Consider the following 53,399-nt stretch of genomic DNA (forward strand, 5'->3'; position numbering starts at 1 on the left):
CTGCCCCTGCCCTCTAAATCCCATCGAAACAACACCCCTTACCAATCAGGTGCTGCAGCGATCACTTGAGCCTGCCCCGTGTTCGGCGTACAAGAAGGGACGCTCGTGGGAAGGAAAGGGGACGGTCAGCGCGCGGAGACGATCGTCGCGCTGGCCAGCACCTCATCGCCGTCGGGGTCGGGCCGGTAGAGCACCATGGTCTGCCCCGGGGCAACGCCGCGCAACGGGGTGCTCAACCGCATCCGCAGGGCCCCGTCGACCACATCGGCCACACCGTCGCCCAGGCCCCCGTGCGCACGCACCTGGACCTGGCATTCGACCGCACCGACCAGCGGCGCGCCGGAGGTGAAAACCGGCCGCTCTCCGGTCAACTCGGTGACCTCGAGGTCTTCCTTGGACCCGACCCGCACCGTGCCGGTCTCGGCGTCGATCGCGGTGACGTAACGGGGCTGACCATCGGGGCCCGGGCCGGCGATGCCCAGTCCCTTGCGCTGTCCGATGGTGAACCCGTGCACGCCTTCATGTTCGGCGAGCACCGTCCCGCCGGCGTCCACCACGGCGCCGGGGCGAATGCCGATCCGCGCCCCGAGGAAGGCCTGCGTGTCACCGGAGGGGATGAAGCAGATGTCGTGGCTGTCAGGCTTGTCGGCCACCAGCAGTCCGCGCCGCGCCGCCTCCGCGCGGATCTCCGGCTTGGGAGTGTCCCCCACCGGGAAGGCCGCGTGCCGCAACTGCTCTGCCGTCAGCACGGCGAGCACGTAGGACTGGTCCTTGTCACCGTCGACCGCACGTCGCAGTCGGCCCTCCGACAGCCGCGCGTAATGTCCGGTGGCGACGGTGTCGAAACCCAGCGCCAGAGCGCGGGCGGACAGCGCGGAGAACTTGATCCGCTCGTTACAGCGCACGCACGGGTTCGGGGTCTCACCGCGTGCATACGCCTCGACGAAGTCGTCGATCACGTCTTCCTTGAATCGGTCCGCAAAATCCCAGACGTAGAAGGGGATCCCCAGCACGTCGGCCACCCGGCGCGCGTCGGCGGCGTCCTCCTTGGAGCAGCAGCCGCGCGATCCGGTGCGCAGTGTTCCGGGGGCCGAGGACAACGCCAGGTGCACGCCCACCACGTCGTGACCCGCGTCGACCATGCGCGCCGCGGCCACCGAGGAGTCGACGCCACCGCTCATCGCCGCCAGAACCCGCATCAGCGCACCGACCCCGAACTGGCCAGGGCGGCCTGCCGCGCCCGCAGGACCGCAGCAGGCAGCACACTCAGTGCCGCATCGACATCGGCATCGACACTGGTGTGCCCCAACGACAGCCGGATCGAACCACGCGAGGTCTCCGGATCGGCGCCCATGGCCAGCAGGACGTGCGAGGTCTGCGCCACCCCGGCCGTGCATGCCGACCCAGTCGAGCACTCGATTCCGTTGGCGTCCAACAACATCAGCAGCGAGTCTCCCTCGCAGCCGCGGAAGGTGAAGTGCGCGTTGCCCGGCAGTCGCCGCACCAGGGATCCGTTGACCACGACGTCGTCGATCTCGGCAAGGACCCCCTCGATCAGCCGGTCGCGCAGCGCGCGCAGGCGGGCGCTGTTGGCGGACATGCCCTCGACCGCGATGCGCAGCGCCTCGGCCATCGCGACCGCGCCCGCCACATCGGGTGTGCCCGAGCGCACGTCGCGTTCCTGTCCGCCGCCGTGTGCCAGCGGCACGCAGGCGGTGTCGCGGCGCAGCAGCAGGGCACCCATGCCGGTGGGGCCACCGAACTTGTGCGCGGTGATGCTCATCGCGGCGCACCCGCTGTCGGCGAAGCTGACCGGAATCTGGCCGGCGGCCTGGACGGCATCGGTGTGCATCGGCACGTCGAACTCCGCGGCCACCGCGGCGAGTTCGGTGATCGGCATGATCGTGCCGACCTCGTTGTTGGCCCACATGATCGAGACCAGCGCCACGTCCGCACCGTGCTCCTCCAGCACCGCGCGCAACGCGGCGGGCGTCACCGACCCGTCGGCCTCGGTCGGAAGGTAGGTGATCTCGGCGTCCTCGTGCTCACCGAGCCACTGCACCGCATCGAGTACGGCATGGTGCTCGACGGCGGTGGTGACGACGCGGCGACGGCGTGCGTCGGCATCGCGACGGGCCCAGAAGATGCCCTTGACGGCCAGGTTGTCGCTCTCTGTGCCACCCGCGGTGAAGATGACCTCCGACGGCCGGGCGCCCAATGCCGCGGCGATCGACTCGCGCGACTCCTCCATGCGGCGCCGCGCCGTGCGCCCGGAGGTGTGCAGCGAGGACGCGTTCCCGACCGTCGCCAGCACCGCCGTCATCGCCTCGATGGCAGCGGGATGCATCGGAGTGGTGGCGGCGTGGTCGAGATAGACGGGGCTGGCGGGACTCATGACCCACCCAGGGTACCCGCAGGTGGGCTGTGCAACCGATTCGCTGTCAGGCCGCCAGAGCGTGGCCGGCACCGCAGCGCCGCGCCGGTGTCTGCCGCACAGCGGCCTCGCAGCGCGCCGCCAGCGCCCGCCGGTCGGTTCCCGGCAGCTGCAGCGACTCGACGTGTACGTGCACGACGGTGCGGCGCGCCACGACCAGTCGGCACAGCGACGCCAGCAGCGAGTCGTCGCCGATGTAGGCCGGCACCGTGGAGGCGCGACCGTCGCGGTGGTGGTAGGTCAGGCGCAGGGGCTGCACGGGCCGGCCCGCGTCGATCGCGGCCTGGAACATGGCCGGCCGGAACTGCCCGTACCCCAGGCCGCACCACGTCGTGCCCTCGGGAAAGGCGACGACGGTGTGTCCGGCATGCAGCCGCGCCGCCACGGTGTGTACGACGGCGGGCAGCCTGCGCAGATTCGCCCGCTCGATCGGGATGACCTTCATCAGCCTGGCCACCACGCCGAAGGCCGGCCAGCTGATCAGTTCGGCCTTGGCCACGAACGACCCCGGCATCACCGCGCCGATCGAGAAGATGTCCACCCAGGAGATGTGCCCGCTGACCACCAGGACACCTCTGAGGTTGCGAATCGGACCGCCAGACACCGTGATCCGCATTCCCAACGCCCGCAGCATCAATCGGCAGTAGCCGCGCTGCAGGTGTGAGCGGCCCGGGAGCGGGACCGCCAGCAGCGGCATCGCGGGCAGCAGCGCCAGGGCCAGCAGCGTCCGCAGCAGCACCCGCAGCGCCACCACGGGCCGACGCCCCAGTGGGGCCGTGCCGGCGTGCATGCAGTCGTCGGTGCACGTCGCCCGCGGAACCCAGGGGTTGCCGGCCGTCGTCACCGTCCCGCCTCCGTGGCCGCCGCCATCGTCCGCAGCCGAGTGAGGTAGCGGGTGTCCGCGCGGCGCTTGTCGAGCAGCGCCGGGAAGTCCCCGACGCCGAACGCGGGATCGTGGGCGGGTTCACCGCACACCTGCGCACCGAGGCGCAGGTAGCCGCGCATCAGGGCGGGGAGCGTCGGGCGCGCCGGGGGTTCGATGTCGTCGAGACCGTGACCGTCGATCACCACGGGCCGGTATGGGTGGACGGTGAACTGCGGGTCCGCGGCGTGTCTGCGGGCCACGTGGTCGCGCACTCCCCTGATCTGGCTGCCGGGTCCGCTTTCACCCGTCGGGTCGAGCACCGGGACCGAGACGCAGCCCGCGACGTAGTGGTATCCGCAGCGGTCCAGATACGCCAGGATGCCCGTCCACATCATCAGCACGACAGCACCGTTGCGGTGGTCGGCGCGCACCACCGCGCGCCCCATCTCGACGAGCGAGGGCCGCAGTGGGTCCAGGCCGCGCACGTCGAACTCCGTCGCGGTGTAGAGGCCGCCGGCCGCGATCGCACCCGGGGGCGGCAGCATCCGGTAGCAGCCCACGAGTTCTCCGGTGCGGTCATCACGGACCAGGAGGTGGTCGCAGTGCTCGTCGAACTCGTCGGCGTCGCGGCCGTCGGCGAGGTCCGCGGAATCGGCGGTCAGGTCGAAGCCGGGCTCGGCGGTGAAGACGTCGTACCGCAGTCGCTGGGCGGCTTCGATCAGGTCGGCGTCGGAGCTGCACAGCAGGGTGTAGCGCGGCGCGTCGGTGTGGTGAACCTGGTGATCTGCGGCGATGAGAACAGATGCGGTGCTCATGATCAGCACGGTCGCGCAGCTGTTCGGCCACCCGGCAATGGCGACGTGACGCGTCGGTGAACTCTGCGCGCCTTTTCGCCGAGGCGAAAAGGCCCCCCGGGACACACCCGGGGGGCCTTCTCAAGCGAACTTCTGAAGCGAACTCAGCCCTTGCGAGCCTTGACCGCCTCGGTCAGCTGCGGCGTGACGTTGAACAGGTCACCCACGATGCCGTAGTCGGCGATCTCGAAGATCGGCGCCTCTTCGTCCTTGTTGACCGCGACGATGGTCTTCGAGGTCTGCATGCCGGCCCGGTGCTGGATGGCGCCGGAGATGCCCAGCGCGATGTACAGCTGCGGCGACACGGTCTTGCCGGTCTGACCCACCTGGAACTGGCCCGGGTAGTAGCCCGAGTCCACCGCGGCACGCGAGGCGCCGACGGCGCCACCGAGCGAGTCGGCGAGCTCCTCGACGATGGAGAACTTCTCGGCGGACCCGACACCACGACCACCGGCCACGACGACCGAGGCCTCGGTGAGCTCGGGACGGTCACCGGCCACCGCGGGCTCACGAGACGTGATCCTGGTGGCGTTCTCGGCCTGCGCGGGCACCTCGACGGTGACCTGCTCGCCGGCACCGGCGGCGGGCTGCGCCTCGACGGCGCCCGGACGCACGGTGATCACCGGGGCGTCACCGTTGACCTGGGCGTCGACGGTGAAGGCGCCACCGAAGATGGAATGGACGCCCACTCCCCCTTCTTTGACCTCGACGACGTCGACCAGCAGGCCCGAGCCCTGGCGCGCGGCCAGGCGACCGGCGATCTCCTTGCCGTCCGCGTTGGCGGCGATGAGCACACCAGCCGGAGCGGTCTGCTCGACGAGCGCGGCCAGCACGTCGACGTAGGGGGTGATCAGGTACGAGTCGACGTCGGCGGACTCGGCGACGTAGATCTTGGCCGCACCGGCGGCCTTCAGGTCATCGGCCAGGCCGGCCGCGGTGCCCGGAGCAGCCACCACGACGGCGGACGGCTCACCGAGCGCACGGGCGGCGGTGATGAGTTCAGCGGTGACCTTCTTCAGGGCACCTTCGGCGTGCTCGACGAGCACCAGTACTTCAGCCATGGTTTGTAGCCTCTTTGCTCTCGATGGAAGGTCTTAGATCAGCTTCTGGCCAACCAGGTACTCGGCGATCTTGGTGCCGCCGTCGCCCTCGTCGGTGATCTTCTCGCCGGCCGTCTTCGGCGGCTTCGGGGTGGACGACAGCACGGTCGAACCGGCGTTGGCCACACCCACCTCGTCGGCCTCGACGCCGATATCGGCCAGGCTCAGCGTGGTGACTTCCTTCTTCTTGGCGGCCATGATGCCCTTGAAGGACGGGAAGCGGGGCTCGTTGATCTTCTCGTTGACGCTCACGATGGCCGGCAGGCTGGCCTCGAGGGTGAACACACCGTCGTCGGTCTCACGCTCGGCGGTGACCTTCCCGCCCTCGACGTTCAGCTTGCGCACGTGGGTCAGCTGCGGCAGGCCGAGGTACTCGGCGATGACCGCGGGCACCGCGCCGCCGACACCGTCGGTGGCCTCGTTGCCGGCGATGACCAGCTCGACGCCCTCGATCGTGCCCAGGGCGCGGGCCAGCGCCCACGCGGTCTGGATGACGTCGGAACCGTGCAGGCCGTCGTCCTTGACGTGGACGGCGTTGTCGGCGCCCATCGACAGGGCCTTGCGGATCGCCTCGGTGGCGCGCTCGGGACCGGCGGTCAGCACCGTGACAGTGCCTTCGCCACCCTCGCGCTCCTTGATGAGGAGCGCCTCTTCGACGGCGCGCTCGTTGATTTCATCCAGAACAGCGTCAGCGGCCTCACGGTCCAGCGTGAAGTCACCGTCGGACAGCTTGCGCTCCGACCACGTGTCTGGGACCTGTTTGATCAGGACCACGATGTTCGTCATGACTCTGGTTCGTCCTCCTCGACGGGCCCCACGGCGGCGTGAACTGCCGTGAGGAGCTTGGGCCTTGGGCCGGTGTTTCGGGCCACCTCGCAATGTTACTAGCGGGTAACTTATGGCGGTCCGCTCGTACACCATAACCGAGCACGCTGCATGTTCTGCCCCCACATGCCCCGCAAGACCTCCGGTGCACTGTGTCACCGAACGCAGACGGGTTAGCCTGCCTTCACAATGAGCTCATTCGTCACCGACGGTCCCGTCGACCCGACCCCCGCCGAACGACCCGCCGGCCCCCGCGCCGGGGTGCCCTCGGAGCTGCCGCTCACCGGTGAGCGCACCATCCCGGGACTGGACATCGAGAACTACTGGTTTCGCCGCCACGAGGTGGTCTACCTGCAGCTCGCCGACCGTTGCGCGGGCAGGGACGTGCTCGAAGCGGGCTTCGGCGAGGGGTACGGGGCCGATCTGCTCGCGGGTGTTGCGCGCCGCGTGATCGGGGTCGACTACGACGCATCCGCCGTCGCGCACGTCCAGGCGCGCTACCCCCGGGTCGAGGCGCATCAGGGCAATCTGGCGCAGCTGCCACTGCCCGACGCATCGGTCGACGTTGTGGTCAATTTCCAGGTCATCGAGCATCTGTGGGATCAGTCACAGTTCGTCTCGGAGTGTCTGCGGGTGCTGCGTCCGGGCGGACAGCTGCTGATGTCGACGCCCAACCGGATCACCTTCACACCGGGCAGCGACACCCCCGTCAATCCGTTCCACACCCGCGAACTCAATGCCGCCGAACTCACCGAACTGCTCGTCGACGGGGGCTTCCGCCTCGAGGCGATGTACGGGGTGTTCCACGGTCGTGCACTCGAGGCGCTCGACGCCAAGTACGGCGGGTCCATCATCTCCGCGCAGATCGCCCGGGCGCTGGCCGACGCGCCGTGGCCTGAGGATCTGCTTGCCGATGTGGCCGGCGTGGCCAGCGCCGATTTCGACCTGCTGCGCGACGACGAACGGGACATCGACGAGAGCCTCGACCTGGTGGCGATTGCGGTACGCCCGTGAGACAAGTCCCGGGCCTTTTCACCCTCGTCCTGCACACCCACCTGCCCTGGCTGGCACACCATGGCCGCTGGCCCGTGGGCGAGGAGTGGCTGTACCAGTCCTGGTCGGCGGCCTACCTGCCGCTGATGCGCGTGCTGCGGGCGCTGGCCGCCGAGGACCGGCACAACCTGCTCACCCTCGGGATGACGCCGGTGGTCACCGCGCAACTCGACGACCCCTACTGTCTCGACGGCATGCGGCACTGGCTGGCCAACTGGCGGCTGCGAGCGCTGCAGGCCACCACATTGGACTCAGAACCCCTGCGCGAGTTCGGGATTCGCGAGCTCGCCGAGGCCACGCAGGCGATCGAGGACTTCGAGACGCTGTGGCGGCACGGCGCAAGCCCGCTGCTGCGCGAACTGATCGACGGCCAGACCATCGAACTGCTGGGCGGCCCGTTGGCCCATCCGTTCCAGCCACTGCTGCATCCGCGCCTGCGGGAGTTCGCGTTGCGCGAAGGCCTGGCCGATGCCCAGCACCGCTTCGCCCACACCCCGACCGGTATCTGGGCTCCCGAATGCGCCTACGCCCCCGGCATGGAACGCGACTACCGCGCCGCCGGGGTCGGCCACTTCATGGTCGACGGCCCGTCGCTGCACGGCGACACCGCCCTGGGGCGCCCGGTCGGCGACAGCGATGTGCTGGCCTTCGGACGTGATCTGCAGGTCAGCTACCGCGTATGGTCGCCGAAGTCGGGCTACCCCGGCCACGCGGCCTACCGCGACTTCCACACCTATGACCACACCACGGGTCTCAAACCCGCACGTGTCACGGGCCGCAACGTCCCCTCCGACGCCAAGGCGCCGTATGACCCGCAGCGCGCCGACGCCGCGATCGACGCCCACGTCGCCGACTTCGTCGACGTGATCCGCCGGCGCCTGATCGCCGAGTCCGAGCGGATCGGCCGGCCCGCGCACGTCGTGGCCGCGTTTGACACCGAACTGTTCGGACACTGGTGGTACGAGGGCCCGACGTGGCTGGGACGCGTGCTGCGCGCGCTGCCCGAGGCCGGCGTCCGGGTCGGCACCCTGCGGGACGCGGCCGCCGACGGGTATGTCGGCAGCCCGGTCGAACTGCCGCCCAGCTCCTGGGGTTCCGGAAAGGACTGGCAGGTGTGGTCCGGCGAGAAGGTGGCCGATCTGGTCCAGCTCAACGCCGAGGTGGTCGACACCGCGCTCACCACGGTGGACAAGGCGCTGGCCCAGGGCGACGCTCCGGGACGCACCCCGGCGCGCAACTTCGTCGCGGACCAGATCCTGCGCGAGACACTCCTGACGGTTTCGTCGGACTGGCCCTTCATGGTCAGCAAGGACTCGGCGGCGGAGTACGCGCGCTACCGGGCACATCTGCACGCCCACGCCACGCGGGAGATCGCCGGCGCACTGGCCTCGGGGCGCGTTGACTCCGCGACCCGCCTGGCCGAGGGCTGGAACCGCGCCGACGGCCTGTTCGGCGCGCTGGACGCCAGGCGGTTGCCGCGGTCATGAAGATCCTGATGGTGTCGTGGGAGTACCCCCCTGTCGTGATCGGCGGCCTCGGCCCCCACGTCCATCACCTGGCCACCGACCTGGTGGCCGCCGGCCACGAGGTCGTCGTACTGTCCCGCCGACCCACCGGCACCGACCCCGCATCGCATCCGACGACCGACACGGTCAGTGAGGGTGTGCGGGTCATCGCCGCCGCGCAGGACCCGCACGAGTTCACGTTCGGCACCGACATGATGGCCTGGACGCTGGCCATGGGCCATTCGATGATCCGGGCCGGTTTCGGTCTGCGCGACTGGCAACCCGACGTGGTGCACGCGCACGACTGGCTCGTCGCCCACCCCGCCGTCGCGCTGTCCGAATTCTTCGACGTGCCACTGGTGTCCACGATCCACGCCACCGAAGCCGGTCGCCACTCGGGCTGGGTCTCGGGTCCGGTGAGCCGGCAGGTGCACGCGCTGGAATCGTGGCTCGTCCACGAATCCGATTCACTCATCACGTGTTCGGCCTCGATGCGCGAGGAGATCACCACACTCTTCGGTCCGGGACTGGCCGAGATCAGCGTCATCCCGAACGGAATCGACACCGACGGTTGGCCTTTCGCCAAGCGCCGTGCGCACGACGGCGCCCCCGAACTGCTGTACTTCGGCCGACTCGAGTACGAGAAGGGCGTGCACGACGCGATCGCCGCCCTCCCCCGCATCCGCCGGACCCATCCAGGCACCACCCTGACGATCGCCGGCGACGGCACGCAGATGGACTTCCTGGTGGAGCAGGCGCGCAAGAACCGCGTGCTCAAGGCGACGAACTTTGTTGGCCGCGTGGACCATTCGCAGCTTCTGACGCTGCTGCACCGGGCCGACGCGGCGGTGCTGCCCTCACATTACGAGCCGTTCGGCATCGTGGCCCTGGAAGCCGCCGCGACGGGCACTCCGCTGGTCACCTCCAACGTCGGCGGCCTCGGCGAGGCCGTGATCGACGGTGACACGGGCCTGTCGTTCCCGCCGCGCGATGTCGCCGCACTCGCCGCCGCGGTGCGCGCGACGCTCGACGACCCCGCCTCGGCCCAGCAGCGCGCCGAGGCGGCTCGGGCCCGCCTCACGGGTGACTTCGCCTGGCCGACGGTGGCCGCGAACACCGCCGAGGTCTACCTGTCGGCCAAACGGGCGGAGCGTCAGCCGCAACCGCGACGCGTCATCGTGGAACGGCCGCTGCCCGATTACGGCTGAGCGCTACTTGGCGGCCTTCTTGCGTTCGATGTCGGCCAGCGCCGCCGCGAGTTCGGCGCGCTCGGCCGCGGTGGCCTCCCAGGACACCTTGCGGTTCTTGACCACCTTGGCGGGCGCACCCACGGCGATCGAATAGTCCGGCACCTCACCCTTGACCACGGCATGAGCGCCGAGCACACACCCGCGACCGATCGTGGTGCCGCGCAGGATGGTCACCTTGGCCGCGATCCAGGTGTCGGGCCCAATCCGCACCGGGCCCTTGATGATGCCCTGGTCCTTGATGGGCATGTTGATGTCGTCCATCTTGTGGTCGAAGTCGCACACGTAGCACCAGTCGGCCATCAGCGCGGAATCGCCGAGTTCGATGTCCAGGTAGGTGTTGATGACGTTGTCGCGGCCCAGCACCACCTTGTCGCCGATGCGCAGCGAGCCCTCGTGGCAGCGGATGGTGTTCTTGTCGCCGATGTGCACCCAGCGGCCGATCTCCATCTGCGCCAGCTCCGGGGTGGACTGGATCTCGACGTTCTTGCCGAGGAACACCATGCCGCGCGTGATGATGTGCGGATTGGCCAGCTTGAACTTCAGCAGCCGCCAGTAGCGCACCAGGTACCACGGTGTGTAAGCCCGGTTCGCCAGCACCCATTTGAGCGAGTCAACGGTCAGGAACTTGGCCTGACGCGGGTCGCGCAGTCGCGAACCCCGCCACCTCTTGTGGATCGGCGCACCCCACATCGTCGTCATGGCCGGAAAGCCTACGCGAGGGCCGAATCACCGAAGGGATACCCTCGTAGGCACCCCGATCACATCGCGACCAGGAGGGAACGACACTGGTGCTACGGCGACTTGCCTCGCTGGCTGCCGTTCTGTCGGGGATCGTCCTGATCGCGAGCAGTCTCACGGCGTGCACCGAGGACGACACCTGGGTTCAGGCCGCGCCGGCCGGCGGCTGGTCCGCGCAGTACGCGGACGCGGCCAACAGCAGCTACACCGCCACCGCGGGCGCACAGGATCTCGAGTCGGCCTGGACCAGGGCGGTCAAGGGCGACCTCGGAGCCGCGGTCGGGCTCGGGTCGCGCGGCTACCTGGTGGCCAATGCGCAGACCCCCGGCGGCTGCTCACTGATGCTGTGGGAGAACGACAACAACGGCCGGCAGCGCTGGTGCACCCGGCTGGTGCAGGGTGGCGGATTCGGTGGCGCACTGATCGACGGCTTCGACAACGTCTACGTGGGCCAGCCCGGTGCCATCCTGTCGTTCCCCCCGACACAGTGGATCCGCTGGCGTCAGCAGGTGATCGGCATGCCGCACACCCCGCGGCTGCTCGGCGGCGGCAACCTGCTGGTGGTCACGCACCTGGGCCAGGTGCTGGTGTTCGACGCGCACCGCGGCACCGTCGTCGGCAACCCGCTGGATCTGGTCGAGGGGGTCGACCCGACCGACTCCCAGCGCGGTCTGGCCGACTGCGCGCCGGCGCGGGCCCGCTGCCCGGTGGCCGCGGCCCCCGCGTTCTCCCCGGCCTCGAACATCATCGTCGTGACGCTGTGGCAGCCGGGAGCGCCCAAGGCGACGCTGATGGGGCTGCGGTACCGCCCCGGCCAGGAGCCGCTGCTGACCCGCGAGTGGACCAGCGACGCGCCGCCCGAGGGTGTGCTGGCCGCCCCGGTGCTCTCGGCCGATGGGGCGACGGTCTACGTCAACGGGCGCGACGACAAACTGTGGGCGCTCAACGCCGACGACGGCAGCGTCAAATGGTCACTGCCACTGGAGTACCTGGCCCAGACCCCGCCCACGGTTGCTCCCGACGGCACGCTGATCGCCGGCGGCGGTCCCGGCGCGGCACTGACCGGCATCAGGGATTCCGGCGACCGGGGCGAGGTGGTCTGGCGCCGTGGGGACGTCGAATCGTTGACCACCGCCAGCCAGGCCGGCACCGAGATCGCCTACACCGTCGCTTCCGAGGACGACGGCATGGCCCTGATCGCGTTCGATCCCCGTGATGGGCAGACCCGCAGCAGCCTTCCCCTGCCGCAGGCCACGGGCTTTCCCGTCGGTGTGTCGGTCGGGGCGGACCGCAGCGTCGTGGCCGCCACGAGCGACGGTCAGGTGTACAGCCTGCGCGCCAGGTAGATCAGGCGATCATCGCGTCGACTGGGCCGCGCGGAATGCTCACCTCAAACGCGCCGACCGCGCCGGACAGCACAGCACCGCGATCGAAGAAGAAGATCAGACTGTCGTTCGTGATCGCGAAGTTCTGATAGGTCAACGGGTCCAGACCCGCTGCGGCGGGGAAGATCTCGGTGTCCCCGAACTGTTTGGACACCTCGGCCTGCACGAGCGGCAGGATCACCGGGTACGGGTTGGTGCCCTCGCGGAACAGGTTGTCGATCGTGATCGGTTTGCGGAAGCCCTGATCCCAGTTGAACGTCTTGTAGAACGTTGTCGGGTGCGCGCCGCCCACGGATTCGTAGGTCTCGAGCACCAGGGTCTGGGTGCCGCGCGGGGGCACCGCCGACCGGTACTGAGTGGACTTGATCTCCAGCGCGTACGGCACGACGCGGGAGTCCTGCGTCTTGGCCAGGTTCAGGAACCCGTCGCGCGTCTGCTTGATGTACTCGTGCACGGGTTTCTGGTCGGGATAGTCGGCCGGGAAGCTGATCGACACCGAGTAGCCCGGATCGGTGACCTGCACCTGGCACGTCGAACCCACCTGGACACCGGAGAGGTCCGCGCACTTGGGCGGGGCCGCCGAAGCGGTCGCCCCGCCGAAACCACTGAGCACCATCACCGCTGCCACCGCAGCCACTGAGCACGTCCGCATGGCGACACGATACCGGGGCCGCCCGAGCGGTCAGATCGCCAGCGGGGGAAGCTGCGACCGCGGAATGTGGACGATCTGGGCCCCGGCCGCGCCGGGCAGCAGCGAGCCCCGGTCGAAGTGGAACACGACGTGCTCGGGGGTCAGGGAGAAGTTCTGGTAGTTCGCCGGGTCCCGCCCCGCCGACGGCGACACCAGGTCGGGCACACCGAGGCGGTCGGTCAGGTCGCGCTCCACGATCGGCGCGATGACGTCGACGGGATCGGCCGCGGCGAAGAGGGTCTCGAGCGTGATGACCCGGTTCTGCGCGAGATCGTAGTTGAACGACCGGAACCACGTGTTCGGGTGGGCACCGCCGAAGTTCTGATACACCTCGAAGGTCACCGACCGGGTGGTCTCGGTGGCGTCCAGCAGAGGCTTGACCTCCAAGGCGTGCGGCAGATTTCGGGCATCCGGGGCGCGGGACTCGTCGATGAACTCCGCACGTGTGGTGGTGATGAAGTCGGTGACCGCGGTCTGGTCGGGGTAGGCGATCGGGAAGGCCACGTCCAGAGTGAAGGCCGGATCCTCGGTGTGCACCCGGCAGATTCCGTCGGGTTCGACGACCCCACCGAGTCCGCTGCACAGTTCGACAGCCGCCGCTGTCGGCGCCGACCAGAGCGCAGCGGCCGCAGCCACCGCGGCGACAACCGGAGTCCACCTCATTCGTCGCAGCGTAGTCAGATCCGTGCTGCCGCAGGCGCGGAACGGCAGATGAAGGCGCGGCGGCGGGCGTTCGCGCCCGCCCCGATCCGCGTGATGACGACCGACAGCGACACCGTCCCCCGCAGTCGGAGGCGGCGGCGGAGTTCATCCGGGTTGATGTTCACCCCGCGCACCAGGATCTCCAGCACACCGCAGTCGTGCGCCGAAAGCGCTTGCCGCAGCGCCTTCTCGGTGAACGCCAGCTCCTCGATCACCTCGAAGCCACGGACCCCCGGCGGCACCGTGTCACCCGAGAGGTAGGCGATCTCGGGGTCCAGTTGCCACAGCCCGTGCCGGGCGGCGTAATGACGCACCAGGCCGGCACGGACCACGGCCCCGTCGGGGTCGACGATCCAGCGTCCGGGTGGGCGGACCTCGCACTCGTCGGTCTCGGCGTCGGTGAGTTGTTCCCCGGTGTCGAGCACTGTGGCGCGTCGGGTCACCCCGGGCTGCGCCAGCCCTGCTGACCACAGGCAGGCCTCGCGCACCGAACCAGCCCAGGAGGTGATCTCCACCTCACCCCGAAAACCCATGTCCCCCAGCGCATCGAAGTCGATGCCGGGGGCGCACTTGACGGCGAGATCGCGGTCGGCATACACCTCGAGCAGGTCGTCGAGGGCCGGCATGTACTCACGAGGATCGAACTTTCGCCGCCCCTCGCTGCGGCGCGCCGGATCGGCCACGACCGTCGCCGCACGCGTGACGGGCCGCAGCGCGTCGGCGCGGCAGATCAGCACCTCGCCGCCCAGGTTGTGCCGCGCCATCGCGACGCGCACGGGGTCGAGGTCACTGCCCACGACATCTGCGGCGGTGCGTCGCAGCGCGGCCAGGTCGGCACCCACCGAACACGTCACGTCATGGACGACACGGCCCCTCAGCCGCGAAGCCCGATGCGTGGCCACGGGTTCGGCGGTGGCCTGCTGCAGAGCCTCGTCGGTGAACAGCCACCGGCCCGCGTCGGGCAGTTTGGTCACGGCCCTGCGGCGCAGCAGCGTGGTCTCGATGAGCACTGGGGCGCGCACACCGTGACGCTGCCGCACCACCGCGACGTCCCGCACGCCGTCCAGGGACGGCAGCGCCGCGACCTCGGCCAGGGCCGTGACGCCCTCGTCCGACGTCAGGTAGGCGACATCGTCGAGTGTGAACTTCAGGAGGGCTTCACTCCGGTGATCATCACGTTGTAGAACCAGCCCTTGGGCACCACGCGGCGCCACACGTTGGCGTCGACCCAGCTGAGCGACGTCCAGCTTCCGAACGCGAACTTGGCCCAGCCCCAGCCCAGCTTGCCGGGCGGGACGGCGGCTTCGAAGGTGCGCACCGGCCAGCCCAGCATCGCGGCGGTGAACTCCTCGCTGGCGGTGCTCACCTCGACGGCACCGGCGTTGCGGGCCATCCGCTCGAGATCGGCGGGCTCGAAGGTGTGCAGGTCGACGACGGCCTCCAGGGCCGCCGCGCGCGAGGACTCGTCGAGTTCGGTCTGCGGCCGCCGCCAGTCGCGCAGGAACGGCAGCTTGGTGACGTTGGTGGCGACGTGCCAGGTCAGCGTCGACAGTTCGCGCGCGTAGCGGTTGCCGACGGTCGTGGGCTCACCGGCGAAGACGAAGCGCCCGCCGGGCTTGAGCACCCGGACCACCTCGCGCAGCGACAGTTCCACATCCGGGATGTGGTGCAGCACGGCGTGGCCGACCACGAGGTCGAAGGTGTTGTCCTCATAGGGGATGCCCTCGGCGTCGGCGACCCGCCCGTCGATGTCCAGGCCCAGCGACTGCCCGTTGCGGGTGGCGACCTTGACCATGCCCGGCGACAGGTCGGTCACCGACCCGCGGCGTGCGACACCGGCCTGAATGAGGTTGAGCAGGAAGAAGCCGGTTCCACAGCCCAGTTCGAGCGCGCGGTCGTAGGGCAGCTCGCGCTGGACATGCTCGGGCACCGCGGCATCGAAGCGGCCCCGCGCGTAGTCGACGCAGCGCTGGTCATAGGAGATCGACCACTTGTCGTCGTAGGTCTCGGCTTCCCAGTCGTGATAGAGAACCTGGGCGAGCTTGGTGTCCTTGAGGGCGGCCTCGACCTGCTCCGCTGTGGCGTGCGGGTTGGGCGCCGGGGATTCGTGCGTGCTCGTCATGGCACGAAAGCCTAGCGGGCGTTGCCGGCCAACGTGTCAGCCCTCCGGGGCGTGCAGCGCGGCCGAGAACACCTCTTCATAACGGCGCCGCTGCTCATCGACCGAACACCGGCCGTCGAGCATGGCCTTGGCCGCGGCCACCGCGGCGGGCGGGGCGTCGAGGTGACGCTTGGCCCAGGCACAGGCGGCGTCGTAGACCCCGTCGGGCGCCACAAGTTCGTTGAACAGTCCGAGGAGTTCGGACTCCTCGGCATCGACGAACCGCCCACTGAACACGAGGTCCTTGGCCCGGCTGCGGCCCGTGATCTCGGCCAACCGCGCCAGGCTGGCGGCGCTGGGCACCAGCCCGGCCAGGATCTCCGAGGCCCCGGTCTTGACGTTGTCCCCGGCGATGCGCCAGTCGGCGGCCAGGGCCAGTGACAGCCCGCTGCCCAGCGCATAGCCCGTGACGGCCGCGACGGTGGGTTTGGGGATCGCGGCCACCGCGGCCATCGCGTCGTCGCGCACCTGGGCCGCCACGACGGCCTCCGCCGCGCTGAGCGTGCGCAGTTCGGGCACGTCGTCGCCGGCCGAGAAGATCTCATGGCCGCCGTAGAGGATGACGACGGCGATGTCCTCGCGCTCACCGGCCTGGCGCGCCACCTGGGTGAGCTCACGCAGCATCTGCCGGGACAGGGCGTTGGTCGGCGGGCGGGACAGCAGCAGCGTGCCCACCCCGGGATGTTCGGGGTGGGTGTGCAGGCCGACGAACTCGGGCACCGGCGTCGTCACGGCGCACGTCCGGCGCGCGCGGCGTTGTACCGGTCGCTGTCGAAGAATTCGATCTCCCAGTTGCCGTCGTGCTCGGTCAAACTGGGCTCCACCGTGACGATCTGACGCTCGACGGCGAGCACCTCGGAGACCGTGCGCCCGGTCAACGCGTCCAGCTGGGTCCACGTGGGCGGCAGCAGGAAGATCCGCTTCGCCTCGAACTCGCGCAGCGCGGCCTCGGGTTTGGCCCAGGCCACCTTGTCCGCCTCGGTGTTCTCGCCGTCGGCCCGCTGACCCGACGGCAGCGCGCCGACGAAGAAGTAGGTGTCGTAGCGCCGGGTGCGCTCCTCTTTGGGGGTGACCCAGTTGGCCCACGGCCGCAGCAGGTCGGCGCGCAGCACCAACCCCTCGCTGCGCAGGAAGTCCCCGAACGACAGCGAGTTGTCGGCCAGCGCGGCGCGCGCCTCGGCGTACACGCCGGCGTCGCTCACGATGCCCGGGTCACCGTCCTGGTGCGGCCCGGCGAACAGCACGCCCGACTCCTCGAACGTCTCGCGCGCGGCCGAGCACACGAGCGCCAGCGCCAGGTCCTCGTCGACTCCGAGGCGCTGCGCCCACCACGACGGCGGCGGACCGTACCAGTCGATGTCGGCGTTGCGGTCGCGGTCGTCCACGCCGCCGCCCGGGAACACCACGACGCCGCCGACGAACTCCATGTCCCGATGCCTGCGCATGAGGAACACCTCGATGCCGGTGTCGGTGTCGCGGACCAGCATGACGGTCGCGGCCGGACGAACGGGCAACGGCACTGCGTCGTCGCTCATGCACGCCTCCTGTGTGCGGCGCGGCGGCGTACCCGCCGCGCGAAATAACGCCCGTCGATGACGTCGACGGCGATCTGCTGCCCGAAGGCCTTGGACAGGTTCTCCGCGGTGAGCACGTCGCTGAGCAGACCGGCCGCCACCACACTGGCCTCCGAGAGCATCAGGCAGTGGGAGAAGCCGGGCGGGATCTCCTCGACGTGGTGGGTGACCAGGACGAGGGCGGGTGCGTCCGGGTCGGCCGCCAGATCGGCCAACCGGGCGACGAGTTCCTCGCGGCCACCGAGATCCAGGCCGGCGGCGGGTTCGTCGAGGAGCAGCAGTTCGGGATCTGTCATCAGGGACCGAGCGATCAGCACGCGCTTGCGTTCGCCCTCCGACAGGGTCCCGTACGTGCGCTCGGCCAGATGCTCGGCGCCGACACTCTCGAGCATGTCGAGGGCCTGGTCGTAGTCCACCTCTTCGTACTGTTCGCGCCACCGGCCCAGCACCGAGTAGCCGGCCGACACCACGAGGTCGCGCACGATCTCTCCGTCGGGAACCCGCTGGGACAGCGCCGAACTCGACAACCCGACGCGGGCCCGCAGTTCGGTGGTGTCCACCCGGCCGAGGCGCTCGCCCAGCACGTAGGCGGTCCCGCTCGACGGGTGCTCCATGGCCGCGGCGATTCGCAGCAGGGACGTCTTGCCCGCACCGTTGGGGCCGATGACCACCCAACGCTCATCCAGTTCGACCTGCCAGGTGACGGGCCCGACCAGGACCCGTCCCGCCCGACGCAGCACCACGTCGCGGAAGTCGATCAGCAGGTCGGGGTCGGCGATGTCCTCGGACTCGATATCGGCTTCGGGCACTCGACCATGGTAGTCATGGGCGCCCCGAAGTCGTCGAACAGCAGGCGCCGTGGCATCAGACGCAGGAACAGCTGCACCAACGGCCCGATGCCCAGCGCGTACAGCACGGTGCCGACACCGACCGTCCCACCCAGCAGCGCGCCCACGATCAGCACAGTCGCCTCGATCATGGTGCGCACCAGGCGCACCGATCGACCGGTGCGGGCCACCAGCCCGGTCATGAGCCCGTCGCGCGGGCCCGGTCCCAACCCGGCACCGATGTAGAGCACCGTGGAGAGGGCGTTGATCACGACGGCGCCGACGAGCATGGCCACCCGCGCAGGCATCTGCGTGGGTGCGGGCAGCAGCGCCAGCGACACATCGACGGCGACGGCGATCACGATGACGTTGGCGACGGTGCCGACGCCGGGACGGATTCGCAGTGGGATCCAGGCCAGCAACACCGCCACACCGACCGCGGCGGTGACGGTGCCCAGCGACCAGCCGGTCAGGCGCGCGAGCCCGACGTGGAACACATCCCACGGGTCCAGACCGAGTCCGGCGCGGACCATCAACGCCATGGAGAACCCATAGCCGACGAGCCCGGTGATCAGTGTGGTGCCGCGCAGCGCGGCTCGTCCCGCCCTCACGCGTGATCCGGGAAGCGGGCCCGGATCGCGTCGAGGTCGATATGGGCGCGGCGCAGGTCGGCGTCGTCACCGACAAACCCTGCGCGTGGCTGAGGGGTCCTCAGCCACTGCGTGCAGCCCCGACGGATCGCTGTGATCCTGCCTTCACCTCGTAACCAGTTTCGTGCCATTCGCCCATGGTTCCGCTCAAGTGGCTTGTCTTTCAATAGCCAGTTGGGTGAAACTGGCACTCAATGAGTGCAGATATGGCGGATCGCCGCCTCGATGTCACCCTGCTGGCCCGCGAGCTGGGCAACTGGCGCACGGCCGGTGCCAGCGGTCCGATGCATCAGGGCCTCTCGGATGCGCTGCGGATGTTGATCGTCGACGGCCGGCTCCCCGTCGGGTCGCGACTGCCCAGCGAACGGGCCCTGGCCGACGTCCTGCGCATCTCCCGCACCACGGTCACCGCGGCGTATGCGCAGATGCGGGACGAGGGATATCTGACCGCCAAGCGCGGCGCCCGCAGCTCGGTGGCGCTGCCGCCGCAGTCCCATCCCGTCAGCACAGAACTCCACGACGCCTCCCGCACGAGGATCAACCTCGCCGAGGCCGCGATGTCCGCGCCGTCCTCCCCTGTCCTCGAGGCGTATGCGGCGGCCTCCACTGAGATCAGTTCGTACCTGCGCCGGCCCGGCCTGGAACTCTATGGTGTGGCGCCCCTGCGGGACGCCATCGCCGAGAGGTACTGCCGGCGCGGCCTTCCCACCGAACCCGACCAGATCATGGTGACCACCGGCGCACTGGGCGCCATCGGGCTGATCCTGGCGACGTTCGTCGAGGCCGGTGATCGCGTCCTGGTCGAGCAGCCGACGTTCACCGGCGCGCTGGCGGCGATCTCGGCGGCGGGTGCGCGGGCGGTCCCGGTGTCGATCACGCCCGACGAGGGCTGGGACCTCGACGCGCTGCACATCGCGATCCGCCAGCTTGCACCCAACCTGGCCTACCTCATCCCCGACCAGCACAACCCGACCGGCCTGACGATGACGTCCGCGCAGCGGGAACGCTTGGCGCACATCATCACCGACACCCGCACGCGCACCATCATCGACGAGACCATGACCGAGATCTGCCTCGATCAGCCGGCTCCGCCGCCCGTGGCCTGCGCGATGACGCGCCGGCCGGATCTCGTGCTGTCCATCGGGTCGATGTCCAAGTCCTTCTGGGGAGGTCTGCGCATCGGGTGGATCCGCGCCGAGCGCACCACGTTGGCCACCATCGCGGCTCGACGGCCGTCGGTGGACCTCGGCACGCCGATCTTCGAACAACTCGCCGCGGCCCATCTGCTCGCGGTCACCGACCAGGTGGTGCCGGAACGCTGCGACCTGATCCGAAACCGGCGTGCGCTGCTGCGCCGGCTGCTGGCCGAGCACCTGCCGGACTGGCGCGAATGCAACCTCAACCAGCCCACCGGCGGACTGGCCCTCTGGATGCGGCTGCCCGTCCCGTCGAGTTCGGCGGTCTCAGCGGCCGCGTCACGCCTCGGCGTCGACATCCCACCGGGTCCGCGGTTCGGCGTCGACGGCACCCTCGAGCGCTACCTCCGCGTGCCGTACACCCTGCCCGAAGACACACTGGCCGAGGCTGTTTCGCTGCTCGCACGGGCCTGGGCCAGCGTCGTCGGCACGGATCTCGCGCCGACGGCGACGGGCACGGGGCCGGTGGTCTGACCCGGGATCAGTCCCCCGGCGGGATCGCGACGCGGCGCACGACACCGTCGACGGCGTCAGCCGCCTCGATCTCACCGCGCGTGACGCCCAGGATGAACAGCACGGTGTCCAGATACGGGTGGCTCAGCGAGGTGTCAGCCACCTCCCGCAGCGCGGGCTTGGCGTTGAACGCCACCCCCAGGCCGGCCGCGGACAGCATGTCGATGTCGTTGGCGCCGTCGCCCACCGCGACCGTCTGCTCCATCGGCACCCCGACCTGACTGGCGAAGTCCCGCAGCGCCTTGGCCTTTCCGGGCCGATCGATGATCTGCCCGGTCACGCGCCCGGTGAGCCTGCCGTCGACGATCTCGAGGTGGTTGGCCGCGACGTAGTCGAGCATCAACTCCTCGGCCAGCGGTTCGATGACCTGACGGAAACCGCCGGACACCACTCCGCAGTGGAATCCCAGGCGGCGCAGTGTGCGGATCGTGGTCCGCGCGCCCGGGGTCAGCTCAAGCTGTTCGGCCACCTCGTCGACGACCTCGGCGGGCAGCCCGGCCAGCGTCGCCACCCGCTCGCGCAACGACTCCTCGAAGTCCAGTTCGCCGCGCATGGCCGCCTCGGTGATCTGGGCGACCTTGGCCTCCGCGCCGGCCTTCGCGGCCAGCATCTCGATGACCTCACCCTGGATCAGCGTGGAGTCGACGTCGAACACGATCAGGCGCTTGGCCCGGCGGTCGAGCGTGTAGTCCTCGACCGCGACGTCGACACCCTCGTCCACCGACACCCGGGCTAGGGCAGTCTTCAGGGCACCGACGGCGCCGGGCGGGACTGAGACGCGCAGTTCCAGTCCGGTGACCGGGTAGTCGGAGACGCCGCGGATGGTGTCGATGTTGACGCCCAGCGCGGCGGCCTCCCGGGCCAGCACACCGAACGCCTGTGCGGTGATCGGCCGGCCCAGCACCACGATGGTGTGCGTCGACGGTTCGCGGATGATCGGGGCGTCGACACTGTTCTCGATCGTGACGTCCAGGCCGACGCCGTGGATCGCATCCTCGACGTCGGCGCGGAACGCCGCGTCGTGGACGAGATCCTCCGGCCCGGACACCAGCACCCCGAGCGTCAGCCGGCCACGGATGACCACCTGCTCGACGTTGAGCAGCTCCACGCCGTGCGCGGAGAGCACCTCGAACAGCGCCGAGGTCACGCCGGGCTGGTCACCACCGGTGACGGTGATGAGGACAGACACCTTCCCCGAACCGGGGGACACGGTCATCCCTTAGGTGCGGACGTTCTCGTCGTCGAGCCGGGTGACGTCGCCGTCGGCCGGCCCGTGGGCACGTCCCACGTGCGCCTCGGCACGCATCCGCTCGACCATGTGCGGGTAGTGCAGCTCGAACGCCGGACGCTCCGAACGGATCCGGGGCAGCTCGGTGAAGTTGTGCCGCGGCGGCGGGCAGCTGGTGGCCCACTCGAGCGAGTTGCCGTAGCCCCACGGGTCGTCGACCGTGACGACCTCGCCGTAGCGCCAGCTCTTGAACACGTTCCACACGAACGGGATCGTCGAGATGCCGAGGATGAAGGCACCGATCGTCGACACCACGTTCAGGGTGGTGAAGTTGTCCATGGGCAGGTAGTCGGCGTAGCGGCGCGGCATGCCCTCGTCACCCAGCCAGTGCTGCACCAGGAACGTGGTGTGGAAGCCGATGAACGTCAGCCAGAAGTGGAACTTGGCCAGGCGCTCGTCGAGCATGCGGCCCGTCATCTTGGGGAACCAGAAGTAGATGCCCGCGTAGGTGGCGAACACGATGGTGCCGAAGAGCACGTAGTGGAAGTGCGCGACCACGAAGTAGCTGTCGGTGACGTGGAAGTCCAGCGGCGGGCTGGCCAGCAGGACGCCGGACAGGCCACCGAGCAGGAACGTGATGATGAAGCCGACGGAGAACAGCATTGGTGACTCGAAGGTCAGCTGTCCCTTCCACATCGTGCCGATCCAGTTGAAGAACTTGATGCCCGTGGGCACCGCGATCAGGAACGTCATGAAGGAGAAGAACGGCAGCAGCACGGCGCCCGTGGCGTACATGTGGTGCGCCCACACCGCGACCGACAGGGCCGCAATGGCCAGCGTGGCGTAGATCAGGGTGGTGTACCCGAAGATCGGCTTGCGGCTGAACACCGGGAAGATCTCCGAGACGATGCCGAAGAACGGCAGCGCGATGATGTACACCTCGGGGTGGCCGAAGAACCAGAACAGGTGCTGCCACAACAGCACACCGCCGTTGGCCGGGTCATAGACGTGCGCGCCGAGGTGACGGTCGGCGGCCAGGCCGAACAGCGCCGCGGTCAGCAGCGGGAAGGCCAGCAGCACCAGGATCGAGGTCACCAGGATGTTCCAGGTGAAGATCGGCATGCGGAACATCGTCATACCCGGGGCGCGCATGCAGACCACGGTGGTGATCATGTTGACGGCACCGAGGATGGTGCCCAGACCACCGACGGCCAGGCCCATGATCCACAGGTCGGCACCGGCACCCGGGGAGTGGATGGCGTCAGTCAGCGGCGAGTACGCGGTCCAGCCGAAGTCGGCCGCGCCACCCGGGGTGATGAAGCCGGCGGTCGCGATCATCGCGCCGAACAGGAACAGCCAGAACGAGAACGCGTTCAGACGCGGGAACGCCACGTCCGGGGCACCGATCTGCAGCGGCAGCACCAGGTTCGCAAAACCGAACACGATGGGCGTCGCGTAGAACAGCAGCATCACCGTGCCGTGCATGGTGAACAGCTGGTTGAACTGCTCGTTCGACAGGAACTGCAGACCGGGCAGGGCGAGCTCGGTGCGCATCAGCAGGGCCATCAGGCCGCCGATGAAGAAGAAGATGAAGCACACGACGCAGTACATGATGCCGATCAGCTTGTGATCGGTCGTCGTGATGAGCTTGTAGATCAGGTTGCCCTTGGGGCCCATGCGCTCCTTATAGGGGCGCGTCGCCTCGAGTTCTCGCAACGGGGGCGCTTCGGCGGTCAAGAACTCCTCCAAACATCCAAAATCCGGGTCGGAAACCGCGGAATCCCTGGGATCGTGCGCGATCTTCATGGAGATCCTATCCCCCGTCCGCGCTCGTGTAAGCCCGGGTCCGACAAGACGTCGTAGATGTCGCGAAAACGGGGCCCGCGGACCCGGGTGTTAACGTCGGGACCGTGCCGATCCGTGCCGCATATCTCCTGTCGACAGCGTTGCTCGCGACGCTCTGTGCAGGGTGTTCGTCCCCTCAGGGCCAAGAACCGGTCCCGCCGTCCCGCAGTGTGATCACCAGCACTACGAAGATCGCCGGTGCGGGCGTGTTGGGCAACCATCGCAGGCCCGACGAGTCGTGCGCCCCCGAGCCCGCGCCGGTCGATCCGGGCGAGCCGGTGCGGCGGGTCGACAGCGGCACCGAGCGCGGCGACGTGGACGTGCCCGCCGACCCGCAGCGCATCGTGGTGCTCTCCGGGGACCAGCTCGATGTGCTGTGCGCGCTCGGTCTGCAGTCGCGCATCGTGGCGGCGGCGCTGCCCGACGGTTCCCAGACGCAGCCCTCCTATCTGGGCAGGGTCGTGCTCGATGTCCCACCCGCAGGCTCGCGCAGCGCCGTGGATCCCGCCGCGATCTCCGCGGCCCGGCCGGACCTGATCCTCGGTTCACGGGCGCTCACGCCCGAGGCGTACGGCGAGCTGGCGGCGATCGCGCCCACGGTGTTCACCGGAGACCCCGGAGCGGGGTGGCAGGACACCGCGCGCCGGGTCGGTGCGGCCACCGGCCGGGCGGGCGCTGCGGACACCCTGGTCACCGAGTTCGACGAGGACGCCCGCCAGACCGGAATCGCCAACGACGCAACACATTTCCAGACTTCGGTGGTGCAGTTCACCGAGAACGCCGTGCGCGTGTTCGGCGAGGAGAACTTTCCGGGCAGCGTGTTGTCGCTGGTCGGGGTCGACCGTCCCGCGTCTCAGCGGTTCACCGACAGGCCGTTCGTCGAGATCTCCACCGACGACGCCGACGGGGCCGACTTCGGCCCGGTCGACGCCGACATCGTCTATGTGTCGTTCGACTCCCCCGCCGCCAAGGAGCGCGCCACGGCCGTCATGAACGGCGACGCCTGGCTGGCACTGTCGGCCACCCGCGACAATAGGGTGTTCGTGGTCAACAACGAGGTGTGGCAGACGGGGCAGGGACCCGTCGCGGCCCGCGGCATCCTCGACGACCTGCGCATGCTCAACGCACCCATCAACTAGGAGTCCCATGTTCCACGTGCTCACCCTGACCTACACGCAGCCGCTCGAGGAGGTCGACAAGGTTCGGGCCGACCACCTCGCGTGGATCGAAGGTGAGATCAAGGCGGGCCGACTGCTGCTCGCCGGGCGTCAGGAGTCGCAGAAGGGCGGGATCCTCATCACCGGGGACATCGACACCGCGGCCGCCGAGGAACTGATCGCGGCCGATCCGTATGCGCTGGCCGGCCTGGTCTCCTACGAACGCGTCGGGTTCAACGCCGGTCTGCGCGCGCCCGGACTCTGATCGGTCCACCGTTTTCGGGAATGAACCGTCCAACGGCGTCCGTTGGGGTTTCCTATGGGCGCGACGATGCGCCGCGTCTCAATTAACTTTGCTAAGCTATATATCTGTATATACGCGCAGCGACAACCACACGAGGGCACGCAGACATGACCACGACAATCTCCGCATACGCCGCCACCTCGACCACTGGGCCGTTGACCAAGACCACGATCGAGCGTCGCGACGTCGGCCCGCACGATGTCGCCTTCGACATCAAGTTCGCCGGCATCTGTCACTCCGACATCCACACCGTCAAGGGCGAATGGGGCAAGCCCAACTTCCCCGTCGTGCCCGGGCATGAGATCGCCGGTGTGGTGACCGCGGTCGGCTCCGAGGTCACCAAGTACAAGGTCGGCGACCACGTCGGCGTCGGATGCTTCGTCGACTCGTGCCGCGAATGCGACAACTGCCAGGCGGGTCTGCAGCAGTACTGCACCGGCGGCGGCATGGTCGGCACCTACAACGCCATCGACCGCGACGGCACGCCGACCCAGGGCGGTTACAGCACCGCGATCGTCGTCGACGAGAACTACGTGCTGCGCATCCCCGACTCGATCCCGCTCGACAAGGCCGCTCCCCTGCTGTGCGCGGGCATCACCCTGTACTCCCCGCTGCGGCACTGGAATGCCGGCCCGGGCAAGAAGGTGGCCGTGATCGGCCTCGGCGGGCTGGGCCACATGGGCGTCAAGCTGGCCCACGCCATGGGTGCGCATGTCACGGTGCTGTCGCAGTCACTGAAGAAGATGGAGGACGGCCTGCGCCTCGGCGCCGACGAGTACTACGCGACGGCCGACTCCGACACGTTCAAGAAGCTCGCCGGAAAGTTCGACCTGATCGTCAACACGGTGTCGGCCAACCTCGACATGGGCCGCTACCTCAGCCTGCTCGCCGTCGACGGCACGCTGGTCGAGTTGGGCATTCCCGAGCACCCGATGGCGGTCCCGGTGTTTCCGCTGGCCAGCGGGCGCCGCAGCCTGTCGGGATCGATGATCGGCGGCATCCCCGAGACGCAGGAGATGCTCGACTTCTGCGCCGAGCACGACGTCACTCCCGAGATCGAGGTCATCGAGGCGTCGTACATCAACGAGGCCTACGACCGAGTGCTCGCCAGCGACGTGCGGTACCGCTTCGTCATCGACGCCTCGACCATCTAGGTCGTCGACTCCTCATCGTCGGCGTCGGCCACTTCGTTCGAGTCGACCACGTCGTCGAGGCCGGCCAGCGGCCATCCCGCCGCGGCCAGCCTGTCGGCGACGCGACGCACGCTCTCCGGGCCCGCGTCGTAATGGGCGACCTCGGCGATGTAGGCGTCGATGCGCTCCCGCGTGATGGGGTCGGCGACGTCGGCCGGCGCCGAGGCCTCGGCGATCCTGAACACCACCTCGTGGATCTGCTCCTCGGTCAGCGGTGTGTCGCGCAACAGCGCCAGAAGCGGCACTCGGTCCGGGCCGGGCACCCCCTCGGGGTAGCCGGCCCGCAGCCATTCGATGACGCGGGTCAGAAGGTTCGGCACAACTGCCACAGTAGAACAGGCCGTTGGGCGACCTCCTCAGCGGTCGAGCGGGTTGCGTCGGGGCACGATCAGCGGATCGGCCGGTGTCAGCGGGAAGTTCGGCAGATCATCGATGTGGGTGTTGAACGCCGCGGCCAGGACTTCGCGCGAATACGCACTGGCGGAAGCCTTATAGCCGATGTCGGCGGGGAACGGTTGGTCGAAGAAGATCAGGAAGTGCCACTCGTCGCTTCCGATGTTCTCGATGTGGTGCGGGTAGGCGCGCGGGATGAAGTACATGTCGCCGGCCGTCATGGTCCAAGTGTCAAGCGTGCCATCAGGATTCATGATCGTCATGCGCGCGTCGCCGTGCTGCACATAGCCCATCTCCGCGGTCACCGGATGCCAGTGTGGTTCGCGCATACCGTCTTCGGAGACGCGCAGCGAGTACATCGAGATGTCCTTGAGTGCCGGCCAGAACTGGTCGCGAGCGAATCGCGCGTTGCCGTAGGCGTAGGTCAGGCCCGCGGGTTGGGCCTCGACGTCGAACCTGTGCGGGTCTGCGAAGTGGGCCGACGCCGGGATGTCGGGGTCGCCGACGCGGGCGGCCAACTTGTGGTCGGCTGTGTCGCGGCGGATCCGGGCGAAGTCGGCGGCGGGCAGGTCATAGGTGTTGCCCAGCACGGCGTCGCTGAACGCACCGAGGGTGGCGCCGAACCCGAAGTCCTCCGGCCGTTCGCTGCGGAAGGCGATGATGAACTCGGCAACATCGGCGCCGATGTTCTCGATGTGGTGCAGCGACCCGGAATCGATGTGGAACATCTGTCCGGCCGTCACGACGAAGGTGGAGAACCGGCTGCCGTTGTCGAGCACCGACACCAAAGCCGTGCCCGAGACACAGTACGTGAGTTCGTTGGCGTTGGCATGCCAGTGCGGTGTGCGCATGGCTCCGGGGTTCAGCAGAACCCGTTTGATGGACAGCCGTTTCAGGATCGGGAGATTGTCGGCGGTGACCCGGCGCATCGAACCCAGGTCGGACTCCTCGACGATCTCACCGTCGCGCAGTGACACCGAATGCGTGTGATGGGACAGGGTTGCAGTCATCGTTTGACCCTGCCTCTCATCGACGCCCACGTCTGCGCTGCTGTCCCCCAGCCCGGATACCTGCTGGCCCCCATATCCGCCGCCGGCCTCCGAACCGCGCCCATAAGTGCGACAATGACTCGCCGCACCCAAGTCGAGGCCGGGGAGGACGGAATGGGCGCTCTGCAGGTCGTCGTCGCCGATGACGACGTGTTGCTCAGGGAGGGTTTGGCGAGTCTGCTGAGCCGGTCCGGGTTCGACGTCATCGGCCAGGCCGGGGACGCGACCGAACTGCTGAGCCTGGTGCGCGAGGCACAACCACACCTGGTGCTCACCGACATTCGGATGCCGCCCGACCACAACACCGAGGGCCTGGACGCCGCGCGCATCATCCGAGCGGACTACCCCGACATCGGAATCGTCGTGCTCTCAGCGCATATCGACGTCGAGCACGCCACCGAGCTGCTCTCCGGCGGGCACGGCATCGGCTACCTGCTCAAGAGCCGGGTCACTGACGTCGACGACTTCATCGACACCCTGCAGCGCGTCACCAACGGCGCCTCGGTGGTCGATCCGGCCCTGGTGGCCGAACTGGTGTCGGCGCGCCGGCGCAACGACCCGCTGGGCGCGCTCAGCGAGCGGGAGCGCGAGGTGTTGTCGTTGATGGCCGAGGGCCTGTCCAATGCGGGCATCGGTCGGCGGTTGTGGGTCACCGAGGGCACCGTGGAGAAGCACGTCCGCAGCATCCTGACGAAGCTGAACCTGCCGGAGACCGGCGACGATCACCGCCGGGTGCGGGCCGTGATCATGTACCTCGAGGCGCGCTGAGTCTCACCGGGACAGCACCGTCCGGATCGCATCGGGCGACAGCGCGAACTTGGGCAGGAAGCCACGGGCCGAACTGTCGGCGATGAGGTCGATGAGGTCCTGCTCATCATGTGTCGAGATCAGGATCACCGGCACGCCGGAGAGCTGCTCGGCGACGTCGAAACCGCTCTCGGCGCCCAGATCGACGTCCACCAACGCGACATCGGGTCGCAGTTCGGTGCTCTGGCGCACCGCCTCGGCACCGTCGCGCGCCGTGCCGACGACGGTGATGCCGCCCCGGGCCAACATCGCCACGGCGGCCTCGCGAAAGGCCGCGCTGTCATCGACGATCAGACAGCGCACGGCAGTGGTCGTCGAACTGAACATGGCTCCAGCGTGGCACCGGCGCTGCGGTCGCGTCATTACCGCTAACCGGAAAGATTCCGGTCCCCGTTGGGCTTAGCATCGGATCGGTGAACTGGCGATCGGTCTCACAAGGCCTGTTGGCGCAACTCGTTCGGCCCAACCCACGTCCGCTGGGCTGGGGAATCGTGGTCGCCTTGGGGTTCATCGTGGGCGAGACGCTGCTGGTGCTGGCGCTCAAACAGGTCGCACCCGACAACGCTTTCGGTGCGCTGCTGCTGCTCGGTGTGCTGGTGATCTCGGCGGGGTGGGATGTCGGGTTGGCCGTGGCGATGTCGCTGACCAGTGCCCTGGTGTATGTGTACTTCCACCTTGAGGGCCGGGGCACCCTCGTGCCCGCGGTGCTGGTTTTCCTCACACTGGCGTTGTTGACCAATGTCCTTGTGGGACAGGCACGTCTGCGCGCCGCGGAGGCCGAAGCGCGTCGCCTCGAGGCCGATGCGCTGGCCGGGCAGCAGGCCGCGTTGCGCAGGGTGGCCACCATGGTGGCGCGCGGTGCCGCACCCGATGAGGTCTATCCGGTGGCGGTGACAGAGCTCGCCCAGAGTCTGGGGGTCGACCATGTGACGCTGCTGCGGTTCGAGGACCCCGCCCAGTGCGTGGTGCTTGCCAGCACGGATCGCCGTGGTACGCCGGGATTCGTTGCCGGGGAACGGTTTCAGTTGGACGGTGACAGTGTCACGGCCCGTATCCGGGCCGGCGGTGCGCCCGCCCGCATCGAGGACTACCACGGCGCCGAAGGTCAACTCGCATCGCGGCTGCGGCAGATCGGCATCCGCTCGGCTGCCGGTGTGCCATTGGTGATCGACGGCACGGTGCGGGCCGCGCTGGTCGCCGGGTCACCGGCCAGTTGGGCGCTGCCCGCCCACGCCGAAGCCCACATCGGAGATTTCGCCGATCTGATCTCCACCGCGATCGCCAACGCCGAGACGCGCGCCGAGTTGACGGCCTCCCGGGCCCGCATCGTGGCGGCCGCCGATCAGGCGCGCCGCGGATTCGAACGCGATCTGCACGACGGCGCTCAGCAGCGCATCGTCTCGCTGGGGCTTGCACTGCGGGCCGCCCAAGCCGGCGTGCCTGAGGATCAGGACGGCCTGCGCGGCGAACTCACCACGATCGTCGATGGGTTGGCCGGCCTGTACGCCGATCTTCAGGAACTCTCGCGCGGCATCCATCCGGCCATCCTGTCCAAGGGCGGGCTGGCGCCGGCGATCAAGACGCTGGCCCGCCGCTCCCCCGTGCCCGTCGACCTCGACCTCAGCGTCGACGGCCGACTGCCCGAACCCGTCGAGGTCGCCGCCTATTACGTGGTCGCCGAATCGTTGACCAACGCGGCCAAACACGCCCGGGCCGAGGTTGTCACGGTGGCGGCCCACCTCGACGACGGCACCCTGCGGCTGTCGGTGACCGACGACGGCGTGGGGGGTGCCGTCTCCGGCGGGGGCTCAGGCCTGGTGGGCCTGCGCGACCGCGTGGAGGCATTGTCCGGTCAGCTCGCGGTCAGCAGTGTGCCGGGTGACGGCACGGCGGTGACCGCGACCATTCCGGTGGGCTAGAAGTCCCAGTCCTCGTCCTCGGTGACGACGGCCTTGCCGATCACGTACGACGAGCCCGAACCGGAGAAGAAGTCGTGGTTCCGCACACCACCTGGTCAGAGCGATAAAAGCCGCTCCACCTGTGTAAACTCATATCTCCTGATCACCCTAGATATGTGCAACCGTCGACAGATTGTGGGCAAAATGTGGGCACGAGAATTGCCGATATCCGTGTCGCGGGCCGACGCTTGACCGCAAGACAACGCGCACGTGAAACCCGGGCGGCGGCCAACCGAACGGGTCTGCTGCGCGGTCAGGTGACAGGTCACGCGGCGTGGCTGGCGTGTGTGGTCATGACTGAGTTCGGCGTACTTGGCAACGAGTTACATACTCAACGTGCCAAAGAGCTGGCGCACTTAAGATGCAACCCACGTATAGCAGCTTTCCGATTCGGCTACCCAGTGAAAGGTATCTTGAGAAAAAAGACATCCAGAGCGGACTCTGCGACACTTCAGAGCGCGAACTCACGCGGCCCAAATTCGAGCCTTCAAACACTACATTAATAATCAGGGCTCCACGTGGCAACATACTCACCTGACACGTATTGAGAATGGCCTTCCGGTATCATTCCAATAATTACTGGCACGACGTAAGAACCACTCTGACTCGTCTTACTTGCGATATATATATTCCACTGTTTGTCACTATTCATACTGTACGCGTTGACGAGTGTGGTCTCCGATGCAATCGGCAGGACTTTAGAATCAAGATCAATCTGGCCGTTTGTGTACGTTTCACTGACGGAGTCTACGAGAAACCTAGGAACAACTTTATCGGACCCGCTACCGATTATCTTATTGAGCTCAGTAAGGGTTCCCTCACCAGGCGCGAACGCACCCAGCAGTAGATTACGGGCCAGCACGGTGTTGCGCTGGTCGTATGCAACAGCCACAGTCCGGGACATATTGTTGAGAATTTCTTGCGCCCATTTACTCTTGCCAACACGAGATTCCGCAGGAGGCAAGCTCTCAGTGACATCACTCTCACCTACATCGATTGCTTCTCGCTTCTCTAGAAGTATTGGCATAATGAGGTCCAGCCACACAGCGTAGTCTTTGCCGTCGTATTGTTTCTGGTAGATATCGAATGTTGGCTGACCACTTGCCGATCGCGGCGATTCGGCGTTACTTACGACACCAATATTCGTTCGACCTGCCTGTCCTAAGAATGCGTATAGACTGCAGCCCAACACGAGGGCGAGGACTACACCTCCGACCGAAAGGTACAGTCCGATCTTTGGTTTTCCATTCCCCTGCCGCAGTTCAAGACCGTGCGCCGTGGAATAGGGCACGGAAGCCACCGGATGTTGATAGGCGTCTGACGCCGCAGGCGCGGAACCGCTCTGAGATTGATAGAAGGTATGTCCGGACTCCACCCCCGGTGCCGTCACCGAAGTCGGCGGGGGGCCCATAACGTTACTTCTCGGCGCTTGAGGAATTTGCTGCGCCGATGCCTCGCGGGACCGCGGGTCAGGCTGTCGAGGCACCGAAGATTTAGGCTCGTAAGTCATGCACCACACCTTTCACCGAATATGGGCGAACCGGCCGTTCGCCAGTAAAGACCTTCGAAAATCTATCGACAGCATCTTGTCAGATTTTGCGCTATCGCTAGTGTTCTACGACTCAGACAATCGAATGACATTAGTTGTCACATGTTCAGCAGTCACCGTCGTAATCTGCCCTTAACGCCAGGGACCAACTTGTTTGCCGGGGACGAGCCTCGAATATCTGGGTGCCCTATACGCGGCGCACTACATCAATAGAGGAACGGCAGCAAGTGTGACCAGAAGTCCCAGGCCGACCAGGGTGATCGTTGCGTAGATAATTATGAACGTCCATGTCAAACCTGTGTCTCGACGACCGGCCTTCTTCAAGGTAGCCAGGTCGACAATGGCGCCAACCAGAGCAAAGGGAGCTAAAAATCCGCAGCTCATTAGGGTGAAGAGAAATACGGCCAGGTGAAACGCTGTCGACATACCTGCAGACGGCTTGGCCAGACCGCCATTCGAGGTCATCGAGGGGCCATAGTTATATCCGGAATTGTACGAAGAATTTCCAGCGTTGCACGAAGGGTTTCCGGTGTTGTACGGGTAGCCGGTCTTGTATTCGTATCCGAAAGGCTCTCGAAGTGGTGGATGCCCTGTGTCGCCGCGCCAACTCCCGGCTTCACCCTCGGTGCGGCGATAGTCTGTCGGCGCCGGGGGTCGCTCTCCAGGTGAGTTGAACTGAGGAGGTGGGGATGTGTGGTCGGTCAATACGGTACCCATTCTTTAATCTAGTCGGATGGTACTTATAGGCAAGGCCCTACCCAGCCTCCGATAATCACGCTACAAAATCATTGGTGCTCGGTGCGAGGTTTCTACTATCAGGCAGCTTAGAGCAATACAACTAGTTCATAGCCCTGTCAGAATGTCATCCGATCGGATGATTTTGGCGTGCCTAGAACACCAGCCGGAACGGGAATAGGTTTGGGTCTTCTGCACGATCAGGTGACAATTTGACCTGACCCACCGTTTGGGTTCCAGGCTCCTCGGTGACCGAGTGTCAGCCTGTACGAGGGGCTGACCCGGTTCGTCGAATTTCCCCACTGGCGCTCATCGAAATTCCCCACATCCGTGTGGCTGCGCCGAGAAGGACGGGACTACCGATGCTGCTGGTGTCTGACGCCAGTAGCCCGTCGAGGTAGGCCGCTTTCTCATGCTCACATGGGAGGACGACATGGAAATACACGCCCTACAAAAGCGCGGTTGGTCGATCTCTGCGATCTCCCGTCACACTGGCTTCGACCGCAAAACGGTCCGCAAGTGCCTGGCTGGCGATGCCGTGCCCGCACGGAGGTACAGTCGGCCCCGGATCCGTTCGACCCGTTCGTCGACTACGGCACCGCCAGGCTGGTCGAGGATCCGCACCTATGGGCTCTTACTCTCCGACAAACTCAAAGAACTCAGCTTCGGGCAGTCGGATCGCCAAGGACCGGCAAACCCGCCTTTCGGTCGGCTTGGCCCGCGCGGCCGCCACGCCGGCTACCGCACGCATCAGCACATCTTGCTGAGTCGGCACCCGACTAAAGGAAAGCCGCCCCAGCGCCAAACCGGGGCGGCTTTCACCTAACTCTGGACAAACACGCCCTGCGTATCAGAAGTCCCAGTCCTCGTCCTCGGTGACGACGGCCTTGCCGATCACGTACGACGAGCCCGAACCGGAGAAGAAGTCGTGGTTCTCGTCGGCGTTGGGGCTCAGCGCCGACAGGATCGCCGGGTTGACGTCGGTCTCGTCGCGCGGGAACAGCGCCTCGTAGCCGAGGTTCATCAGCGCCTTGTTGGCGTTGTAGCGCAGGAACTTCTTGACGTCCTCGGTCAGCCCCACCTCGTCGTAGAGGTCCTGGGTGTACTCGACCTCGTTGTCGTAGAGCTCGAACAGCAGCTCATAGGTGTAGTCCTTGAGCTCCTGACGCTTGGCCTCGTCCACCAGCTGCAGCCCGCGCTGGTACTTGTAGCCGATGTAGTAGCCGTGCACGGCCTCATCGCGGATGATCAGCCGGATCATGTCGGCGGTGTTGGTCAGCTTGGCCCGGCTGCTCCAGTACATCGGCAGGTAGAAGCCCGAGTAGAACAGGAAGCTCTCCAGCAGCGTGGAGGCCACCTTGCGCTTGAGCGGCTCATCGCCCTTGTAGTACTGCAGCACGATCTCGGCCTTGCGCTGGAGGTTGGGGTTCTCCTCCGACCAGCGGAACGCCTCATCGATCTCCACCGTGGAGCACAGCGTGGAGAAGATGTTGCTGTAGCTCTTGGCGTGCACGGACTCCATGAACGCGATGTTGGTGTAGACGGCCTCTTCGTGCGGCGTGAGCGCATCGGGGATCAGGCTGACCGCGCCGACGGTGCCCTGGATGGTGTCCAGCATCGTCAGGCCGGTGAAGACCCGCATGGTGAGCTGCTTCTCGTGGTCGGTCAGAGTGCCCCAGGACGGGATGTCGTTGGACACCGGCACCTTCTCGGGCAACCAGAAGTTGCCGGTCAGGCGGTCCCAGACCTCGGCATCCTTCTCGTCTTGCACACGGTTCCAGTTGATGGCCGAGACACGGTCGATCAGCTTCATTCCGTCGGACACCTGAACCCCTTAAATCTGCGCTGCCGGACTGGTGCCCGCAACACTACAACTGGTGGGTGACAACTCGGCGCAACACAACACTTTGTGCCCCGGCGTGTTCTTCCCGCGGCCGGCTCAACTAGCCCCGAGCAGCCGGTATTCGTCCATGTCCACCGTGCGGGTGGCCAACCAGTACTGCCACGTCATGCCGCTCCACAGCGTGCGGTTGACGCCGTGCTCATCCATGTACCAGCTACGGCACCCACCGGTGTTGAACACCGTGCCGGCCAGATCGTGCTGCAGGCGCTGGTTGTAGCGGTCGGAGGCCTCCCGCGTGGGCGCCAAACCCTGGGCGCCGGCGCGGTCGGTTGCCTCGATGGCCTGGGCGACGTAGCGGATCTGGGATTCGATCATGAACACCACGGAGTTGTGGCCCAGCGCGGTGTTCGGCCCGAGCAGGAAGAACAGGTTGGGCATGTCGGCCACGGCGATGCCGCGCAGCGCGGATATGCCCTCGCGGTTCCACCGGTCCACCAGGTCCTCACCGCCGGGGCCCTTGATGTCGACGTAGGTGTAGGAGTCGGTGACGTGGAACCCGGTCGCGAACACCACGACGTCGACGGCGTGTTCGACACCGTCCGCGGTGACGATGCCGTCCGGGGTGAACCGCGCGATGCCGGAGGTGATCACCTGTGTGCGGGGGTCGGCGATACCGCGATAGTAGGTGTCGGAGTTCAGGATTCGCTTGCACCCGGCGCGATAGCTCGGGGTCAGCTTGCGCTGCAGCTCTGGATCCTTGATGTGGTGGCGGATGTTCCACTTGCCCATCAGTTCGCCGATCTTGAGCAGCCGAGGCTGCTTTGTCATGGCGAATCCGACACCCTCGTGGATCCAGTAGATGCCCGCGCGCATGGCCGCGCGCGTCCCCGGGACGCGCGCGAAGACCCGACGCAGCCACGGCGGGATCGGATTGTTGGGCCGCGGCATCACCCACGCCGGTGTGCGTTGGTAGACCTGCAGTTCGGCGACGTCCTTGACGATCTCGGGCACGATCTGGATCGCGCTGGCCCCGGTGCCGATCACCGCGACCCTCTTGCCGGTGAGGTCGACGCTGTGATCCCACTGCGCGGAATGGAATGCGGCCCCGCCGAACTCCTCGAGTCCGGCGAAATCCGGGATCAACGGCACGTGCAGGCCGCCGGCTCCGGAGATCAGGTACTGCGTGACGAACTCCTGGCCATCCCTGCTGAAGACGTGCCACCGCATCTCGGCATCGTCCCAGTGCGCCCGATCCACATGGGTGCCGAACCGGATATGTTGGCGCAGTCCGTATTTCGCGGCAACGCCGAGCAGATAGTCCTGGATCTCGGGCTGGAAGGACCACATGTGAGTCCAGTCCGGTTTGGGCTCGAACGAGAACGAGTACATGTGCGACGGGATGTCGCACGCGCAGCCGGGATAGGTGTTGTCGCGCCAGGTTCCACCGACCTCGTCGGCCTTCTCCAGGATGAGGAAGTCCACACCCTGCTTCTGCAGCGCGATACCCATCCCCAGACCGGAGAATCCTGAGCCGATGATCAGGGCGCGGGTGTGCACGGGCTGGGCAGCAGTCATGGAATCATGTTACTCGCAGTAACCGGGACCGGCGGTACCGGTTCGTCAGGGGGCCAGCATGGCGATCGACCGCCGTAGCTGCGCCTCCTCGGGCGCCGCGGGCAGGGCACCCACGGCAGCCGGTTCCGTCCCGAATGCGTCGACCATGAGCGCGGCGAAGCGCCGCCATGCCTCCGGCGCGGTCTCCCCCGTCGCGGCGACGACGCCCGAGTTCGCCAGCAGCATCACCACGACGTCGGCGACGGTGACGTCGGCGCGCAGGTGACCGTCAGCCTGTGCGCGCTGCATCAGCGTGCGCAGCTTCTCGACGGCCTCGCCGGTGCGCTGTTCCACGACACTGCTCGGCGGAAAAGCCGTGGTCAACAACTCACGCAGGCCCGCATCGCTGGCCTGGAGTTCACACAGGTCGAACACCAGCGCACGAAATCCCGCCCACGGGCTCGGCGTGGCCAGGGCACGGTCGACAACCTCGGTGAACCGCGAGATGTTGCGTTCAAAGGTCGCGGCGGCCAGGTCCGCGCGCGTCGGGAAACGTCGGTACAGCGTCGCGACGCCGACGCCGGCGCGCCGCGCGATCTCCTCCAGAGGCGCCGAGATGCCGCGGCTGGCAAACAACTCTGCGGCCGCATCGACGATCCGGTCGCGATTGGCGGCGGCATCGGCACGCAGGGCTCGCGGACGCCTCGGTGGCCGTCCTCTCACCCCCTGCTGCGCTGCGCCGGATATCACACGCCCACTCTAGCCGAATAAGTGGAGGAGAACATCCACTTGAGCGTAATGTCCTCACATATAAGTGGTGACAACCCTCCACTTAACCCACTGAGTCCTGATGGAGCACATCGATGGCCGTATTGACCCACCCCCACACCGGGCGGCACCGACTTGAGACACCCCGGCCGAGGCTGCGCGGCAACCCCTGGTGGACGCTGCTCGCGGTGTCCATCGGCGTCATCATGGTCGGCCTGGACGCCTCGGTGGTGGCGATCGCCAACCCGCACATCGCGACCGACCTGAAGGCGTCGCTGTCGGATCTGCAGTGGATCACCGACTCCTACATGCTGGCCCTGGCCGCGCTGCTGATCTTCGGCGGCAAACTCGGGGACCGGTTCGGCCGGCGCCGCATGTTCTTCATCGGCGTGGTCGGATTCGCCGCCGCGTCGGTGGCCATCGGTCTGGTCGGCTCCGTCGCCGGTGTCATCGCGATGCGCGCCGTCCAGGGTGTCTTCGGCGCGCTGCTGATGCCCAGCACCCTGGCCATCATCCGCGGCACCTTCCCGGCCGAGAAGCTCAACACCGCCGTCGGCATCTGGGGCGCCGCCACGGGCGTCTCGATCGCGGCGGGCCCCATCGTCGGCGGCCTGCTGGTCGAGCACGTCAACTGGGAGTCCGTCTTCTACATCAACGCACCCATCGGGGCTGCGGCGCTGCTCATCGGGGCGCTGGCCATCGCCGAGAGCCGCAGCGACGGCGCCCACCGGATGGACGTGGCGGGCATCGCGGCGCTCTCCGGTGGCCTGTCGCTGATCGTGTACAGCCTGATCAAGGCACCCGAATGGGGCTGGTTGGCCAGTCAGACCCTGGGCCTGCTGCTGGCCGGCGTCTTGGCGCTGGTGATCTTCGTGCTGGTGGAACAGCGCACGGCCGAACCGCTGTTGCCGATGCGCCTGTTCGCCAACCGTGCGGTGTCGATCGGCACCGCCGTGGTCGTCATCAACTTCTTCGCGCTGTTCGGCACGTTGTTCTTCATGACGCTCTACCTGCAGAACGTGCAGGGCATGAGCCCGGTCGAGGCCGGTCTGCGGACCCTGCCGCTCTCCGGCGCCCTGATGGTCACCGCACCACTGAGCGGTGCGCTGACCCAGCGCTTCGGCCCCCGGCCCGCGATGACCGGTGGCCTGGCGGCCATGGCCGGGGCACTGATGTTGCTGACCCGCCTGACCATCGACTCCGGCTACGGCGCCCTGTGGCCCGCGTTCGTGCTGCTGGGGGCGGGCATCGGCCTGGTGCTCACCGCGAGTTCCGACGCGATCGTCGGCAACGCCCCCGTCGACGACGCCGGGGTGGCCGGCGGTCTGCAGAGCACCGCGGTGCAGTTGGGCGGCGTGCTGGGCACCACGATCCTCGGCTCGGTGCTCTCCAGCCGAGTCGGATCCAGCCTGACCGGTGAGCTGACCGACGCCGGCGTCCCGGCACAGGTCGCCGCGCAGGCCGAGGCCGCCAAGGAACTCATCGCGCAGGGGTTGAGCCCCACTCAGCTGCCGAACGCCCCCACCATGCCCGCCGTGCTGGCCGACGCCCTGACCACCGGAAGCCACAACGCGTTCATGGTCGGCCTGCAGACCTCGGTGATGGTGGCCGCCGTCGCGGCCGCGATCGGCGCGGTGATGGCGGCATTCACCCCGCGCGGCGCCACCGGCGAAGCCCAGGTCACCGAAGGCGACTGAGGCTCAAGCCTTCTCGTCCTCAGGGCGGTCCCTCGGGACCGCCTTGTGAATGGGCAGGTCCGGGTCGATCTTGATGCCCAGCAGCGCAGTCGTCCCGATGATGGCGCCCATCATGATCGTCGTCAGATGCGAGATGAACTTCTCCCGCGGCATCCGACGCGGACTGTCCGGAGTAGGCCCCAGCCACCAGTCCGTCGAACTCGCCGCGGTGCCGAAGGTCGCGAACGCGGCGAGCTCGATCGCCTCGCGGTCCAGCTCCATCTCACGCAGTTCGTTGTTGAAGAGCTCGGCCATCGCCAGGGTGATCTCGCGGCCCTCGTTGACCGCGCGCATGGTGGCCTCGGCCTGATCGGGGAATCGGCCCTGAAGCACGAAGCGGACCACGTTGGGGTGTTGGTCGACGAGGTAGACGTACTGCTCAATGCTGCGCTTGATGACGTCGCTGGCCGAATCGGTGGTCAGGTTGATCACCGGGTAGATCTCGGCCCACAGCATGTCGCGCAACCGTTCCCCGATGGCCTGGAACAGGTCGGACTTGTCGGTGAAATGCCGGTAGATCTTGGGTTTGGCGGTGCCGGCCTCCTCGGCGATCTCGCGGACGCTGACCTCGGGGCCGTGCTGGTCGATGGCCCGGAACGCGGCGTCGACGATCTCGGCGCGCACCTTCTTCCGGTGTTCACGCCAACGTTCGCTGCGGGCGTCGACCTTCACGCCGGCGGCGGGTTCACCGCCGGGCTTCGGCTTCGCTCGAGAGACAACTCGCACGCTTGCACTGTACTCGCCGCAGCACGCTGACCTGGCAATACAGGCCTGCGTCGCGGCCGCGTCCCGATGGGATCGGTCACACTTGCGTCACCTCTGGTCAAAATTATTGACCTTCAAGCAGATTCAAATTGTCAGCGGATCTGATCGCGCTGCGACTTCGTTGCGTTCAGCTAACATTGGCTGGGTAATCCGTTTCCGAGGAACACGAAACGAGACATACCTGTGACACAGAGTTATGACCTGGTCATCGCAGGTGGGGGGCCTTCCGGATCGGCTGCCGCATGGCAGGCCGCGCAGAGCGGCGCGCGTGTGGTGGTGCTCGACAAAGCGGAGTTCCCCCGTGACAAGCCGTGCGGTGACGGCCTGACGGCCCGCGCCGTCAGCTACCTGCAGAAAATGGGCCTCGCCCACGACGTCGACACCTTCCACCGCGTGAACCGAGTCACGGTGTTCAGCCCCACCCAGTGGGAGTTGTCCTTTCCTCGACGTCCGGGCATGCCCGACCACGGCCACACCGTCAGCCGCACCGAACTGGACACGCTTCTGCTCAAGCACGCCGAGTCTTCCGGGGCCGAGGTGCGGCAGTCCTGTGAGGTCGTCGGCCCGGAACTCGACGAGCGCGGGCGTGTCGTCGGGGTGGTGCTCAAGAGCGGCGAGAAGGTCTTCGGTGACGCGGTGATCGCCGCCGACGGGGCCTACTCCCCCATCAAGCGCGCCTTGAAGATCGACTCGCAGTACAACGGCTACTCAGCGATCGCGATCCGCTCCGAGATGCACGCGGACCGCCCCGATTCCGACTCGCTGGACATTCACCTCAAGCTTCGCTTCCAGGGCGACCAGCTGCCGGGATACGGCTGGGTGTTCCCCATGGGCGGAGGACGTTTCAACATCGGTTTGGGCTATGTCAACAGCTACAAGAACTGGCAGTCGATCAACGCCACGCAGTTCCTCGGCGAATTCCTGCGTACGCTGCCCGCCGAATGGAACCTGCCGCCGATCGAGGAGTTGAAGCGGAACCGCAGTGTGCGCGCCTGGCGTCTGCCGATGGGCTTCACGGCGTGGCCGCCCTGGCGACCCGGGGTGCTGTTCACCGGAGATGCCCTCGGGGCAGGCAAACCCGCCTCGGGTGCGGGCATCTCGAAGGCCCTCGAATCAGGGCTGGCCGCAGGCGAATGCGCGATCGCCGCGCTGACCAACGGCGGACCGGACGACTTCACGAACTACGCGCAGCGGATGGAGGCCGCGTGGGGCCGGGAGTACCGGCGCGGGCGCTGGTTCCACAAGCTGCTCGGCTACCCGCCGGTGGCCGAGGCGGGTATCAGGCTGATCGACAACGCGGCCTTCCGCGACCGCATGCTCAAGGCCCTGTACAAGAAGGCGCAGGGTCCGCAGCACACCTACTAGGGTCGTGGAGATGGAACAGCGCATCAGCCTGCTCACCCTCGGTGTCGACGACCTGGCGGCCTCCCGGAGGTTCTTCGAGGACGGTCTGGGCTGGGCCGCCACCGGCGCCTATGAGGGTGTGGTGTTCTACCAGTTGCCCGGCATCGCGCTGGCGCTGTTCGGCCGCGCCGATCTGGCCGCCGACACCGGCGTTGCGGTCGACGGCCGGTTCAGCGGCATCAGCATCGCGATCAATCAACGCACCGAGGCCGAGGTCGACGAGGTCATGGCCCAGGTGCAGGCGGCGGGCGGGACCATCGTCAAGCCCGCCGAAAAGACGTACTGGGGCGGCTATTCCGGGTATTTCACCGACCTGGACGGGCATGTCTGGGAAGTCGCGGTCAACCCCGCATGGCTGATCAACGACGACGGCACCGTCACGATCCAGTAGCGCGTCAGCGTCGTCCGCGCTTGACCGGCTTGCGCGCCACCTTGCCCGCCGCCGCGCGCGCGGCCTGTTTCGCCAGCGTCTTCTCCCGTGCGGTGCGCTTGGGCGCCGGTTGGGCCTGCTGCCCCCGTGACGAGCCCGACCTGCGACCCCGGACGATCCCGATGAACTCCTCGACCAGTTCGGGCTGCTGTCCTGCCGGTACGGCGAGCGCGACGGGGCAGGTGGGCGCGTCCGTGATCGGGCGGTAGGTGAGGTCCTTGCGGTGGTGCAGCCGAGCCAGCGACTGCGGCACGATGAGTGCGCCGAGTCCCGCGGCGACGAGTTCCACTGCCGCCTCGGTGGTTTCGGGCCGGTGATCGATCGGCGCGCCGGGCGCGTCCGCCCAGCCGACGACGTCGTCGAGTGGGAGCAGCGTCGGCTCGCCGTCGAGGTCTGCGGCGGTGATCTCATCGACGGCGGTCAGGACGTGATCGGTCGGGACGACGGCCACCGTCGTCTCCTCGTAGAGCGGGATGACGGCCAGCCCCGATGCGTCGGACGGCGGTCGCAGCAGGGCCAGATCGACCGCGCCGGCCCGCACCGCTTCGGCGGCGTCCGCCGCAGTCACCGCGTGCAACCGCAACGGGACGTCGGGGTGGCGTTCCGCCCAGATCCGAGCCCACTTCGCGGGCGTTGCCCCGGGCACGTACCCGAGGGTGAGGGAGCGCGGCGTCACCGCCTCAGGCTACCGATAGGCTGGTTCCATGAGCAGGCCCAACGCGCAGTCCATGAAACCCGCCACCGCGGCGAAGAAGCTGGACGTGTACCTGCCCGCCACGCCTGCCGAGTTCCAGGCCAACGCCATCACCCGCGCCGAGCTTGAGGCCCTGCAGGCCGACCCTCCGCAGTGGCTCAAAGACCTGCGCAGGAACGGCCCGCACCCCAAGAACCTGGTGGCCGCCAAGCTGGGCATCTCGATCGCCGCGCTGGCCCGCAACGAGGTGGGCGATGCGCTCACCACCGAGGAGATCAACCAGATCCTCGAGGACAACCCCGAGTGGCTGATCGCCGAACGTGAGAGCTACCAGGAGGTGCTGCGCGAGGAGCGCCGCCTGAAGGCGCTGAGGGCCGACAAGGCGCGCGAGAGCTGAATTTCTACAGCGTCACAGGGCTTCCCCGATGTCGGGCAGCAGCGCGACGTCCTCAGGCTGACCATTGCGGAACACGGCCGCCAGTTCACGCACTTGCCTCTTGGCCCATTCGACGTTCAACCCGCTCAACACCTCATACTCGAACGCGAATCGCTGTGCGCGCCACCTCAACGCTCGGATGCGGTGCGCTCGTCGATCATCGCCGCGTGCGTACGTAGACGGTCTGCGATCTGGCCCAGCCACTCGGTGTAGGTCAGCGGGTCTGGAAGGTAATCGACACCCACGCTGTTGACCAGGAGCTGTCCCAAGTCGGGTTCAGCGCGGGCCTGGCGTAGGTTATCGATCTCCTGGGCCAGGTTGCACAGGGCCCGAGCGACAGGTCGTGCCGTGACATAACTGTCGACCACTCCCTCCCAGTCCTCTGCTTCGAGATCCCAATCCTGGTGGAAGTAGGCACCGAGAAATTGGTCAAGGTCCCTGGATATCGAGCCATCGTTCATGGTGTGGGGAACCCTGTAAGCACGTACCACCCGCCATTTCCGTCGCCTTTGAGCACCACCCTAACTCCGGTGCCCGGCACCGCCTCCGTATGAAAGGTGCACCGAGCCTGAGATACAAATCGGCTCCGCTCGACAGCCACTCGACAATCTCTTGTTGATGGCGTTGGAGCACGGAGCCGACGGCTGCGGCTGCCTCATCGAGGTTGTTGAACGACGAGGCCGTTCCCAATTTGGTTGAGTCGAGGCGAGCAGAAAGATCGTCGAAGGTTAGCGATGTCCTCAGGCTGGCTGGCGTGACCCCGATCGGTTGATCCGTGGCTTATGAGAGTCTTGCGGCCCACATTGTGGGTAGGAAGGCACGACAAGATCATGGTGACGATGAGACGGCACAGCCCGGAGCAGATTGTGCGCAAGCTGATGGCTGCTGACCGGCTGTTGGACGAGGGCAAGGACACCGCGGCGGTATGCCGCGAACTCGGCGTTTCCGAGGCCACCTACCACCGGTGGCGCAACCAGTTCGGCGGCCTGAAAGCCGAGGACGCCAAACGGCTCAAGGACCTCGCACGCGAGAACGCCGCCCTCAAGCGGCTGTTGGCCGATGCTGAGTTGGTGAAGGACGCGCTGCGGGAGATCGCCAAGGGAAACTTCTAGGCCCGGGACGCCGGCGGGCAGCTATTCGTCACCTGCAGCGCGTGCTGGGGGTCAGCGAGCGGTTCGCCTGCCGCGTCACCGGGCAACACCGCGCCACCCAAAGCCACGAACCCACGTCGGCGACGCCAGACGACCCAGACGCCGCCCTGCGAGCGTGGCTACGCGGCTACGCCAAGAAGCATCCTCGACGTCGATTCCGGCCCGCCTAACATGACGCCCGCGGCGAAGGCTGGGTCGTCAATCACAAGAAGATCCAACGCCTGTGGCGGTGGAGGTACCGTGGCGTTGCGCTTGCGCGCTGCGGAACCCGCAGGCCTTCCTCCCGCCCCCCGCCGACCGTTGTGGCCGAAGCACCCGACCGGGTGTGGGTGGTGAACTTCCAGTTCGACGTCACCACCGGCGGGCGGCCGATGAAGATCGTGTCGATCATCGACGAGCACACCCGCGAATGCCTCGCCACCTGTTGTCACCGGTGCCTACTCGCGATCGCAGTGGGTCCGATCGCCATCTCGAAGTTCGACCATCGAAAGCCGCCGTTGAGGGATGCTATGACGGTGAAGCAGTTTCGCCGCGGTGAGCTTGTTTTTGATGTTGTTGATTCGGGGCCAGCTGACGGTTCGGTCGTGGTCCTATTGCACGGGTTCCCACAGTCCAACGCCTCTTGGGATGCGGTTATCCCACTTCTGACCGCACGAGGATATCGCTGCCTGGCTCCGAACCAGCGGGGATATTCACCCGGTGCCCGGCCTGAACGCCGACGCGACTACCGCATGACTGAACTCGTCGATGACGTCGCCGCACTGATCGATGCAAGCGGCGCCGAGAAAGTCCATCTCGTAGGCCATGACGCTGGCGCTGGAATGGGATGGGTGTTCGCAGCAAATCACCCAGACCGTCTTCACACCTTCACGGCACTGTCGACCCCGCACCCAACCGCATTCAAGAACGCGATACTGACAAGCCGCCAAGGGATTACATCGTGGTACATCTACTTCTATCAATTGCCCCGAATCCCTGAGTGGTACTACCTAGGCCGGCGCGGCGACGCCTCAAGACTGTCGCGCTACATGCAGGCCGGCGGCCAAAGCCCTGTGCTGGCAGACCGAGATGCGAGCGCGATGGCCGAACCCGGGACACTCACCGCGTCAATGAATTGGTACCGGGCACTTTCATGGTCAGACAAGATTGGCCAGACAACGGTTCCCACCATGTATGTGTGGAGCGACAGCGACAAGTGGGTCCTTGACAAGGCCGCTCGCAACACGGGCCGCTACGTCAGCGGGCAATACCGCTTCGAGATCCTCCACGGAACTTCTCACTGGATACCTGAAGAGCAGCCAGACACAGTCGCCCGCCTACTACTCGAATGGCTGGAAACCCATTCCTCTCCATGACTATCGCAAACCCTGATCCGAGACCTCGACAGCCACGCTGACCGGATGAATGCGGCGTCGCTAGTCGGCTGGGCGTCCACAGCCAAGCGAAGCCCACTGTCGCAGGGCTACGATTTCGACGACAACGATGAATATCGACTCTCAACCGCCGTGGACCAGCCTGCAGTCCTGATTCCGGTAGAACACGACCGCTCCACCGCGCCCGTCCTCGTCGACGTCGTCATCGACTGCATCGAGGGTGAATTCGAGATTGGCGAGCGTAGGACCGACGATCAGCTGGACGTTCTCTGAGAATCTGTTGTCCGCCACGAGTTTCAGCCCTTCACCCACGCGTTGCCCACACGACGACAGCCGTAGCGCGTTGCGTTCTCCATCAGGTACGCGATCTCTATTGCGAGAACGACTCGTGGCGCTTGCACACGACTTCCTCCAGCCTTTAAGTCGCGGGTTCCGAACAGGCTCGTGGCGATTGCTTCTTTGGGAAACCACCGATCCCGGAATACGGCGACGAATCCGAGTGCGGGCTGTGGGACCGGATCGGGTTGCGTCGGCATTGGAGGGTTGAGCGCTGGTTGAAGACGCTGCGGGGCTCAGCAGCGCGACCGCTGAGTAAGCCTCACAGCGGTTCGCCGATGTCGGGCAGCAGCGCGACGTCTTCAGGCTGACCATTGCGGAACACGGCCGCCAGTTCACGCACTCGCCTCTTGGCCCATTCGACGTTCAACCCGCTCAACACCTCATACTCGAACGCGAATCGCTATGCACGGTCACCGAATCGCCGTGCCGCCTCAGTCGTGACGACATCCTGGCAGTACCAGCACAACAGATCATCGAGACTGCCGACTCGATCGAATCCGAGTTGTCCGCGCTCATAGAACCTGAAGTGGTAGCCGGCGTCGTCGACGAAGATGTTGAGTCCATCGGTGACTTGAGACCGACGGGCATGGGCCGGACCCCCAACTGCTGCGACAGCCGGTCGATCTCGCGCTGAAGCACATCAATCTTGTCGTTCGGGAAACTTTCCGTAGTCATCCATAGTCCGATCAATCGACTGCAAATATGTCACCCCAGCCCCGAACTCACTTCCAGTTCAATGTCTTCGACCTGCCGGTCCATCAGATGGCTGAAGATCATCGCCTTGACCAACGGAAGTACCGCGGAGCCCGCGGGTGAATTCAGCTCATACCTGCCCGCGCTGATCTGCCTGGTATCGACAGAGACGGCGAATCCCTGTGCATACAGTGATGATCCCAGGTTCGGTGCATCGACAGCTGATCGAGCCAGACTTGCCCATGCCCAGATCAGGTATTTCTCCGCCAACTCGAACGTGGAGAACCGACCAACCTCGGGCCGCCACTGGTTGCGATCATCGAGTTCGTCCAGAACCCAAGAACCGTCGTCGAGATGAAGGCGGTACGAGAAGTCACTCGATCGGAACACGACCTGATCCCCATCGTGGTCGTCATCGATCGACACTCCTGTGGACCTCAACAGCTCCGCCCACCTTGTCCAGTTGTCCGCCAACCGCCTGTAGTCAGGTTTCACCTGTTCACCTTTCTCAGATATTGAGCATCGATGAGATCTTGCACAGAGGCGTTATTCCCATCAGCATCCAGAATGCGGTATTGCACTCCGCCACCTGGTTGGTTAAACCATGGCGCAGCCTGCGATCGTTCAATCGTGTAACCCGGCGGAAGGTTGGCGGGATCTGCGACAACATACTGGTAATAGGGCTTGTCCACACTTACTGGGGGTAACGCGCGTTCTGCGAAGGGAACGCCCTCGGGCGACATCCACGATCCGCCTGGATGCCCGAAGCGGTCAACCACCGTGCCCTTCGGCAACTGGACGTCTGGAGCCACCGTCCCGGGCACGGCGTACGGCTTGCCGGGCAGCGAGTCGTCGGGGTAGACGAGGCTCCCGTCTGCGTTTGTGAAATCCGGTCCTGGCGGTGTGGGTTGGTAACTGTCGAACAGGGGCGAGTCTGCCGGCAGTGCTGGCGGTGCGTGAACCGTCGATGGCGACGGGACGTGTGGGCTTGGCGCAGGGCCGGCGCCGGTGATGTCATCGAGGCCCGTGGCAGGTTTAGCGACCGACGTTGTGCTGTCGAGGGTTTCATGAGTAAGGCCGCCGAGTGCGGCTCGCGCGGCAAGAGTTTCCGGACCGAACACCACGGCGCTGCCGGCAGACTGGGTTCCATCCGCCGCCCATTCGCCGAGGTAGTAAGCAGCACTGGGTGAGTTGAGCGCACGATCGATCTCGTCCTTGACCGCCCCGACGGGATCGGAAATCGTCTCCTGCAGACCACCCAGGAGTGCCTGCCATGATTCGAGAACACCTGGAGACTTCGAGTCGCCGGTTCCAAACAGGCTCTTGGCGAAGGCTTCATTGGCAAACCACCGATCGCGGAAGCCGTCGACGAATCCAGGCGCGGGCTGTGGGACCGGGTCGGGCTGCGGCATGGTGGGGTTGAGCGCCAAATACTCACCCAGTCGGTGGGTGTCCTGCAGGAATCGGTCAAGCGCGGCGTCCATGGACTCAGGCGGCACTCCCTGCATTGCAAGCAGGTCCCGCGCAGCGGCGACGACTGCGGGGTCGGACTTGAGATCCTGCACCGATGGCACTCGGCTCAGCGCCGCCTGCCGTTGCTGCTCCATCGCCGCGCCCAGTCCCGGCGCCGTCGCCTCCAGCGCCTGATCCAGATTCTTAGGCACCTCCTTGGGGTCCGCCGTCGTTCCCGGCGGGAACAGTTGGTCCTGCAGCGTGGGCGGACGCTCCTCGCCCTGAGCCGGGTTCTCGGCCGCGGCGGGGCCGTCCGGCAACAGCATGTCCTGCCAAGTCTTCGGCGGTTCAGATCCCTGCTCTGCATCGCCGCCCCCGCCGCCACCGTCGGGTTCCGGTGCCGGGGATAGGTGCGGACTCAGCGGCGCGTCCATCGACTGCACTGTCCCCTCGGCGAAGCTGACCTCCCCCAGCGGCGCGACCGCTGCGGTGATCTTGGCCGCGACCTCAGCGTCCAGTTCCGCCAGGCGCAACGCACGGGCGTTGATCTCGGCCGAAAGCTCCTGGCCTTCAGCCAGTTTGGCCGGATACTCCGCGGCCGTGACCCCGTGTCGAGTCGACAGGGACAGATCATCGTGGACATCGAACCCGGCCGCCTCGGCCCTGCGCACCGAGTCGAGCACCTGCTGCTTGGCGGTCTCCAGATCGGCCGCGCCGGCACGCGCAGCCCTCGCCGCACCATCCAGGACATCGGCCAAACCACGCACTCGATACAGGTCCGCCAGCGTGCGCGCCTGGGTGGCTTCGGCGGCTCGGCCGTCCCAGTCAGCGCCGCCTGGGCTCAGCGCGCCACGATGCGCGGTGGAGAAGGCACCCTCCCAGCCCGCGGCGGTGGTGGTCCAGTGGCGGGCGGCCGTCTGCAGATGGGCGGTGTCCCAGTTGCGGATCTGCGACAGACTCGGCAGCGCCACCCCCGCTGCTGCAGTCCCTCCCCCGACTGCTGCCATCTACATCCGGATCAAGCTCAGGGCCACTGTGTCCACAGCAGCTGAGTCTATTGCTGGCCTACCCGAGTGCAATTCACTGATTTCGGTCTTCGAGTGTCGCAGCGTGCTGACGCAACCGGTGCGCGATCTGGCCCAGCCACGCGGTGTAGGTCGGCGGTTCGGGAAGGTAAAAGACGCCGACTGTGTACACCAAGAACTGTTCCAAGTCGGGTTCAGCGCGGGCCTGACGCAGCGTGTCGATCTCCTCGGCCAGCATCCTCAAGAGCCCGGCAACTGGGTGATCGTTGACGTAGCCGTCGACGATTCCCTGCCAGTCGTCGGCCTCCAGATCCCAGTCCTGATGAAAGTAGGCGCCGAAGAACTGCTTGAGGTCCCGAGAGATCGAGCCGTCGTTCACGGATGCACCGCAGAGATCTGCTGCGCCGACGCGTGATCCAGCTCGGACATCACCGCCCCGACCATGCCGACCTTCGCACCCGTGGTCGACAGTCGTGCGGCCAGAAGCCCGGCCGCCGCACTCACCACCGCATTCGCCGCCACGACCGCCGCCGACGTCGCCTGGCCACCTGCCGGCGGGTTGCCGGATGGAACCCCGTCCACGACATCGCCAGCCGCTGCAACATGCTGACTCGCAGCAAGCTGCAGACCTTCCGCACTAAGGCCGATCAGATCCACAATAGGGAAGTCTATTGCCGGCACAGGAGTGCGCAATTCACCAATTGCGGGGCCGCTCTCAACCGCTCATTCCGGCCTTCGACAGCAGGTAGAGGACGAGCACACCGACTCCGCCGACGATCAGCGCCCTGCCAAGCCTCCGGTTCTTCCTGCGCTGCGCCATTCCGAACAACAGCAGGCCTATGCCGAAGGCGAAGATGCCCAGATCCACTGTCATCCGGCCCAGCTCATAGCTGAGACTGCTGGCAATCACATCAATGCGCACCGTGCCCTCCCCAACGTCAGGTCCCGGAGTCTATTGCCGACGGACGCGTGCGCAATTCACAGCGGTTGCGGCCGGACAGCTGGCGTGCTGAGGATGCGGGGCTGAGCGACGGGACGTGCGTTGCAATAACTGTCGACGACGCGCTACCAGTCCCCGCTTCGAGATCCCAACCCTGGTGAAAGCAGACGCCGCCGCCCTTCAGGACTGTCTCAACGCCGGCACCTATCACGCGAAGCCGCCAACGAGTGAATTGCGAACCCTCGCAATGCCCCTGAGAATCTGCGCATGGACCTGATCCGATTCACCGCTGGCCTACGCCTGGTCGGCGAACGGCGCTACCGACCGACTCAGGCTCTCGGTACCGTTCGACGGCGGGCAGGTGCTCGTTCGCGGCTCTCGCGCGACAGTGCCCGCCACCCCAGTCGTAGTGGTTCTAGAAGGAATTGGAAATGTGGATTGTGTTGACGGGATACCCCTTAACATGAGTGACCGTCGAACGCCGGACAACTTGGAACAGTTTTTTGGCGGTAATTTCCACCCGGACTGGGATCTCGAAGCCGCGGACTGGCCTCAGATTGTGGACAGTTTCGTTGTGGGCGAGCAACCCGGGCAGCTGCGTTCCTTGGCCCGCAATATTGACGAATTCCGTGACAGCAGGCCGGATCCCGAACTCCACGCGGCGATGTCAAATATGGGCGGCTTCTACGACCCGCGGCCGGACATGACCTACTCCGAGTGGCTGGGACACGTCGCCGCGCGACTGCGCCAGCACGCCGCCGACATCGAGAACGACGGCGCTTACTGAGCCCAGAACGCAGGCCAGGAGACAATTCTCCTGGCCTGCGACCTATTGCTGAGACATGCCTACAGCATGCAGGACACGCAGCCCTCGACTTCGGTTCCCTCCAAAGCCATCTGGCGCAGCCGGATGTAGTAGAGCGTCTTGATCCCCTTGCGCCAGGCGTAGATCTGCGCCTTGTTCACATCGCGTGTGGTGGCGGTGTCCTTGAAGAACAGCGTCAGGCTCAGGCCCTGGTCCACGTGCTGAGTGGCCGCGGCGTAGGTGTCGATGACCTTCTCGTAGCCGATCTCATAGGCATCCTGGTAGTACTCCAGGTTGTCGTTGTCCATGTAGGGCGCCGGGTAGTAGACGCGCCCGATCTTGCCCTCCTTGCGGATCTCGATCTTGCTGGCGATCGGGTGGATCGACGACGTCGAGTGGTTGATGTAGGAGATCGACCCCGTCGGCGGGACGGCCTGCAGGTTCTGGTTGTAGATGCCGTGCTTCTGCACCGACTCCTTGAGCCGCTTCCAGTCGTCCTGGTTCGGGATGCGGATGTTCGCGTCGGCGAACAGCTTCCGAACCCGGTCGGTCGCCGGCTCCCACACCTGATCGGTGTACTTGTCGAAGAACTCACCCGAGGCGTACTTCGACCGCTCGAAGCCCTTGAAGTGCGTGCCCCGTTCGATCGCAATGCGATTCGAGGCCCGCAGCGCGTGGTAGAGCACGGTGTAGAAGTAGATGTTGGTGAAGTCCACACCCTCTTCGGAGCCGTAGAAGATCCGCTCGCGCGCGAGGTAGCCGTGCAGGTTCATCTGCCCGAGACCGATGGCGTGCGACTCGTCGTTGCCCTTCTCGATCGACGGCACCGAGGTGATGCGGGTCTGGTCCGACACCGCGGTCAGCGCCCGGATGGCCACCTCGATGGTCTGACCGAAGTCCGGCGAGTCCATCGCCTTGGCGATGTTCAGCGAGCCCAGGTTGCACGAGATGTCCTTGCCGATCTTGGAATAGGACAGGTCGTCGTTGAACTCCGAGGCCGTCGAGACCTGCAGGATCTCCGAGCACAGGTTGGAGTGGGTGATCTTGCCGTCGATCGGGTTGGCCCGGTTCACGGTGTCCTCGTACATGATGTACGGGTAGCCGGACTCGAACTGCAGCTCGGCCAGGGTCTGGAAGAACTCGCGGGCCTTGATCTTGGACTTGCGGATCCGCGCGTCGTTGACCATCTCGTGGTACTTCTCCGACACCGAGATGTCGGCGAACGGCACCCCGTAGACGCGCTCGACGTCGTACGGCGAGAACAGATACATGTCCTCGTTCTTCTTCGCCAATTCGAACGTGATGTCCGGGATCACCACGCCGAGGCTCAGCGTCTTGATCCGGATCTTCTCGTCGGCGTTCTCGCGCTTGGTGTCGAGGAACCGGTAGATGTCGGGGTGGTGCGCGTGCAGGTACACCGCGCCCGCACCCTGACGGGCCCCGAGCTGGTTGGCGTAGGAGAACGAGTCCTCAAGCAGCTTCATGATCGGGATGACGCCCGAGCTCTGGTTCTCGATGTTCTTGATGGGCGCACCGTGCTCGCGAATGTTGGTCAGCAGCAGCGCAACTCCACCACCGCGCTTGGACAGCTGCAGCGCGGAGTTGATGGAGCGCCCGATGGACTCCATGTTGTCCTCGATGCGCAGCAGGAAGCAGCTGACCGGCTCACCGCGCTGCTTCTTGCCGGAGTTGAGGAACGTCGGGGTGGCCGGCTGGAATCGGCCCTCGATGATCTCGTCCACCAGCTGTTCGGCGAGCACCGTGTCACCGGCGGCCAGCGTGAGCGCCACCATCACGACGCGGTCCTCGAAGCGCTCGAGGTAACGCTTCCCGTCGAAGGTCTTCAGCGTGTAGGAGGTGTAGTACTTGAACGCGCCCAGGAATGTCGGGAAACGGAACTTCTTGGCGTACGCCCGGTCCGTCAGCTCCTTGACGAAGTTGCGCGAGTACTGATCGAGAACCTCACGCTCGTAGTAGTTCTCGCGGATCAGGTAATCGAGCTTCTCGTCCTGATTGTGGAAGAACACCGTGTTCTGGTTGACGTGCTGCAGGAAGTACTCCCGCGCAGCCCGCACGTCCATGTCGAACTGAATCCTGCCGTCGGCGTCGTACAGATTCAGCATCGCGTTGAACGCGTGGTAGTCCGTCTCCCCCGGCAGCGCGTGCGCGGTGGCGGTTACAGGCTCTGCAGCTGTGACGGTTGGTGGCACGTCTGTTCCTTCCAGAAGTCTTCCAAGCCGGCACGGACGGCGAAGACGTCATCCGTCGTGCCCATGAGTTCAAATCGATAGAGAAAGGGGACACCGCACTTACGCGAGACGACCTGGCCCGCGTAGCCGAACTCGGCGCCGAAGTTGGTGTTGCCCGCGGCGATGACGCCGCGGATCAACGACCGGTTGCGTTCGTTGTTGAGAAAGGCGATGACCTGCTTGGGGACATAGCCCCCGCGGTCGGGGTCGGGCCCGTTGGCGTGCCCGCCGCCGTAGGTCGGCAGGATCAGCACATACGGGGTGTCGACCTCGATCCGCTCGTGCAGGGGGATCCGGGTGGCGGGCAGGCCGAGCTTCTCCACGAATCGGTGCGTGTTCTCCGAAACGCTGGAGAAGTAGACGAGATTGTTGCCGGCCATGCCGGGCCTCCCCTCTGCGCTCGGCGGGTCAGGCAGTCGCCGTGACCGCTCCGGCCAGCGCCTTGATCCGATCCGGACGGAAGCCCGACCAGTGGTCACCGCCGGCCACCACGACGGGAGCCTGCAGGTAGCCCAGCGCCATGACGTAGTCACGGGCCTCGGGGTCGGTGGTGATGTCAACGACGTTGTATTCGATGCCCGCCTTGTCCAGGGCCTTGTACGTGGCGTTGCACTGCACACATGCGGGCTTGGTGTAAACGGTGACGCTCATCTGCTCCTACGCTCCCTTATGACGCTCAGCGAAGTCGTGCGATGCCTGGACTTCGTGGTACTCGGACTTCTCAACGGATGGGACTCACTGTTGTTCAGCGCGCCGGTGGTCCCCTTGATTCCATCTGCTCCGAGCCGCCCGAATCGTGGGAATCCAGTGGACTCCGGGTTGATCCGTGCGGTCCGGCTGACCTCGATGAGCTTGGGGTCTGTCGGCCTGTCAGACACTACACCTAGTGGCCGACATTGCGAAGTACTACAAGATGTTCTGAACCACATTCATGAAATTCCCAGGTCGTAAGCCCAACACGGGTCCCCGCGCCCGGCGTGTCGCAGATCACAACACGCCGGAGTGGGGCCCGCGTCGGTTGTCCACAGCCTGTGTATCACCGGCCACCGACAGATTCGCCGCGCCGCGTCGCGGCCGTCCGAGGCCGCCCCCCGCAACAGCAAAGTCGGGGCGCGCGGGAACGTAGGGGAGCGGGGGAGGAGCGGTGTTGTTTGAAGGGGCGACCCCCCCCGGCCGGGGGTAGGCGGGGGGCGGAGGGGCG

The 53,399-nt window shown here is 66.6% G+C and carries 55 protein-coding genes and 3 pseudogenes; 19 read left to right on the forward strand and 39 right to left on the reverse strand.

Going from position 1 to position 53,399, the window contains the following annotated elements; all coding sequences use genetic code 11:
• Nucleotides 1-125: 125 nt before the first annotated feature.
• The 6 genes from mnmA to A5727_RS14160 form a co-directional block, all read right to left on the reverse strand.
• Entirely contained in the window at nt 126-1,199 is a 1,074-nt protein-coding gene (gene mnmA / locus A5727_RS14135) for a tRNA 2-thiouridine(34) synthase MnmA (protein WP_068250180.1), read from the reverse strand.
• Complete coding sequence (locus A5727_RS14140; RefSeq protein ID WP_068250181.1) at nt 1,199-2,395, reverse strand: cysteine desulfurase family protein; 1,197 nt, start codon at nt 2,393-2,395, stop codon at nt 1,199-1,201. Before A5727_RS14140 ends, mnmA begins: the two co-directional genes overlap by 1 nt.
• 46 nt (nt 2,396-2,441) lie before the next feature.
• Complete coding sequence (locus A5727_RS14145) at nt 2,442-3,278, reverse strand: lysophospholipid acyltransferase family protein (RefSeq protein WP_082949807.1); 837 nt, start codon at nt 3,276-3,278, stop codon at nt 2,442-2,444.
• A complete protein-coding gene (locus A5727_RS14150; protein WP_068250303.1) occupies nt 3,275-4,114 on the reverse strand; it encodes a GNAT family N-acetyltransferase in 840 nt (279 codons plus the stop codon). The genes A5727_RS14145 and A5727_RS14150 overlap by 4 nt, the downstream gene beginning before the upstream one ends.
• 143 nt (nt 4,115-4,257) lie before the next feature.
• A complete protein-coding gene (locus A5727_RS14155) occupies nt 4,258-5,214 on the reverse strand; it encodes an electron transfer flavoprotein subunit alpha/FixB family protein (protein WP_068250183.1) in 957 nt (318 codons plus the stop codon).
• 33 nt (nt 5,215-5,247) lie between these two features.
• Complete coding sequence (locus tag A5727_RS14160) at nt 5,248-6,039, reverse strand: electron transfer flavoprotein subunit beta/FixA family protein (protein ID WP_068250186.1); 792 nt, start codon at nt 6,037-6,039, stop codon at nt 5,248-5,250.
• A gap of 228 nt (nt 6,040-6,267) precedes the next feature.
• On the opposite strand from A5727_RS14160, the gene A5727_RS14165 reads away from it, so the two are divergent.
• From A5727_RS14165 to A5727_RS14175, 3 genes are read left to right on the forward strand one after another with little or no spacing between them, the layout of a single operon-like run.
• Nucleotides 6,268-7,092, forward strand: a complete 825-nt coding sequence (locus A5727_RS14165) for a class I SAM-dependent methyltransferase (RefSeq protein ID WP_068250188.1) — start codon at nt 6,268-6,270, stop codon at nt 7,090-7,092.
• The gene (locus A5727_RS14170; protein ID WP_068250190.1) at nt 7,089-8,618 is read left to right on the forward strand and encodes a 1,4-alpha-glucan branching protein domain-containing protein; all 1,530 of its coding nucleotides are present in this window, start codon (nt 7,089-7,091) and stop codon (nt 8,616-8,618) included. The genes A5727_RS14165 and A5727_RS14170 overlap by 4 nt, the downstream gene beginning before the upstream one ends.
• Nucleotides 8,615-9,844 (forward strand): glycosyltransferase family 4 protein, encoded by a 1,230-nt coding sequence (locus A5727_RS14175; RefSeq protein WP_068250192.1) that lies wholly within the window; start codon nt 8,615-8,617, stop codon nt 9,842-9,844. The genes A5727_RS14170 and A5727_RS14175 overlap by 4 nt, the downstream gene beginning before the upstream one ends.
• Nucleotides 9,845-9,847: 3 nt before the next feature.
• On the opposite strand, the gene A5727_RS14180 is transcribed toward A5727_RS14175, so the two are convergent.
• A complete protein-coding gene (locus A5727_RS14180; RefSeq protein WP_068250195.1) occupies nt 9,848-10,585 on the reverse strand; it encodes an acyltransferase in 738 nt (245 codons plus the stop codon).
• A gap of 89 nt (nt 10,586-10,674) precedes the next feature.
• Between A5727_RS14180 and A5727_RS14185 the strand changes: the two genes are divergently transcribed.
• Complete coding sequence (locus A5727_RS14185) at nt 10,675-11,970, forward strand: outer membrane protein assembly factor BamB family protein (RefSeq protein WP_068250197.1); 1,296 nt, start codon at nt 10,675-10,677, stop codon at nt 11,968-11,970.
• Between the two features lies 1 nt (nt 11,971).
• Here the strand turns inward: A5727_RS14185 and A5727_RS14190 are convergent, their stop codons facing one another.
• The 8 genes from A5727_RS14190 to yczE are packed head-to-tail and all read right to left on the reverse strand — an operon-like array spanning nt 11,972 to nt 18,506.
• Nucleotides 11,972-12,661: an esterase gene (locus tag A5727_RS14190; protein ID WP_068250200.1), complete on the reverse strand. Its 690-nt coding sequence runs from the start codon at nt 12,659-12,661 to the stop codon at nt 11,972-11,974.
• Nucleotides 12,662-12,691: 30 nt separating this feature from the next.
• Nucleotides 12,692-13,363, reverse strand: coding sequence for an esterase (locus A5727_RS14195; protein WP_068250203.1), 672 nt, complete (start codon nt 13,361-13,363; stop codon nt 12,692-12,694).
• Nucleotides 13,364-13,377: 14 nt separating this feature from the next.
• Nucleotides 13,378-14,592, reverse strand: a complete 1,215-nt coding sequence (locus A5727_RS14200; RefSeq protein ID WP_502687680.1) for a THUMP-like domain-containing protein — start codon at nt 14,590-14,592, stop codon at nt 13,378-13,380.
• On the reverse strand, nt 14,550-15,524 hold the full coding sequence (locus A5727_RS14205) for a class I SAM-dependent methyltransferase (RefSeq protein ID WP_068250214.1): 975 nt from the start codon (nt 15,522-15,524) through the stop codon (nt 14,550-14,552). The genes A5727_RS14200 and A5727_RS14205 overlap by 43 nt, the downstream gene beginning before the upstream one ends.
• A gap of 36 nt (nt 15,525-15,560) precedes the next feature.
• Nucleotides 15,561-16,283 carry an enoyl-CoA hydratase gene (locus A5727_RS14210; RefSeq protein ID WP_068250310.1) on the reverse strand — a complete coding sequence of 241 codons (723 nt, stop codon included), beginning with the start codon at nt 16,281-16,283 and terminating at the stop codon, nt 15,561-15,563.
• An 8-nt stretch (nt 16,284-16,291) separates the two neighbouring features.
• Nucleotides 16,292-17,098, reverse strand: coding sequence for an NUDIX hydrolase (locus A5727_RS14215; RefSeq protein ID WP_068250217.1), 807 nt, complete (start codon nt 17,096-17,098; stop codon nt 16,292-16,294).
• Nucleotides 17,095-17,946 carry an ABC transporter ATP-binding protein gene (locus tag A5727_RS14220; RefSeq protein WP_068250220.1) on the reverse strand — a complete coding sequence of 284 codons (852 nt, stop codon included), beginning with the start codon at nt 17,944-17,946 and terminating at the stop codon, nt 17,095-17,097. Before A5727_RS14220 ends, A5727_RS14215 begins: the two co-directional genes overlap by 4 nt.
• On the reverse strand, nt 17,895-18,506 hold the full coding sequence (gene yczE / locus A5727_RS14225; protein WP_068250307.1) for a membrane protein YczE: 612 nt from the start codon (nt 18,504-18,506) through the stop codon (nt 17,895-17,897). Before yczE ends, A5727_RS14220 begins: the two co-directional genes overlap by 52 nt.
• A gap of 302 nt (nt 18,507-18,808) precedes the next feature.
• Between yczE and yczR the strand changes: the two genes are divergently transcribed.
• On the forward strand, nt 18,809-20,284 hold the full coding sequence (yczR, locus tag A5727_RS14230) for a MocR-like transcription factor YczR (protein ID WP_068250223.1): 1,476 nt from the start codon (nt 18,809-18,811) through the stop codon (nt 20,282-20,284).
• A gap of 7 nt (nt 20,285-20,291) precedes the next feature.
• Here the strand turns inward: yczR and serB are convergent, their stop codons facing one another.
• Nucleotides 20,292-21,539 carry a phosphoserine phosphatase SerB gene (gene serB, locus A5727_RS14235; protein WP_068250226.1) on the reverse strand — a complete coding sequence of 416 codons (1,248 nt, stop codon included), beginning with the start codon at nt 21,537-21,539 and terminating at the stop codon, nt 20,292-20,294.
• Between the two features lie 3 nt (nt 21,540-21,542).
• Nucleotides 21,543-23,288, reverse strand: a complete 1,746-nt coding sequence (gene ctaD, locus A5727_RS14240; RefSeq protein ID WP_068250313.1) for an aa3-type cytochrome oxidase subunit I — start codon at nt 23,286-23,288, stop codon at nt 21,543-21,545.
• Nucleotides 23,289-23,461: 173 nt separating this feature from the next.
• Between ctaD and A5727_RS14245 the strand changes: the two genes are divergently transcribed.
• The 3 genes from A5727_RS14245 to A5727_RS14255 all read left to right on the forward strand — a co-directional run bounded on the left by A5727_RS14245 (nt 23,462) and on the right by A5727_RS14255 (nt 26,011).
• On the forward strand, nt 23,462-24,535 hold the full coding sequence (locus A5727_RS14245; protein WP_197507661.1) for an iron-siderophore ABC transporter substrate-binding protein: 1,074 nt from the start codon (nt 23,462-23,464) through the stop codon (nt 24,533-24,535).
• 7 nt (nt 24,536-24,542) lie between these two features.
• Nucleotides 24,543-24,818: a YciI family protein gene (locus A5727_RS14250; RefSeq protein ID WP_068250229.1), complete on the forward strand. Its 276-nt coding sequence runs from the start codon at nt 24,543-24,545 to the stop codon at nt 24,816-24,818.
• Between the two features lie 146 nt (nt 24,819-24,964).
• Entirely contained in the window at nt 24,965-26,011 is a 1,047-nt protein-coding gene (locus A5727_RS14255) for an NAD(P)-dependent alcohol dehydrogenase (RefSeq protein ID WP_068250232.1), read from the forward strand.
• Here the strand turns inward: A5727_RS14255 and A5727_RS14260 are convergent.
• The gene (locus tag A5727_RS14260) at nt 26,008-26,370 is read right to left on the reverse strand and encodes a DUF3349 domain-containing protein (protein ID WP_231992077.1); all 363 of its coding nucleotides are present in this window, start codon (nt 26,368-26,370) and stop codon (nt 26,008-26,010) included. The two genes, A5727_RS14255 and A5727_RS14260, sit on opposite strands and share 4 nt — an antisense overlap.
• Before the next feature lie 36 nt (nt 26,371-26,406).
• Nucleotides 26,407-27,453: a cupin domain-containing protein gene (locus tag A5727_RS14265; protein ID WP_068250237.1), complete on the reverse strand. Its 1,047-nt coding sequence runs from the start codon at nt 27,451-27,453 to the stop codon at nt 26,407-26,409.
• 153 nt (nt 27,454-27,606) lie between these two features.
• Here A5727_RS14265 and A5727_RS14270 point away from each other — a divergent pair, with 153 nt between their 5' ends.
• Nucleotides 27,607-28,260: a response regulator gene (locus A5727_RS14270; RefSeq protein ID WP_068250240.1), complete on the forward strand. Its 654-nt coding sequence runs from the start codon at nt 27,607-27,609 to the stop codon at nt 28,258-28,260.
• Nucleotides 28,261-28,263: 3 nt separating this feature from the next.
• Here the strand turns inward: A5727_RS14270 and A5727_RS14275 are convergent, their stop codons facing one another.
• Nucleotides 28,264-28,626, reverse strand: a complete 363-nt coding sequence (locus tag A5727_RS14275; protein ID WP_157521379.1) for a response regulator — start codon at nt 28,624-28,626, stop codon at nt 28,264-28,266.
• A gap of 86 nt (nt 28,627-28,712) precedes the next feature.
• On the opposite strand from A5727_RS14275, the gene A5727_RS14280 reads away from it, so the two are divergent.
• Entirely contained in the window at nt 28,713-30,218 is a 1,506-nt protein-coding gene (locus A5727_RS14280) for a GAF domain-containing sensor histidine kinase (protein WP_157521380.1), read from the forward strand.
• On the opposite strand, the pseudogene A5727_RS28170 reads toward A5727_RS14280, so the two are convergent.
• The 3 genes and pseudogenes from A5727_RS28170 to A5727_RS14285 form a co-directional block, all read right to left on the reverse strand.
• Nucleotides 30,215-30,313: pseudogene (locus A5727_RS28170) on the reverse strand (hypothetical protein); the annotation flags it as partial. The gene A5727_RS14280 and the pseudogene A5727_RS28170 sit on opposite strands and share 4 nt — an antisense overlap.
• A gap of 443 nt (nt 30,314-30,756) precedes the next feature.
• A complete protein-coding gene (locus A5727_RS27500; protein ID WP_157521381.1) occupies nt 30,757-31,557 on the reverse strand; it encodes a hypothetical protein in 801 nt (266 codons plus the stop codon).
• A gap of 450 nt (nt 31,558-32,007) precedes the next feature.
• Nucleotides 32,008-32,271: a hypothetical protein gene (locus A5727_RS14285; protein ID WP_157521382.1), complete on the reverse strand. Its 264-nt coding sequence runs from the start codon at nt 32,269-32,271 to the stop codon at nt 32,008-32,010.
• A 682-nt stretch (nt 32,272-32,953) separates the two neighbouring features.
• Between A5727_RS14285 and A5727_RS28175 the strand changes: the two are divergent.
• Nucleotides 32,954-33,217 (forward strand): annotated as a pseudogene (locus tag A5727_RS28175) (IS21 family transposase); the annotation flags it as partial.
• 174 nt (nt 33,218-33,391) lie between these two features.
• On the opposite strand, the gene nrdF reads toward A5727_RS28175, so the two are convergent.
• The 3 genes from nrdF to A5727_RS14300 all read right to left on the reverse strand — a co-directional run bounded on the left by nrdF (nt 33,392) and on the right by A5727_RS14300 (nt 36,688).
• Nucleotides 33,392-34,354 (reverse strand): class 1b ribonucleoside-diphosphate reductase subunit beta, encoded by a 963-nt coding sequence (gene nrdF / locus A5727_RS14290; RefSeq protein WP_068250248.1) that lies wholly within the window; start codon nt 34,352-34,354, stop codon nt 33,392-33,394.
• 126 nt (nt 34,355-34,480) lie between these two features.
• Nucleotides 34,481-35,959: a flavin-containing monooxygenase gene (locus tag A5727_RS14295; RefSeq protein ID WP_068250250.1), complete on the reverse strand. Its 1,479-nt coding sequence runs from the start codon at nt 35,957-35,959 to the stop codon at nt 34,481-34,483.
• A gap of 45 nt (nt 35,960-36,004) precedes the next feature.
• Complete coding sequence (locus tag A5727_RS14300; RefSeq protein WP_231992078.1) at nt 36,005-36,688, reverse strand: TetR/AcrR family transcriptional regulator; 684 nt, start codon at nt 36,686-36,688, stop codon at nt 36,005-36,007.
• Nucleotides 36,689-36,801: 113 nt separating this feature from the next.
• Between A5727_RS14300 and A5727_RS14305 the strand changes: the two genes are divergently transcribed.
• Complete coding sequence (locus tag A5727_RS14305) at nt 36,802-38,403, forward strand: MFS transporter (RefSeq protein ID WP_068250253.1); 1,602 nt, start codon at nt 36,802-36,804, stop codon at nt 38,401-38,403.
• Between the two features lie 3 nt (nt 38,404-38,406).
• Here A5727_RS14305 and A5727_RS14310 read toward each other — a convergent pair whose 3' ends face one another.
• The gene (locus A5727_RS14310) at nt 38,407-39,168 is read right to left on the reverse strand and encodes a TetR/AcrR family transcriptional regulator (protein WP_068250256.1); all 762 of its coding nucleotides are present in this window, start codon (nt 39,166-39,168) and stop codon (nt 38,407-38,409) included.
• 222 nt (nt 39,169-39,390) lie between these two features.
• On the opposite strand from A5727_RS14310, the gene A5727_RS14315 reads away from it, so the two are divergent.
• A complete protein-coding gene (locus A5727_RS14315; protein WP_068250259.1) occupies nt 39,391-40,572 on the forward strand; it encodes a geranylgeranyl reductase family protein in 1,182 nt (393 codons plus the stop codon).
• 10 nt (nt 40,573-40,582) lie between these two features.
• The gene (locus A5727_RS14320; protein WP_068250325.1) at nt 40,583-41,002 is read left to right on the forward strand and encodes a VOC family protein; all 420 of its coding nucleotides are present in this window, start codon (nt 40,583-40,585) and stop codon (nt 41,000-41,002) included.
• Nucleotides 41,003-41,006: 4 nt separating this feature from the next.
• On the opposite strand, the gene A5727_RS14325 is transcribed toward A5727_RS14320, so the two are convergent.
• Nucleotides 41,007-41,717 carry a LysR family transcriptional regulator substrate-binding protein gene (locus tag A5727_RS14325; RefSeq protein ID WP_068250262.1) on the reverse strand — a complete coding sequence of 237 codons (711 nt, stop codon included), beginning with the start codon at nt 41,715-41,717 and terminating at the stop codon, nt 41,007-41,009.
• Between the two features lie 28 nt (nt 41,718-41,745).
• On the opposite strand from A5727_RS14325, the gene A5727_RS14330 reads away from it, so the two are divergent.
• Nucleotides 41,746-42,132, forward strand: coding sequence for a DUF5997 family protein (locus A5727_RS14330; protein WP_068250265.1), 387 nt, complete (start codon nt 41,746-41,748; stop codon nt 42,130-42,132).
• Nucleotides 42,133-42,299: 167 nt separating this feature from the next.
• Here A5727_RS14330 and A5727_RS14335 read toward each other — a convergent pair whose 3' ends face one another.
• Nucleotides 42,300-42,632 carry a contact-dependent growth inhibition system immunity protein gene (locus A5727_RS14335; protein WP_068250267.1) on the reverse strand — a complete coding sequence of 111 codons (333 nt, stop codon included), beginning with the start codon at nt 42,630-42,632 and terminating at the stop codon, nt 42,300-42,302.
• Nucleotides 42,601-42,936: an RNase A-like domain-containing protein gene (locus A5727_RS28460; RefSeq protein WP_353612264.1), complete on the reverse strand. Its 336-nt coding sequence runs from the start codon at nt 42,934-42,936 to the stop codon at nt 42,601-42,603. Before A5727_RS28460 ends, A5727_RS14335 begins: the two co-directional genes overlap by 32 nt.
• A 65-nt stretch (nt 42,937-43,001) precedes the next feature.
• Between A5727_RS28460 and A5727_RS27510 the strand changes: the two are divergent.
• The 3 genes and pseudogenes from A5727_RS27510 to A5727_RS27515 form a co-directional block, all read left to right on the forward strand.
• Nucleotides 43,002-43,762: pseudogene (locus A5727_RS27510) on the forward strand (transposase); the annotation flags it as partial.
• A gap of 75 nt (nt 43,763-43,837) precedes the next feature.
• The gene (locus A5727_RS27000) at nt 43,838-44,677 is read left to right on the forward strand and encodes an alpha/beta fold hydrolase (RefSeq protein ID WP_157521386.1); all 840 of its coding nucleotides are present in this window, start codon (nt 43,838-43,840) and stop codon (nt 44,675-44,677) included.
• 45 nt (nt 44,678-44,722) lie between these two features.
• Nucleotides 44,723-44,968: a hypothetical protein gene (locus tag A5727_RS27515; protein WP_157521384.1), complete on the forward strand. Its 246-nt coding sequence runs from the start codon at nt 44,723-44,725 to the stop codon at nt 44,966-44,968.
• Between the two features lie 466 nt (nt 44,969-45,434).
• Here the strand turns inward: A5727_RS27515 and A5727_RS28530 are convergent, their stop codons facing one another.
• The 6 genes from A5727_RS28530 to A5727_RS14375 all read right to left on the reverse strand — a co-directional run bounded on the left by A5727_RS28530 (nt 45,435) and on the right by A5727_RS14375 (nt 49,126).
• Complete coding sequence (locus tag A5727_RS28530; protein WP_502687681.1) at nt 45,435-45,587, reverse strand: Imm63 family immunity protein; 153 nt, start codon at nt 45,585-45,587, stop codon at nt 45,435-45,437.
• 152 nt (nt 45,588-45,739) lie between these two features.
• A complete protein-coding gene (locus tag A5727_RS27005) occupies nt 45,740-46,153 on the reverse strand; it encodes an Imm61 family immunity protein (RefSeq protein ID WP_082949810.1) in 414 nt (137 codons plus the stop codon).
• Between the two features lie 65 nt (nt 46,154-46,218).
• Entirely contained in the window at nt 46,219-48,150 is a 1,932-nt protein-coding gene (locus tag A5727_RS14360; protein ID WP_068250276.1) for a TNT domain-containing protein, read from the reverse strand.
• Between the two features lie 109 nt (nt 48,151-48,259).
• A complete protein-coding gene (locus A5727_RS14365) occupies nt 48,260-48,583 on the reverse strand; it encodes a contact-dependent growth inhibition system immunity protein (protein WP_068250279.1) in 324 nt (107 codons plus the stop codon).
• Nucleotides 48,580-48,861 (reverse strand): hypothetical protein, encoded by a 282-nt coding sequence (locus A5727_RS14370; RefSeq protein ID WP_157521385.1) that lies wholly within the window; start codon nt 48,859-48,861, stop codon nt 48,580-48,582. Before A5727_RS14370 ends, A5727_RS14365 begins: the two co-directional genes overlap by 4 nt.
• Before the next feature lie 58 nt (nt 48,862-48,919).
• Nucleotides 48,920-49,126 carry a hypothetical protein gene (locus A5727_RS14375; RefSeq protein WP_068250285.1) on the reverse strand — a complete coding sequence of 69 codons (207 nt, stop codon included), beginning with the start codon at nt 49,124-49,126 and terminating at the stop codon, nt 48,920-48,922.
• Between the two features lie 481 nt (nt 49,127-49,607).
• Between A5727_RS14375 and A5727_RS14380 the strand changes: the two genes are divergently transcribed.
• Nucleotides 49,608-49,931: a contact-dependent growth inhibition system immunity protein gene (locus tag A5727_RS14380; RefSeq protein WP_068250288.1), complete on the forward strand. Its 324-nt coding sequence runs from the start codon at nt 49,608-49,610 to the stop codon at nt 49,929-49,931.
• Between the two features lie 59 nt (nt 49,932-49,990).
• On the opposite strand, the gene nrdE is transcribed toward A5727_RS14380, so the two are convergent.
• From nrdE to A5727_RS14395, 3 genes are read right to left on the reverse strand one after another with little or no spacing between them, the layout of a single operon-like run.
• A complete protein-coding gene (gene nrdE / locus A5727_RS14385; protein WP_082949811.1) occupies nt 49,991-52,159 on the reverse strand; it encodes a class 1b ribonucleoside-diphosphate reductase subunit alpha in 2,169 nt (722 codons plus the stop codon).
• Nucleotides 52,126-52,578, reverse strand: coding sequence for a class Ib ribonucleoside-diphosphate reductase assembly flavoprotein NrdI (gene nrdI / locus A5727_RS14390; protein ID WP_068250294.1), 453 nt, complete (start codon nt 52,576-52,578; stop codon nt 52,126-52,128). The genes nrdE and nrdI overlap by 34 nt, the downstream gene beginning before the upstream one ends.
• 28 nt (nt 52,579-52,606) lie before the next feature.
• The gene (locus tag A5727_RS14395; RefSeq protein WP_068250297.1) at nt 52,607-52,849 is read right to left on the reverse strand and encodes a redoxin NrdH; all 243 of its coding nucleotides are present in this window, start codon (nt 52,847-52,849) and stop codon (nt 52,607-52,609) included.
• Nucleotides 52,850-53,399: the final 550 nt, after the last annotated feature.

It is taken from the genome of Mycobacterium sp. ACS4331 (assembly GCF_001667265.1).
Taxonomy (GTDB): domain Bacteria; phylum Actinomycetota; class Actinomycetes; order Mycobacteriales; family Mycobacteriaceae; genus Mycobacterium.

Coding starts and splice junctions, on each gene's coding strand:
- mnmA (WP_068250180.1), bottom strand. CDS start 1,199: ATGCGGGTTCTGGCGGCGATGAGCGGTGGCGTCGACTCCTCGGTGGCC.
- A5727_RS14140 (WP_068250181.1), bottom strand. CDS start 2,395: ATGAGTCCCGCCAGCCCCGTCTATCTCGACCACGCCGCCACCACTCCG.
- A5727_RS14150 (WP_068250303.1), bottom strand. CDS start 4,114: ATGAGCACCGCATCTGTTCTCATCGCCGCAGATCACCAGGTTCACCAC.
- A5727_RS14155 (WP_068250183.1), bottom strand. CDS start 5,214: ATGGCTGAAGTACTGGTGCTCGTCGAGCACGCCGAAGGTGCCCTGAAG.
- A5727_RS14160 (WP_068250186.1), bottom strand. CDS start 6,039: ATGACGAACATCGTGGTCCTGATCAAACAGGTCCCAGACACGTGGTCG.
- A5727_RS14165 (WP_068250188.1), top strand. CDS start 6,268: ATGAGCTCATTCGTCACCGACGGTCCCGTCGACCCGACCCCCGCCGAA.
- A5727_RS14175 (WP_068250192.1), top strand. CDS start 8,615: ATGAAGATCCTGATGGTGTCGTGGGAGTACCCCCCTGTCGTGATCGGC.
- A5727_RS14180 (WP_068250195.1), bottom strand. CDS start 10,585: ATGACGACGATGTGGGGTGCGCCGATCCACAAGAGGTGGCGGGGTTCG.
- A5727_RS14190 (WP_068250200.1), bottom strand. CDS start 12,661: ATGCGGACGTGCTCAGTGGCTGCGGTGGCAGCGGTGATGGTGCTCAGT.
- A5727_RS14195 (WP_068250203.1), bottom strand. CDS start 13,363: ATGAGGTGGACTCCGGTTGTCGCCGCGGTGGCTGCGGCCGCTGCGCTC.
- A5727_RS14205 (WP_068250214.1), bottom strand. CDS start 15,524: ATGACGAGCACGCACGAATCCCCGGCGCCCAACCCGCACGCCACAGCG.
- A5727_RS14215 (WP_068250217.1), bottom strand. CDS start 17,098: ATGAGCGACGACGCAGTGCCGTTGCCCGTTCGTCCGGCCGCGACCGTC.
- yczE (WP_068250307.1), bottom strand. CDS start 18,506: ATGGCGTTGATGGTCCGCGCCGGACTCGGTCTGGACCCGTGGGATGTG.
- yczR (WP_068250223.1), top strand. CDS start 18,809: ATGAGTGCAGATATGGCGGATCGCCGCCTCGATGTCACCCTGCTGGCC.
- serB (WP_068250226.1), bottom strand. CDS start 21,539: ATGACCGTGTCCCCCGGTTCGGGGAAGGTGTCTGTCCTCATCACCGTC.
- A5727_RS14250 (WP_068250229.1), top strand. CDS start 24,543: ATGTTCCACGTGCTCACCCTGACCTACACGCAGCCGCTCGAGGAGGTC.
- A5727_RS14255 (WP_068250232.1), top strand. CDS start 24,965: ATGACCACGACAATCTCCGCATACGCCGCCACCTCGACCACTGGGCCG.
- A5727_RS14265 (WP_068250237.1), bottom strand. CDS start 27,453: ATGACTGCAACCCTGTCCCATCACACGCATTCGGTGTCACTGCGCGAC.
- A5727_RS14270 (WP_068250240.1), top strand. CDS start 27,607: ATGGGCGCTCTGCAGGTCGTCGTCGCCGATGACGACGTGTTGCTCAGG.
- A5727_RS14275 (WP_157521379.1), bottom strand. CDS start 28,626: ATGTTCAGTTCGACGACCACTGCCGTGCGCTGTCTGATCGTCGATGAC.
- A5727_RS14285 (WP_157521382.1), bottom strand. CDS start 32,271: ATGACCTCGAATGGCGGTCTGGCCAAGCCGTCTGCAGGTATGTCGACA.
- nrdF (WP_068250248.1), bottom strand. CDS start 34,354: ATGAAGCTGATCGACCGTGTCTCGGCCATCAACTGGAACCGTGTGCAA.
- A5727_RS14295 (WP_068250250.1), bottom strand. CDS start 35,959: ATGACTGCTGCCCAGCCCGTGCACACCCGCGCCCTGATCATCGGCTCA.
- A5727_RS14305 (WP_068250253.1), top strand. CDS start 36,802: ATGGCCGTATTGACCCACCCCCACACCGGGCGGCACCGACTTGAGACA.
- A5727_RS14320 (WP_068250325.1), top strand. CDS start 40,583: ATGGAACAGCGCATCAGCCTGCTCACCCTCGGTGTCGACGACCTGGCG.
- A5727_RS14330 (WP_068250265.1), top strand. CDS start 41,746: ATGAGCAGGCCCAACGCGCAGTCCATGAAACCCGCCACCGCGGCGAAG.
- A5727_RS14335 (WP_068250267.1), bottom strand. CDS start 42,632: ATGAACGATGGCTCGATATCCAGGGACCTTGACCAATTTCTCGGTGCC.
- A5727_RS27515 (WP_157521384.1), top strand. CDS start 44,723: ATGAATGCGGCGTCGCTAGTCGGCTGGGCGTCCACAGCCAAGCGAAGC.
- A5727_RS14380 (WP_068250288.1), top strand. CDS start 49,608: ATGAGTGACCGTCGAACGCCGGACAACTTGGAACAGTTTTTTGGCGGT.
- nrdI (WP_068250294.1), bottom strand. CDS start 52,578: ATGGCCGGCAACAATCTCGTCTACTTCTCCAGCGTTTCGGAGAACACG.
- A5727_RS14395 (WP_068250297.1), bottom strand. CDS start 52,849: ATGAGCGTCACCGTTTACACCAAGCCCGCATGTGTGCAGTGCAACGCC.